This window comes from Mesorhizobium sp. SARCC-RB16n (assembly GCF_008520305.1).
GTDB lineage: Bacteria > Pseudomonadota > Alphaproteobacteria > Rhizobiales > Rhizobiaceae > Mesorhizobium.
This window is the reverse complement of record NZ_ML703263.1, coordinates 56,246-111,730: the sequence shown is the minus strand read 5'-3', so window position 1 is coordinate 111,730 and position 55,485 is coordinate 56,246. Positions and strand designations below refer to the sequence as shown.

Annotated in this window: 54 protein-coding genes, 1 tRNA gene and 3 pseudogenes; 34 read left to right on the top strand and 24 right to left on the bottom strand. The window is 61.6% G+C overall.

The features are described 5' to 3' along the window. Positions 1–94 precede the first annotated feature (94 nt). Positions 95–436: a DUF2147 domain-containing protein gene (locus C7I87_RS09200; RefSeq protein WP_149903898.1), complete on the bottom strand. Its 342-nt coding sequence runs from the start codon at positions 434–436 to the stop codon at positions 95–97. 439 nt (positions 437–875) lie between these two features. On the opposite strand from C7I87_RS09200, the gene C7I87_RS09195 reads away from it, so the two are divergent. Beyond that, a complete protein-coding gene (locus tag C7I87_RS09195) occupies positions 876–1,142 on the top strand; it encodes an SEL1-like repeat protein (RefSeq protein ID WP_027026420.1) in 267 nt (88 codons plus the stop codon). A gap of 436 nt (positions 1,143–1,578) precedes the next feature. Beyond that, positions 1,579–2,700, top strand: a complete 1,122-nt coding sequence (locus C7I87_RS09190) for a branched-chain amino acid ABC transporter substrate-binding protein (protein ID WP_149903897.1) — start codon at positions 1,579–1,581, stop codon at positions 2,698–2,700. Between the two features lie 76 nt (positions 2,701–2,776). Here C7I87_RS09190 and C7I87_RS09185 read toward each other — a convergent pair whose 3' ends face one another. The 10 genes and pseudogenes from C7I87_RS09185 to C7I87_RS09140 all read right to left on the bottom strand — a co-directional run bounded on the left by C7I87_RS09185 (position 2,777) and on the right by C7I87_RS09140 (position 11,817). Continuing rightward, positions 2,777–4,762 carry an acetyl/propionyl/methylcrotonyl-CoA carboxylase subunit alpha gene (locus C7I87_RS09185; protein WP_149903896.1) on the bottom strand — a complete coding sequence of 662 codons (1,986 nt, stop codon included), beginning with the start codon at positions 4,760–4,762 and terminating at the stop codon, positions 2,777–2,779. Between the two features lie 49 nt (positions 4,763–4,811). Further along, the gene (locus C7I87_RS09180) at positions 4,812–5,156 is read right to left on the bottom strand and encodes a hypothetical protein (RefSeq protein WP_188393785.1); all 345 of its coding nucleotides are present in this window, start codon (positions 5,154–5,156) and stop codon (positions 4,812–4,814) included. A gap of 69 nt (positions 5,157–5,225) precedes the next feature. Next, positions 5,226–5,603, bottom strand: coding sequence for a hypothetical protein (locus tag C7I87_RS09175; protein WP_149903895.1), 378 nt, complete (start codon positions 5,601–5,603; stop codon positions 5,226–5,228). A gap of 39 nt (positions 5,604–5,642) precedes the next feature. Then, entirely contained in the window at positions 5,643–5,960 is a 318-nt protein-coding gene (locus tag C7I87_RS09170; protein ID WP_246696235.1) for a hypothetical protein, read from the bottom strand. Positions 5,961–6,134: 174 nt separating this feature from the next. Continuing rightward, positions 6,135–6,664, bottom strand: a pseudogene (locus C7I87_RS09165) (O-acetyl-ADP-ribose deacetylase). Between the two features lie 2 nt (positions 6,665–6,666). Beyond that, positions 6,667–8,274, bottom strand: coding sequence for a carboxyl transferase domain-containing protein (locus C7I87_RS09160; RefSeq protein WP_149903893.1), 1,608 nt, complete (start codon positions 8,272–8,274; stop codon positions 6,667–6,669). Between the two features lies 1 nt (position 8,275). Then, a complete protein-coding gene (locus C7I87_RS09155) occupies positions 8,276–9,439 on the bottom strand; it encodes an isovaleryl-CoA dehydrogenase (RefSeq protein ID WP_149903892.1) in 1,164 nt (387 codons plus the stop codon). Next, complete coding sequence (locus C7I87_RS09150) at positions 9,408–10,058, bottom strand: TetR/AcrR family transcriptional regulator (RefSeq protein ID WP_149903891.1); 651 nt, start codon at positions 10,056–10,058, stop codon at positions 9,408–9,410. The genes C7I87_RS09155 and C7I87_RS09150 overlap by 32 nt, the downstream gene beginning before the upstream one ends. A 64-nt stretch (positions 10,059–10,122) precedes the next feature. Next, positions 10,123–10,407, bottom strand: coding sequence for an acylphosphatase (locus C7I87_RS09145; protein ID WP_149903890.1), 285 nt, complete (start codon positions 10,405–10,407; stop codon positions 10,123–10,125). A 297-nt stretch (positions 10,408–10,704) separates the two neighbouring features. Next, entirely contained in the window at positions 10,705–11,817 is a 1,113-nt protein-coding gene (locus C7I87_RS09140; RefSeq protein ID WP_149903889.1) for a pyridoxal phosphate-dependent aminotransferase, read from the bottom strand. Positions 11,818–11,946: 129 nt separating this feature from the next. Here C7I87_RS09140 and C7I87_RS09135 point away from each other — a divergent pair, with 129 nt between their 5' ends. Then, positions 11,947–13,629: a tetratricopeptide repeat-containing sulfotransferase family protein gene (locus tag C7I87_RS09135; RefSeq protein WP_149903888.1), complete on the top strand. Its 1,683-nt coding sequence runs from the start codon at positions 11,947–11,949 to the stop codon at positions 13,627–13,629. A 525-nt stretch (positions 13,630–14,154) separates the two neighbouring features. Here the strand turns inward: C7I87_RS09135 and C7I87_RS09130 are convergent. After that, on the bottom strand, positions 14,155–15,372 hold the full coding sequence (locus C7I87_RS09130; RefSeq protein ID WP_149903887.1) for a porin: 1,218 nt from the start codon (positions 15,370–15,372) through the stop codon (positions 14,155–14,157). Positions 15,373–15,823: 451 nt separating this feature from the next. On the opposite strand from C7I87_RS09130, the gene C7I87_RS09125 reads away from it, so the two are divergent. From C7I87_RS09125 to C7I87_RS09110, 4 genes are all read left to right on the top strand, one after another. After that, positions 15,824–15,914: transfer RNA gene (locus C7I87_RS09125), tRNA-Ser, on the top strand. 137 nt (positions 15,915–16,051) lie between these two features. Beyond that, positions 16,052–17,155, top strand: coding sequence for a porin (locus C7I87_RS09120; protein ID WP_149903886.1), 1,104 nt, complete (start codon positions 16,052–16,054; stop codon positions 17,153–17,155). A 241-nt stretch (positions 17,156–17,396) separates the two neighbouring features. Then, positions 17,397–18,464, top strand: coding sequence for a tyrosine-type recombinase/integrase (locus C7I87_RS09115; protein WP_246696234.1), 1,068 nt, complete (start codon positions 17,397–17,399; stop codon positions 18,462–18,464). Between the two features lie 89 nt (positions 18,465–18,553). Next, positions 18,554–18,919 (top strand): phospholipid-binding protein, encoded by a 366-nt coding sequence (locus C7I87_RS09110; RefSeq protein ID WP_149903885.1) that lies wholly within the window; start codon positions 18,554–18,556, stop codon positions 18,917–18,919. Positions 18,920–18,977: 58 nt separating this feature from the next. Here C7I87_RS09110 and C7I87_RS09105 read toward each other — a convergent pair whose 3' ends face one another. Together C7I87_RS09105 and C7I87_RS09100 are read right to left on the bottom strand one after the other, a co-directional pair. Continuing rightward, a complete protein-coding gene (locus tag C7I87_RS09105; RefSeq protein ID WP_149903884.1) occupies positions 18,978–19,868 on the bottom strand; it encodes an alpha/beta fold hydrolase in 891 nt (296 codons plus the stop codon). A 108-nt stretch (positions 19,869–19,976) separates the two neighbouring features. Beyond that, on the bottom strand, positions 19,977–22,007 hold the full coding sequence (locus C7I87_RS09100) for a lytic transglycosylase domain-containing protein (protein ID WP_149903883.1): 2,031 nt from the start codon (positions 22,005–22,007) through the stop codon (positions 19,977–19,979). A gap of 350 nt (positions 22,008–22,357) precedes the next feature. Between C7I87_RS09100 and dapA the strand changes: the two genes are divergently transcribed. The 4 genes and pseudogenes from dapA to C7I87_RS36725 form a co-directional block, all read left to right on the top strand. Next, positions 22,358–23,239 (top strand): 4-hydroxy-tetrahydrodipicolinate synthase, encoded by an 882-nt coding sequence (gene dapA / locus C7I87_RS09095; RefSeq protein ID WP_135919860.1) that lies wholly within the window; start codon positions 22,358–22,360, stop codon positions 23,237–23,239. A gap of 248 nt (positions 23,240–23,487) precedes the next feature. After that, the gene (gene smpB, locus C7I87_RS09090) at positions 23,488–23,967 is read left to right on the top strand and encodes an SsrA-binding protein SmpB (RefSeq protein WP_027144197.1); all 480 of its coding nucleotides are present in this window, start codon (positions 23,488–23,490) and stop codon (positions 23,965–23,967) included. A 75-nt stretch (positions 23,968–24,042) separates the two neighbouring features. Further along, positions 24,043–24,753, top strand: a complete 711-nt coding sequence (locus C7I87_RS09085; RefSeq protein ID WP_149903882.1) for a glycoside hydrolase family 25 protein — start codon at positions 24,043–24,045, stop codon at positions 24,751–24,753. Positions 24,754–24,804: 51 nt separating this feature from the next. Further along, positions 24,805–24,906: pseudogene (locus tag C7I87_RS36725) on the top strand (ArsR family transcriptional regulator); the annotation flags it as partial. Positions 24,907–24,926: 20 nt separating this feature from the next. Here C7I87_RS36725 and C7I87_RS09075 read toward each other — a convergent pair. Both C7I87_RS09075 and C7I87_RS09070 read right to left on the bottom strand, forming a co-directional pair. Beyond that, positions 24,927–25,583, bottom strand: coding sequence for a uracil-DNA glycosylase (locus tag C7I87_RS09075; protein ID WP_149903881.1), 657 nt, complete (start codon positions 25,581–25,583; stop codon positions 24,927–24,929). An 11-nt stretch (positions 25,584–25,594) separates the two neighbouring features. Then, a complete protein-coding gene (locus tag C7I87_RS09070; RefSeq protein WP_027144193.1) occupies positions 25,595–26,176 on the bottom strand; it encodes a LabA-like NYN domain-containing protein in 582 nt (193 codons plus the stop codon). A gap of 284 nt (positions 26,177–26,460) precedes the next feature. Here C7I87_RS09070 and rpoZ point away from each other — a divergent pair, with 284 nt between their 5' ends. From rpoZ to C7I87_RS08975, 19 genes and pseudogenes are all read left to right on the top strand, one after another. After that, on the top strand, positions 26,461–26,862 hold the full coding sequence (rpoZ, locus tag C7I87_RS09065; protein WP_149903880.1) for a DNA-directed RNA polymerase subunit omega: 402 nt from the start codon (positions 26,461–26,463) through the stop codon (positions 26,860–26,862). A gap of 127 nt (positions 26,863–26,989) precedes the next feature. Continuing rightward, a complete protein-coding gene (locus C7I87_RS09060) occupies positions 26,990–29,218 on the top strand; it encodes a RelA/SpoT family protein (RefSeq protein ID WP_149903879.1) in 2,229 nt (742 codons plus the stop codon). A 24-nt stretch (positions 29,219–29,242) separates the two neighbouring features. Beyond that, positions 29,243–29,821, top strand: a complete 579-nt coding sequence (gene pyrE / locus C7I87_RS09055; RefSeq protein WP_149903878.1) for an orotate phosphoribosyltransferase — start codon at positions 29,243–29,245, stop codon at positions 29,819–29,821. Between the two features lie 10 nt (positions 29,822–29,831). Continuing rightward, positions 29,832–30,212 carry a VOC family protein gene (locus C7I87_RS09050; protein ID WP_246696233.1) on the top strand — a complete coding sequence of 127 codons (381 nt, stop codon included), beginning with the start codon at positions 29,832–29,834 and terminating at the stop codon, positions 30,210–30,212. A 264-nt stretch (positions 30,213–30,476) separates the two neighbouring features. Then, the gene (locus tag C7I87_RS09045; protein WP_149903876.1) at positions 30,477–31,076 is read left to right on the top strand and encodes a DUF2062 domain-containing protein; all 600 of its coding nucleotides are present in this window, start codon (positions 30,477–30,479) and stop codon (positions 31,074–31,076) included. Further along, positions 31,073–31,486, top strand: coding sequence for a holo-ACP synthase (gene acpS, locus C7I87_RS09040; protein WP_149903875.1), 414 nt, complete (start codon positions 31,073–31,075; stop codon positions 31,484–31,486). The genes C7I87_RS09045 and acpS overlap by 4 nt, the downstream gene beginning before the upstream one ends. 78 nt (positions 31,487–31,564) lie before the next feature. Further along, a complete protein-coding gene (lepB, locus tag C7I87_RS09035) occupies positions 31,565–32,314 on the top strand; it encodes a signal peptidase I (protein ID WP_149903874.1) in 750 nt (249 codons plus the stop codon). Positions 32,315–32,318: 4 nt separating this feature from the next. Further along, a complete protein-coding gene (gene rnc, locus C7I87_RS09030; RefSeq protein WP_149903873.1) occupies positions 32,319–33,044 on the top strand; it encodes a ribonuclease III in 726 nt (241 codons plus the stop codon). Continuing rightward, complete coding sequence (gene era / locus C7I87_RS09025; protein WP_149903872.1) at positions 33,041–33,961, top strand: GTPase Era; 921 nt, start codon at positions 33,041–33,043, stop codon at positions 33,959–33,961. Before rnc ends, era begins: the two co-directional genes overlap by 4 nt. Positions 33,962–33,967: 6 nt before the next feature. Next, positions 33,968–34,117: pseudogene (locus tag C7I87_RS35910) on the top strand (aminoglycoside phosphotransferase); the annotation flags it as partial. Positions 34,118–34,795: 678 nt separating this feature from the next. Further along, positions 34,796–35,959 carry a porin gene (locus tag C7I87_RS09015; protein ID WP_149903871.1) on the top strand — a complete coding sequence of 388 codons (1,164 nt, stop codon included), beginning with the start codon at positions 34,796–34,798 and terminating at the stop codon, positions 35,957–35,959. A 135-nt stretch (positions 35,960–36,094) separates the two neighbouring features. After that, positions 36,095–36,856: a DNA repair protein RecO gene (recO, locus tag C7I87_RS09010; RefSeq protein ID WP_149903870.1), complete on the top strand. Its 762-nt coding sequence runs from the start codon at positions 36,095–36,097 to the stop codon at positions 36,854–36,856. Further along, positions 36,853–37,371 (top strand): PaaI family thioesterase, encoded by a 519-nt coding sequence (locus C7I87_RS09005; protein ID WP_149903869.1) that lies wholly within the window; start codon positions 36,853–36,855, stop codon positions 37,369–37,371. Before recO ends, C7I87_RS09005 begins: the two co-directional genes overlap by 4 nt. Before the next feature lie 82 nt (positions 37,372–37,453). Beyond that, positions 37,454–40,198, top strand: a complete 2,745-nt coding sequence (locus C7I87_RS09000) for a DUF2339 domain-containing protein (protein WP_149903868.1) — start codon at positions 37,454–37,456, stop codon at positions 40,196–40,198. 172 nt (positions 40,199–40,370) lie between these two features. After that, positions 40,371–40,889 carry an RNA polymerase sigma factor gene (locus C7I87_RS08995; RefSeq protein ID WP_149903867.1) on the top strand — a complete coding sequence of 173 codons (519 nt, stop codon included), beginning with the start codon at positions 40,371–40,373 and terminating at the stop codon, positions 40,887–40,889. Then, on the top strand, positions 40,886–41,677 hold the full coding sequence (locus C7I87_RS08990) for an anti-sigma factor family protein (protein ID WP_149903866.1): 792 nt from the start codon (positions 40,886–40,888) through the stop codon (positions 41,675–41,677). Before C7I87_RS08995 ends, C7I87_RS08990 begins: the two co-directional genes overlap by 4 nt. Before the next feature lie 207 nt (positions 41,678–41,884). After that, on the top strand, positions 41,885–42,982 hold the full coding sequence (locus C7I87_RS08985; RefSeq protein WP_149904195.1) for a peptidase C39 family protein: 1,098 nt from the start codon (positions 41,885–41,887) through the stop codon (positions 42,980–42,982). After that, on the top strand, positions 42,982–44,445 hold the full coding sequence (locus C7I87_RS08980) for a RimK family protein (RefSeq protein WP_149903865.1): 1,464 nt from the start codon (positions 42,982–42,984) through the stop codon (positions 44,443–44,445). Before C7I87_RS08985 ends, C7I87_RS08980 begins: the two co-directional genes overlap by 1 nt. 16 nt (positions 44,446–44,461) lie before the next feature. Beyond that, positions 44,462–44,734: a DUF3303 domain-containing protein gene (locus tag C7I87_RS08975; protein ID WP_149903864.1), complete on the top strand. Its 273-nt coding sequence runs from the start codon at positions 44,462–44,464 to the stop codon at positions 44,732–44,734. Positions 44,735–44,750: 16 nt separating this feature from the next. Here the strand turns inward: C7I87_RS08975 and C7I87_RS08970 are convergent, their stop codons facing one another. Further along, entirely contained in the window at positions 44,751–45,668 is a 918-nt protein-coding gene (locus C7I87_RS08970) for a LysR substrate-binding domain-containing protein (protein WP_149903863.1), read from the bottom strand. 111 nt (positions 45,669–45,779) lie between these two features. Here C7I87_RS08970 and C7I87_RS08965 point away from each other — a divergent pair, with 111 nt between their 5' ends. Beyond that, positions 45,780–46,670, top strand: coding sequence for a fatty acid desaturase family protein (locus C7I87_RS08965; protein WP_149903862.1), 891 nt, complete (start codon positions 45,780–45,782; stop codon positions 46,668–46,670). Positions 46,671–46,686: 16 nt separating this feature from the next. Here the strand turns inward: C7I87_RS08965 and C7I87_RS08960 are convergent, their stop codons facing one another. The 3 genes from C7I87_RS08960 to C7I87_RS08950 form a co-directional block, all read right to left on the bottom strand. Then, positions 46,687–48,828: a putative bifunctional diguanylate cyclase/phosphodiesterase gene (locus C7I87_RS08960; RefSeq protein WP_149903861.1), complete on the bottom strand. Its 2,142-nt coding sequence runs from the start codon at positions 48,826–48,828 to the stop codon at positions 46,687–46,689. A 65-nt stretch (positions 48,829–48,893) separates the two neighbouring features. Then, positions 48,894–49,529 carry an HD domain-containing protein gene (locus tag C7I87_RS08955; protein WP_149903860.1) on the bottom strand — a complete coding sequence of 212 codons (636 nt, stop codon included), beginning with the start codon at positions 49,527–49,529 and terminating at the stop codon, positions 48,894–48,896. After that, positions 49,529–50,389: a CAF17-like 4Fe-4S cluster assembly/insertion protein YgfZ gene (locus C7I87_RS08950; protein ID WP_149903859.1), complete on the bottom strand. Its 861-nt coding sequence runs from the start codon at positions 50,387–50,389 to the stop codon at positions 49,529–49,531. The genes C7I87_RS08955 and C7I87_RS08950 overlap by 1 nt, the downstream gene beginning before the upstream one ends. A gap of 81 nt (positions 50,390–50,470) precedes the next feature. Between C7I87_RS08950 and C7I87_RS08945 the strand changes: the two genes are divergently transcribed. From C7I87_RS08945 to C7I87_RS08935, 3 genes are all read left to right on the top strand, one after another. Beyond that, on the top strand, positions 50,471–51,796 hold the full coding sequence (locus C7I87_RS08945; protein WP_149903858.1) for a dihydroorotase: 1,326 nt from the start codon (positions 50,471–50,473) through the stop codon (positions 51,794–51,796). Between the two features lie 63 nt (positions 51,797–51,859). After that, positions 51,860–52,087: a hypothetical protein gene (locus tag C7I87_RS08940; protein ID WP_149903857.1), complete on the top strand. Its 228-nt coding sequence runs from the start codon at positions 51,860–51,862 to the stop codon at positions 52,085–52,087. Positions 52,088–52,157: 70 nt separating this feature from the next. After that, entirely contained in the window at positions 52,158–52,895 is a 738-nt protein-coding gene (locus C7I87_RS08935; protein WP_149903856.1) for a nucleotidyl transferase AbiEii/AbiGii toxin family protein, read from the top strand. Positions 52,896–52,946: 51 nt separating this feature from the next. Here the strand turns inward: C7I87_RS08935 and C7I87_RS08930 are convergent, their stop codons facing one another. From C7I87_RS08930 to C7I87_RS08915, 4 genes are all read right to left on the bottom strand, one after another. Then, a complete protein-coding gene (locus C7I87_RS08930) occupies positions 52,947–53,735 on the bottom strand; it encodes a hypothetical protein (protein ID WP_188393784.1) in 789 nt (262 codons plus the stop codon). Positions 53,736–53,805: 70 nt separating this feature from the next. After that, complete coding sequence (locus C7I87_RS08925) at positions 53,806–54,063, bottom strand: hypothetical protein (RefSeq protein WP_015318556.1); 258 nt, start codon at positions 54,061–54,063, stop codon at positions 53,806–53,808. Positions 54,064–54,415: 352 nt separating this feature from the next. Beyond that, a complete protein-coding gene (locus tag C7I87_RS08920; RefSeq protein ID WP_149903855.1) occupies positions 54,416–54,793 on the bottom strand; it encodes a TIGR02301 family protein in 378 nt (125 codons plus the stop codon). 157 nt (positions 54,794–54,950) lie between these two features. Further along, positions 54,951–55,373 carry an NUDIX hydrolase gene (locus C7I87_RS08915; protein WP_149903854.1) on the bottom strand — a complete coding sequence of 141 codons (423 nt, stop codon included), beginning with the start codon at positions 55,371–55,373 and terminating at the stop codon, positions 54,951–54,953. Positions 55,374–55,485: the final 112 nt, after the last annotated feature.

Sequence of the window (55,485 nt, the reverse complement as noted above, 5' to 3'; positions counted from 1 at the left end):
ACCCGAATGCCAATCGAGCGCTATTGTCAGCGCGTCGATAGAACGAGAACGGGGCCTGCCAGGCCCCGTCGTGAGATCACAAGGAAATGGTCGATCAGAGCTTGTGCCAGGTCTGGCTCTTGCAGATCAGTCCGCCGAGCACGCAACCGCTCATCTTGAGCGAGGTGCCCGACAATGTCGCCTTGCCGGAATAGGTCTTGTCATTTGCCGGATCGGTGATGTTGCCGGCATATTTGTTGTCGCCGGCCGCCTTGAGCGAGCCGATGGTCTTGCCGGCATATTTACCTGACTTGAGCGTAATGGAGAACGAGCTGCTGCCTGAAATGGCCGCGGTGTCACCTGCCTGCGTTTTCCAGTTGCCCTCGATCGGATCGGCACACGCCGCGCCGCCCAGGATCAATGTGGCCGCCAGGGCCAGGCTCACTTTTCGAAACATGTCTTCCTCCCTTTTGGATAGCCGGCCGGATGCTCCGCCTCGCCGGTCTGCCGCTTACGCAAACGTAAGCTAATCCAGCTTCCGTCAAAACAAAAGCGGTGCCGCAGCGGAAGACTTTGGCATTTTGAAAGTGCCTGAATTCGCCTTGTCGGCGCGGAAATGAAAAACGACGGGCGTGTCGTGTTTGTTCCCGTGGTTAGCGGAGTGTTGATTGCGGCCTCGAAAATTTTCGTCAAATTTGGCGAAAACCAGCCGAATTGCTGGCTTCGTATCCTTAACGAATTTTCGCGTTTACCTCTTGTTTTAGCTTTGTTTTCCTCAAATTAAGCACGCCATTTAACGACGGATTCAAGCCTGCGCGGCATTCTCGAAAGCATCGAAAGAGCGGCCCGGACAAGACAAACGGAGGCAGCTCTCGGGAGCCAGACAGGGGACTAAAATGGCACGTTTTGAAATGCTTGAAGCAGGCTTCGGCGCCATGGGGGCAACTGCCCAGGCCGACATTCTTTTCGAACTGGGCATGATGTATGCGACCGGCCGCGATTGCGAGACCGACGTCGTTGCCGCCCACAAATGGTTCAACATCGCCGCCATCAAGGGCTCGGCCCGCGCCGCGGAGCTGCGCTCGGAACTGTCGGCGGCCATGTCGAAGATCGAGATCGCCAAGGCGCTGCGCGAAGCCCGCGAATGGATGACCATGCACTGAGTTCCGCCAGACGGGGACGCTCTGGCCAAGACCGCTAAAAGACGGTCGGGCCAACAGGGATAAGGCTGCGCAGACAGCCAGGCCACAGGCCATCGACAAAAAGAATGCGGCAGGCCGACAGGTCCAAGCCGCGCGACGGACCATGATCCCGAAAAGTGGAATCGGGGCTTCGGCAAGATCATGACCAACAGGAAGACAGGGAAGGTGGGCTGGGTTCACAGCGCGGGGGCGCCGGGGAAACAGCCTCACGGGCAAAAAAAAGCCACGACCAGCCGGAACAAGGCTGGCGTGGCTTTTTTGCGTGGATGAAGCCACGTAGGCCCAATCGAGCGACGCCAATGCGCCTAGACACGTCCGATGAAGGATGAAATTGTCCCGCCTCTCTGGAAGAAGCGCGGCCGGGGCGGCCGCGCGTGAGTGGAGGAGTTCTATTGTCATGAAAAAAATGAGTATTTTGAGCGCGGCCTTTTTCGGCCTGATGTTGAGCGCGCCGGTCGCATTCGCCGACGACATCACCGTCTCGGTGGTCGGCCCGATGACCGGACAGCTCGCCACCATCGGCGATCAGTTCAAGCAGGGCGCAAAGGCCGCGGCCGATGCCATCAACGCCGCGGGCGGTGTCAACGGCTCGATGATCAAGCTCGACATCGAAGACGACCAGTGCGACCCCAAGCAGGCCGTGTCGGTCGCCAACCGCATCGTCGCCAACGGCGTCAAGTTCATCGACGGCCATGCCTGCTCGGGTTCGAGCATCCCGGCCTCCGCGGTCTACGCCGAAGCCGGTGCGCTGATGATGAGCCCGGCATCCTCGAACCCGGTGCTGACCGATGCTGCCGCCAAGGCCGGCTGGTCGACGATCATGCGCCTCTACACGCGTGACGACGCACAGGGCGCCTTTATCGGCCCGTGGATCGCCAAGAAGTATGCCGGCAAGAAAGTCGTCATCCTGCACGACAAGAGCGCCTATGGTCAGGGCGTGGCGGACGCCGTCAGGGCAACCATGAATGCTGGCGGCCTCAAGGAAGTCTACTATGACGCCATCAACCCCGGCGAGAAGGACTATTCGGCGCTTGTCACCAAGCTGAAGGACCTCAAGGCCGATGTCGTCTATTTCGGCGGTTATCACCCTGAGGCCGGCCTGATCCTGCGCCAGTCGGCGGAGCAGAACCTGAAGTTCCAGCTGATCATGCCGGACTCGATCGCCTCGCCGGAATTCTGGCAGGTTGCCGGCCCGGCCGGCGAGGGCACCATGTTCGTGTTCCCGTCGGATCCGCAGGCAAAGCCGGAAGCCAAGGCGGCCGTCGAGAAGATCAAGGCCGGCGGCTTCGTGCCGGAAGGCTTCACACTGTTCTCCTACGCCGTGGTTCAGGCTTTCGCCGAAGGCATCAAGCGTGCCGGCAGCGACGATCCGGCCAAGGTTGCCGAAGCGCTGAAGAACGGCACGCCGATCAGCACCGTCGTCGGCGACGTCACCTTCGACGAAAAGGGCGACCTCAAGAACGCCAGCTACGACATCAACCAGTGGCACGACGGCAAGTACGCGCCGATCGCGCAGTAATCGCTCTGACACTCAGGTGAGGAAATGGCCGGGTTCGTCCCGGCCATTTCTGTTTGCGGTCTGCAGTGCGCTCCGGCTATCGGCTGGTGGCTGCGGTCGATGCGTTCTGGTCCTCGACGAACCGCACCAGCACCGTCCCGTCAGTGACCTGTGACCCTTCCCCGGCGATCTCGGCGATCACCCCGTCATGCGGGGCGGCGATGGTGTGCTCCATCTTCATCGCTTCGAGGATCAGCAGAATTTGCCCTTTGATCACAGCGTCGCCTTTCGCCACGCGCACAAGCTTGACGAGACCCGGCATCGGCGCGCGCAGGCTGCCGGAGGCTGCAGCTGCTTCGTCGCTCCTCGCCAGGGGATCCGGCACGGTGAAAGTATAGCCGACAGCGCCTTCGAACACCGTGATGTGGCCAGGCCAGCGGGCGAGGCGGGGGACGGCGCGGAGGTCATGCGAATTGGTGCTGTCATAAGGCGCATCGAGCGCCACCTGAAAGCGTCCGTCCGGCCGCATTGAAACCTTTGCCTGAATTGCCTCGTCGCCGAACTTCAGCCGCATGCGCCGCGCCACGCCGTGGAAATGCGCATAGCCGGCAAGCGACGACCAAGGGTCGTCCGACGACGGCAATGCTCCGGCACCCGAGGCCGCAAGTGCGGCAGCCGAGATGATTTCGCCGGTCGGCGGCGCGACCGCCGTCAGCGCTTCCTGGTGTCTGCCGATCAAGCCGGTATCGACGTCGCCAGCTGCAAAATCCGGATCGGCGGCAAGAGCGGCAAGAAAAGCGGTGTTGACGGTGGAGCCGGCAATCTCCGTTTGCGCGAGCGCTGTGCGGAGCGCTTCCAGCGCCGCCAGCCTGTCTCCGGCATGGACGACCAGCTTCGCGATCATGGGGTCGTAATAGGGCGAAATGGCATCGCCGGCCCGCACACCGGTCTCAATGCGCATCGCGGCGCCTTCAGGGGCAACGTCCGGAAATTTCAGGTGGTGCAGCGTGCCCGTCGCCGGCAGAAACCCCTTGGCCGCGTCCTCGGCATAGATGCGCGCTTCGAAAGCATGGCCGGAAAGCGCGATCTCGCTTTGTGTCTTCGGCAGTTTTTCGCCGCTGGCGACCCGTAACTGCCACTCGACGAGATCGGTGCCGGTGACCATCTCGGTGACCGGATGCTCGACTTGCAGGCGGGTATTCATTTCCATGAACCAGAAGCGGTCGGCCTTGAGGCCTTGCGAGGCGTCGACGATGAACTCGATGGTGCCGGCGCCGGAATAGTTGATTGCCTTGGCGGCCTTCACCGCCGCCTCCGTCATTGCCTTGCGCAAACCCGGCGTCATGCCGGGGGCGGGGGCTTCCTCGATCACTTTCTGGTGGCGGCGTTGCGCCGAGCAGTCGCGTTCGTAGAGATGCACCGCGTTGCCGAAATTGTCGCCGAACACCTGCACCTCGATATGCCGTGGCTTGTCGACATATTTCTCGACCAGCACGCGGTCGTCGCCGAAAGCGGCCTTGGCCTCGCGCCTGGCGCTGGACAGCGCCTCGGAAAAATCATCGGGATGCTCGACGCGGCGCATCCCCTTGCCGCCGCCGCCTGCACGCGCCTTGATCAGCACGGGATAGCCGATCTCGCGGGCTTTTGACGCCAGCAGCACGATTTCCTGCGCCTCGCCATGGTAACCCGGAACGACCGGAACGCCGGCTTTTTCCATCAGCCGCTTGGCGGCGTCCTTCAGCCCCATGGCGCGGATCGAGGCCGCCGACGGGCCGATGAAAATGAGGCCCGCCGCCACTACCTGGTCGACGAAATCGGGGTTTTCCGACAGGAATCCGTAACCGGGATGAATAGCTTGCGCACCGGTCGCAAGGGCCGCGGCAACAATCCTGTCACCGCGCAGATAACTCTCGGCGACGGGTGAGGGACCGATATGGACCGCCTCGTCGGCCATCTCGACATGCAGGGATCTCGCGTCGGCATCCGAATAGACGGCGACGGTGTGCACACCAAGCTTGCGGGCGGTGCGGGTGACGCGGCAAGCGATCTCGCCCCGATTGGCGATCAGGATTTTCGTGAACATGGAGCCTCCCGGATTTGCGTCGGGCGGCGCCATTCCGGCAGACGCCTGCTTATTTGGACGCGGCGATCTCGCAGGCGCCGCCGTTTGTCACTTTGTAGTGAGCGCGCGTGGCCAGGCAGGATTTCATGGCCAGTTCCTCCGCCATCTTTTGCGACGGCGCGTTCAGCCGCGCGCCGCAGAGGATGTAGAGAGAAACCACCCTGGAGTACGGCGTGGTGGCATAGGCGGAATGGCCAGTGGCCGCGACATAGGCCTTGTAGGCCTTGGTGCACGGCGACTTCGGATCGCCATTCAAATAGGGCGGGAAACGCTTGTCTCCCTCGCTTCCCGCCAGCGATCCGGCCACGCCGAAACCGGACGAAGTGATCATTAACAACCCGGCCAGTATCGCCATGGCTGCCCGCCCGGAATTCGTGGATCTCATGTTGCTCGCCCCCCTCGGAAAAAAATCTCGTCTGGTTGTCTACTTCGATGACGAGATCGCGCAGCCGCCGCTCGCGGTCTTGAGCTTCCACCGTGTCAAGCCGGCCTGGCAGTTGCGCAGCGCCATTTCTTCCGCGGCCTTCTGGGACGGCGCGTTGAGCTTCGTCCCGCAGATGATGTAGAGGTCGACAACGCGTGAATAAAAGGTCGTGGCGTAGGCCGAATGACCGCTCGCCGCGACATAGGCTTTGTACGCCACGTTGCATTCGCTCTTCGGATCCGAGCCCATGGTCGGTGGAAAATGCACGTCTCCCTTGCTTCCCGCCAGTGATCCCGCCGTCGCGGTGCCGACTGTCGTTACGACAAGCAGGCCGGTCAGCATCGATGCGGCTGCCCGTTTGATGATCATGGATTTCATTCTGCTCCCCCCCGGAAAAAAGTGTTTGCGGCCGATGGCCTATTTTGACGCGGCGAGGCCGCAGGCACCGGCTGTGGAAACCTTCCATTGTTTGCGGGCCGCCTGGCAGGACTGCATTGCCTTGGACTCGGCCGCCTGTTGTGACGGCGCGTTGAGAGAGATACCGCAGATCGTGAATTCGGTCGCCCAGTTGAATGGCGTCATTGCATAGGCGGAATGGCCCCGTGCCGCGACGTATTCGCGGTAATGCTTGCCGCAGCCGCCGGTGGAACCTGGTGCCAAATAGACCGGGAAACGAATGTGGCCTTTGCTGCCTGCAAGCGATTCGGCCATGCTCATGCCGGTCGACGAAAGCATTAGTAATCCCGCAAGTATCGACGCAGCCGACTTGCGACAATGTTTCGGAACCATTTTCACCCCACGCCATTTGCCCAACCCGGTGTGAGCAATAGCGAATATTCGGTGCCGCCGCCAGTTCGCCGGTGGAAATTTTCATTTGGCTATGATGATGAATCGATTGGTCCATGCAGTTCAGCTTTCCCCCAGAGCAGCAATGGCTCTTCGGTATAGTTCTGAAGTCGGGTCATCGAAGCAGCAGAAAGTAACGGTTTCCGGCGATGTGTTCCGTGCGAGGAAGCTGTCGACCGTGCGGACCGCGATCGCAGTCGCTTCGGCCTTTGGATACCGGTAGACACTAGTCGAGATTGCTGGAAAGGCATTGTCCGGCAGTCATTGGCAAAAGCGATTTCGAGCGAGCGCCGGTAGCAGGAGGCGAGCAGTTCTGCCTCACCCTTGCCGCCGCCCTGCCAAACCGGCCCGACCGTATGGATGATATGGCGGGCCGGCAGCCGATAACCCTTGGTCAGCTTTGCATCGCCGGTCTTGCAGCCATTGAGCATGCGACATTCGAATTCGAACTCCGGCCCAGCGGCGCGGTGAATGGCTCCGTCGACCCCGCCGCCACCGAGCAGCGAGGAGTTGGCGGCGTTGACGATGGCATCGACCGCCAACTTGGTGATGTCGCCGGTGTGAACGCTGATCCGGTCGCCTGTGGCGCGCATCATCACATCCTGAACACACCGAAGCGTGTCTCCTCGATCTCGGCGTTGAGCGCGGCCGACAGGCTGAGCGCCAGCACCTCGCGTGTCTTGGCCGGGTCGATGATGCCGTCATCCCAGAGCCTTGCCGAGGAATAGAGCGGATGGCCTTCATGCTCGTATTTCATCAGGATCGGCTTCTTGAATTTCGCCTCCTCCTCGGCGCTCCATTCCCCGCCCTTGCGTTCGATGCCTTCGCGTTTGACCATGGCAAGTACGGTTGCCGCCTGCTCGCCGCCCATCACCGAGATGCGGGCGTTCGGCCACATCCACAGGAAGCGGGGTGAGTAGGCGCGGCCGCACATGCCGTAGTTTCCGGCGCCGAACGAACCGCCGATGATCACGGTCACTTTCGGCACCCTGGCGGTGGCCACCGCCATCACCAGCTTGGCGCCATCCTTGGCGATGCCGCCGGCCTCGTATTTCCTGCCGACCATGAATCCGGTGATGTTCTGCAGGAAAATCAGCGGGATCTTGCGCTGACAGCACAATTCGATGAAGTGCGCGCCCTTCAACGCGCTCTCGGAAAACAGCACGCCATTGTTGGCGATGATGCCTACCGGCATGCCGTGGAGATGGGCGAAGCCGGTGATCAGCGTGGTGCCGTAGTTCTGCTTGAACTCATCGAATTCGGAGCCGTCGACAACGCGCGCGATCACTTCGCGCACGTCATAGGGCTGGCGCAGATCGGTCGGCACGATGCCGTAAAGCTCATCCGCCGGATGAAGAGGCGGAATCGCTTTTTGTAAGCTCAGGCTTACAGCCTTGTTCCGATTCAGGTTCTTGACGATGCGCCGGCAAATGGCGAGCGCGTGCTCGTCGTCCAGCGCATAGTGATCGGCGACACCGGAAAGCCTGGTGTGTACATCCGCGCCGCCCAACTCCTCGGCGCTGACGTCTTCGCCGGTGGCCGCCTTCACCAGCGGCGGTCCGCCGAGGAAGATGGTCGCCTGGTTGCGCACCATGATCGTCTCGTCCGACATCGCCGGCACATAGGCGCCGCCAGCGGTGCAGGAACCCATGACGCAGGCGATCTGGGGAATGCCGGCAGCCGACATGTTGGCCTGGTTGTAGAAGATGCGGCCGAAATGCTCGCGGTCGGGAAAGACCTCGTCCTGGTTGGGCAGATTGGCGCCGCCGCTGTCGACCAGATAGACGCAAGGCAGGTTGTTCTGCAGCGCGATCTCCTGCGCACGCAGATGCTTTTTCACCGTCAGCGGATAATAGGTGCCGCCCTTCACCGTGGCGTCGTTGACGACGACCATCACTTCGGTGCCCTCGACGCGGCCGATGCCGGCGATCAGGCCGGCCGACGAAATCTCCTCGCCATACATGGACCACGCCGCGAACTGGCCGATCTCGAGGAAGGGCGAGCCGGTGTCCAGCAATTGCGCCAGGCGTTCGCGCGGCAGCAGCTTGCCACGACCGACATGGCGTTCGCGTGCCTCGTCCGAGCCGCCGCGCTCGACGGCCGCGGCCTTCTCGGCGATGTCGGCAACCAGAGCCCGCATACGTTCGGCATTGGCGCGGAAGGTTTCGGAGGAGGGCGAAATCTGGGTTTGCAGAGTAGCCATGCTACACCCCCTCCGCCATGATTTCGCGGCCGATCAGCCAGCGGCGTATTTCGCTGGTGCCTGCGCCGATCTCGTAGAGCTTGGCGTCACGCAAAAGCCGGCCGGTCGGGTAGTCATTGATATAGCCGTTGCCGCCAAGCAACTGGATGGCGTCGAGCGCCATCTGTGTCGCTTTCTCGGCGGCAAACAGCACGCAGCCCGCGGCATCCTTGCGGGTGGTCTGGCCGCGGTCGCAGGCGGCGGCGACGGCATAGACATAGGCGCGCGCGGCGTTCATCGCCGTATACATGTCGGCAAGCTTGCCTTGCACCAGCTGGAATTCCCCGATCGGCTGGCCGAACTGCTTGCGCTCGTGAACATAGGGGATCGCCACGTCGAGGCAGGCCGCCATCAGGCCGATCGGGCCGCCGGCAAGCACGGTGCGCTCATAGTCGAGGCCAGACATCAGCACCTCGACGCCACATCCTTCCTCGTGCAGGACATTGTCGAAGGGCACCTCGACATTCTCAAACACGAGTTCTCCGGTATTGGATCCCCGCATGCCGAGCTTGTCGAGTTTCTGCGCCACGGAAAATCCGGCAAAAGCCTTCTCGACGATGAAGGCGGTGATGCCGCGCGATTGCCGTTCCGGATCGGTCTTGGCATAGACGACCAGCGTTTCGGCGTTCGGCCCGTTGGTGATCCACATCTTGGTGCCGTTGAGCACATAGCGGTCGTTGCGCTTTTCGGCGCGCAGCTTGAGCGACACCACGTCGGAGCCGGCGCCGGGCTCCGACATGGCGAGCGCGCCGACGTGCTCGCCCGAACACAGCGGCGGCAGGTATTTTTCCTTCTGCGCCGGCGTCGCCCACCGGTTGATCTGGTTGACGCAGAGATTGGAGTGGGCGCCATAGGAGAGGCCGACGGAAGCCGAGGCCCGCGAGATTTCCTCGACGGCGATCACGTGGGCGAGATAGCCCATGCCGCTGCCGCCGAAATCGGGATCGGCGGTGATGCCGAGCAGGCCGAGCGCGCCGAGCTCGCGCCACAGATGCGCCGGGAATTCGTTCTCCCGGTCGATGTCGGCGGCGATCGGCGCGATCCTGTCCTGCGCGAAGCGCCGGACCAGGTCGCGCAGCGCCTCGATATCCTCGTCATGCCCGAAGCTGAGCGTGTTCGTGTACATGCCGTTCCTCCCCGGTACCAATGCCGATGTTCGCGCCGACCAGGCGCATTGTCATCGAAAGGTATGTCTGCGTGACCTCGGCGATCGACAATCGCTCGCCCGGCCGGAACCAGACGATGACGCCGGTCATCATCTGGATCAGCGCCATGGCCGTCAGGCCTGTGTCCTCGATGCTGAAAATACCCGCCTCGGCGCCATCGCGCAGGATGGAACGCAGTTCCTTTTCGTAAGCCGTGCGCATGCGCAGGATCTCTGTCAGCTTGTCGGGCGACAGGCTGCGCAATTCCATGTTCGACACATGCGTGGCATGGCGGCGCTCGATGTGAAAGGCGATGTGATTGCGCACATAGGCGGCAAGCTGCCGCGCCGGATCCGCGCCGGCTGGCCTGGAGTGCTCCCAGGCCTCGCGAAGGCCCCGCATGTGGTCGCGCATCAGCGTGAACAGCAGATCTTCCTTGGTCGGGAAATAGCGATAGAGCGCGGCTGCCTGCACGCCGACCTCGGCGGCCAACTGGCGCATCGACATCGCTTCATAGCCGTAACGTGCCATCAGGTCGACCGCGGCTTTGCGTGCTGCCGCTTCGGTTCGCTCGCCGTCTGATCCTGTGGTTCGTGCCATCACCGCCTCGTCGATGACAGATAATAAAACGAACGTTCAATTAATTCAAGCGTGGAAAACCCGCCTATGCGATAATCCTGAAATCTCCAGGCGTGGTCCAGGTCTCCAGCTCTTCCAAATCGATCCGCGAAACAGCCGCACCCGGCGGGCCCTGCCGAAGCCGTTCGATCATGGCCGCAACAGCCGCGTCGGCGCCGGTAAGCCATGCCGTAACCGAGCCATCTGTTTCGTTGCGCACCCAGCCCAGCAGCCCGAACCTTGTCGCTTCGCCTCGCGCCCAGATCCTGTAGCTGACACCTTGGACCTTTCCGTATATGCGCGCCTGCACTGCCCTTTTCCGGTCGTTCATGGCTCGCTCCTTTGCATAGAGTCTGGCGCAGCGCCGAACGAAGGCAACTGGCTTGAGGTGCTATCCAGTCCGAAAAGCTTGGGATTCCTGCGGAGATGGATGATTTCATCCAATGTCGAACCGGCTGCCCATGCGGTCGCGAGGGCTTGCAAATTTCTCCGCACGCCGCCGCGGATCGCATCTCGCCCGCCTGACCGCGGGACTGAATGACAGGGAAGCCGCGGAATTGTCGGATGTGCCGACGCGCGCCAGGCATCTGCTCGGCGCCGCGAGGGCTCCCGAGCGCCGCGAACTGCCCTAGTTTCCGCGCGCCGCTGCCAAGGCGCCAGGCAATTCCTCGGCGAAGATATCCAGTTCGTGGTCGAGGCCGACACTGACGCGGACGCAGCGGTCGAGCCCTGGCGCCATCGGCTTGCGGATGAAGACGTCGCGCGACAACAGCCCCTGCAGCACTTTCAGAGCGAAAGCACCGTCACGGCCGCAGTCGATGGTGACGAAATTGGTCGCCGAGGCGAGCGGCTTCAACCCGTTCTGTTCGGCGATATCGGCGATGCGCCGGCGCCCGGCGGCCACCCGGGTTACAACCGTCTCGAGATAGGCCTGGTCGGCGAGCGCCTCGACGCCGGCGATCTGCGCCATGCGGCTGACGCCGTAGTGGTTGCGGATTTTCTCGAAGTCGCTGATCACTTGCGTCTCGGCCAACGCATAGCCGCACCGTATGCCAGCAAGACCGTAGGCCTTCGAAAAGGTTCGCATGCGGATGACGTTTGGCCGCGAGACATCGATCGGCGGCAGGGCCGATGCCGGTCCCAACTCGCCATAGGCTTCATCGAGCACCAGCATGGTGGTTTCCGGCAAGGCTTGCGTGAAGCGGATGACGTCGTCGGCTTCCCACCAACTGCCCATCGGATTGTCCGGGTTGGACAGGTAGACCAGCGGCGCCTTCTCCCTGATGACCGCCGCGAGCAGACCGTCCAGGCTTTCCCTGTCGTTCTCGTAAGGGACGGTCACCAGTCGGCCGCCGACGCCGGCAATGTGGAAGTTGAAGGTCGGATAGGCGCCGAGCGAGGTGACCACCGCATCGCCAGGCGCCACATACATGCGCGCCACCAGGCTGAGCAGACCGTCTATGCCTTCGCCGACAACGACGTTCTCGACCGCCACATTGTGATGCGCGGCCGCCGCGACCTTCAGATCGTAATTGTCCGGATCACAATACATCCACTGATCGCGCGCGACGCTCTCCATGCGGGCAATGACGCGCGGCGAGGGGCCGAAACTACTCTCATTGGCGCCGATGCGGGCACGGAAAGCGCGCCCGCGCTCGCGCTCCTGCGCTTCGGGGCCGACAAACGGCACGGTCGACGGAAGCGCGGCGATGAGCGGCGAGAGGGCAGGGCGCTGACGCATGTTGGTGCTCGCTTGGAACGGGGCCTTCTTGCTAGCGCGAGCGAAGGATGGCTGCAAGCTTGACTGAGAGCCGCGGCTGCGCATCGAGCTTGCACTGGATTCCGTCGGTGCTTTTTGCTAGCAAACGCCATGAACAATCGTCTGCCGCCCGCCTGGGCAAAGCACCTCAAGTCTGGTCCCGCGCCGAAGCCGCGCTTGCCTCAAGCAAATCCGACACTGGCAAAACCACTCGTGCGCGCCGCCAATGACGCGCGCGCGCGGGCTGATGACCAATTGCTGATGCAGGCGTATGAACATCAACAGGCCAAGCGGCTGGCCGAAGCTCAGGACTTATGCGTCGATGTGCTGTCGCGCACGCCTAATCATCCGCTGGCGCTCTACATCATGGGCACCGTTTATCTGGGCTACGACGACGAAGCGGCTTTGCGCTATTTCGGACGTGCGATCGCTGAGGAGCCTAGAAATCCCTACTACCATCTTAGCCTCGGCGAGGCCTACGGGAAGCTGAGTGAATTCTCAGCTGCGATAAAGCACATCAAATATGCCCTGGAAGTGCAGCCTGATCTCGTGGAAGCCCTTTGCGCCTTGGGGCGCGTATACACCCAGTACGACAAACCCGACCTGGCCGTGCCGCTTTATGAGAAGGCGCTGAAGATTAACCGTGATCACCCCAAGGCGCGGGTCGGGATGGCGGCTGCGCTCACTGGTCTTGGGCGCATGGACGAGGCCGGCGTCTTTCTTAAGGAGGCGATCGATCGCCGCGTCGACGTTGGGGTGGCGTACTACGATCTTGTGCAGACCCGAAAATTCATCGAGGAGCCGGCCGAACTCCAGCCGATCCTGCGCGAGTTGGAAAGTCCGGGACTTAAGCCGGAGACGAAAGCGAGTCTCAACTACGCCGCCGGTAAGGTGGAAAACGACCTCAAGCGATATGCGGAAGCCTTCGACCATTTCAAGAAGGCGAAGCAGGCCGAAGGCTATAGATTCGACATAGACCAGTACCGCCGCTTCATCGACGCGTCGATCAAGACCTTCACGGCGGACTTCTTCGCGGAAAGATCCGGCTACGGCAATCCTTCGGAAGCCCCTGTGTTCGTGGTCGGGATGCCGCGTTCCGGCACCACGCTTACCGAACAGATATGCGCCAGTCATCCGGAGGTCCATGGCGCGGGAGAGCTCAGCAAACTGAGGCGAGTAGCGAACGCGATCGGTCTGCAATTCTCGGCTTCCGATTTGAAAAAGCCGGCCATGACGGTCACTGAAGGCTTGTCCAGGACGTTGGCCGAGGAGCACCTATCTTATTTGAGGGAGCGCGCTCCAACCGCACAGCGCATCGTGGACAAGATGCCGCACAATTTCGAACTGATCGGCCTCCTCACCCTCCTTTTTCCCAATGCGCGCATCATTCATTGCCGTCGCGATGCCATCGACAATTGTGTTTCATGTTTTGTCCTGCCCTTCAACTCGGCGCACAGCTACAATACAGACCTGCGGGCACTTGGTCTCTACTATCGAGAATATGACCGCCTGATGCGTCACTGGGACGAGCTTTTCCCTGGTCGCATTTTTGAAAATCGCTACGAGACGCTTGTGGACGACCAGGAGGGGCAGTCGCGCCGGCTTATAGAATATCTCGGTCTGCCTTGGGATGACGCATGCCTTCGCTTTTTCGATAGGGAAGGGGCGGTCACCACACCCAGCCGCTGGCAGGTCCGTCAGCCGATCTACAAATCTTCCGTGAAGCGCTGGAAGAATTTCGAAGGCGAGATCGCCCCGCTGATCGAAGCCTTGGGTGACCTTGCCGATACCTGATCTTCCGGTAAAGCCGCTGTAAGGGCGTGGCGGCGCGCCGGGAGGCAACGCGTTGAAAGCGCGTCGGTGGTTCTGTTCTCCGTGAACCGGTTTGAATGCCGCCATCATATGAAGCCGGTTCGGCAAACAGTTATCAGCCGCGCCTGACCTAATGCATGTCGCCCGGAAGTATCCTCGGTTCCGGGACAACGACATGCATAAAATCAGAAGCTTACAGCAGGTCGGGCGAATCCTATTCGCCGCGACATGCTGTAGACTGGTACCCATTTTCGAAAAAGATCGCGCTCAAGCCGAGCGCCGCAGTTGGCGTGCGTCCGCATGTGCGCGGTGCTGTGCGGTAAGTCTGCGCTTCCCGAGGGTTCCGGCCGGAACTGCTTCAAGACAATCAGATAGGATCGCCAAGCGGTTGCGGAAAGGCGATAAGTCGCAACGTCGCGGCGGCAAGCTCGCGCAAGATTTGCGTGTACAAAATGAAAAACCCGGCGGTTGCCCGCCGGGTTTCCCTGTCCCAGAAATATCCGGTTCTTAGAAGCTGCGCTGGAAGCGGAGCATGCCGCCGACGGCGTTCTTCTTGTCACCACCGGTCCAAAGGTAGTTCTGGCGGTCCGGGTTCGCATCGCCGAATTTGCCCGCATGCGAGTAGTCGACTTCTGCGGTGATCGTCATGCCCGGAACGACGTCATAGGCGACGTTCGCGGCAACGCCGACATTCTTCCACTGATCTGCGGAAGCCTGGAGGTTGAACGAGGTCTTCTCGTTGAACTTGTAGGTGCCGCCGCCCCACACCGCCCAGCTGCCGCCCCACGGCTTGTAGAAGCCACGACCGCCTGCATAGCTGACATAGCTCACATCCTCAAGGTGGCTCTTGGTGCCCCAGCCGCCCATGATGAACAGCGACAATGCACTGGAGACGTTCACATCCAAGCGGACCTTGCCGGAAACTTCCTGATAGTTGCTGTCGTAAGCAACGACGCCGGTGATGGCGCCCCAGCCTTGCGTCCACTTCAAGCCGCCGACGACGTGCGGAACGTAGGAGTCGATGGTACCAGCGCCGTAATAAGAGCCATTGTTGGTGACGGGGTTAAAGTGGCTGCCATCCTTGACGGTGCTGCCGCCCGAGCCTTCTTCGAGCGAGACGACCGCCGAGAAGCCGTTGCCGGCATCGAAGTAGTACTGGACGACGTTGGTGTCGAAGCCGCCATAGGGAACCAGCGTATCCTGGATGACGTTGCCGGCGTAGCCGATGAACGTATCAAAGGCCGATTCGTCCTTACCGACGCGCAGCCCACCGAGTTGGATCCAGGCGAAGTTCAACGAGATGCCGCTGTTGCCAGCTGCGTTGACGTAAGGTGCAGTGTCGGCGTTGTGATTTGCGAAATTGATGCGGGTCTCGGTGTAGGTCTTCAACGTGCCGAGTTCGGTTTCCTGCCCGGTCCAGGTCTTCAGCGCGAAGCGGGCATGCTTGTAATATGTGCCCTGGTCCTTGCCGTCCTTGACGTCGCCGGCGCGGGCGCCGTCGAACGAGCCGACGTCACCGACGCCGATGTCGTAACGAACGTAGCCGCCGATGCGCAGGCAGGTTTCGGTGCCGGGGATGTAGAAGTAGCCAGCGCCGTAGACGTCGCAGATCTTGACGTATTCAGCGGGTTCCGGCTCGGCGACGACGACGGCGTCGGCGGCGCGCGCACCGGAAACTGCGATCAGGGCCGCAGCGGAGCCGAGAAGAAGGCTCTTGATGTTCATTTTCTGACCTCCAGTCAAAAGTTAAAAAACGGGTCTGGGTATTCTTTGCTGAAGGACAGCGTTCCCTGCCCCATCCCCACTACCGAAAAAGATGCGCACCGCGCCGCTCCTTCGAATTCGACATTACCCATGAGCCGGCGGCGTTCAACAACGATCGTACCGGCGAAAGGGCTGTTCGGCTGCTATCCCCCAGCGTTGTTGCACAAATGACACGATTTGGCCTCACTCAGAAAGCTCTCGTTAACCATTAGGCCCGCCGCAACCGCTTGTTTCCCGCCGAATCCGGCAATCGGCCGACGGAATCATGGCGAGGCCACGAGTCATCAGCCAGGGAATTGCCTGAGAAACGCCGCATCGCGCAAATCCGCGGTCCGGTACGCTCTTATTTTTCCATATTAATGACGCGGGCTTGTTGATTGTGCCGCCGCTTTTCTTTATCCAGCGGCGCAACGGAGAGGTGGCCGAGTGGTCGAAGGCGCTCCCCTGCTAAGGGAGTAGAGGTCAAAAGCTTCTCGTGGGTTCGAATCCCATCCTCTCCGCCATCCTGCTTCGCGCTGCTGTGCCGGCTCACGATTTCCTAGCAATAACAAATCGATAACTTGACATCGCCTGATCCTGGCGGCGACGGCGATCTCTTAACGGGCTGCCATTTCGTTCGATTCTGACTGGAGGTCAGAAAATGAACATCAAGAGCCTTCTTCTCGGCTCCGCTGCGGCCCTGATCGCAGTTTCCGGTGCGCGCGCCGCCGACGCCGTCGTCGTCGCCGAGCCGGAACCCGCTGAATACGTCAAGATCTGTGACGTCTACGGCGCTGGCTATTTCTACATCCCCGGCACCGAAACCTGCCTGCGCATCGGCGGCTATGTCCGTTACGACATTGGCGTGGGCGACATCAACGGCGCGACGAATGTCCGTGATCGGCTGGACAATCTGAACGGTACCTTCGACGTCAACGACACCTATGCTAAGCACGCCCGCTTCGCTCTGAAGACCTGGACTGGCCAGGAAACCGAGCTCGGCACCTTGAAGACCTATACCGAGACCCGTTTCGACTGGCTCGCTAAAGCTCAAGATTACAATGGCGGCTTCGTCAGTGCTGGTAACACTGGCGTCACGCTGAACTTCGCCTGGATCCAGCTCGGCGGTTTCCGTGTCGGTAAGGACGAGTCGGCCTGGGTGACGTTCAGCGGCTACGCCGGCAACGTCATCGACGATTCGATCGTCGGTTACGGCGGCGACTTCGATACCGGCGTGGTCCAGTATTATTTCGATGCCGGCAACGGCTTCTCGGCTGTGATCTCGCTCGAAGACGGCCAAGGCTCCAACACGGTCGACAGCTATGTTCCGCATATCGTCGGTGGCGTGAAGTACACGCAGGGCTGGGGTGCGATCAGCGCGACCGGTGTCTACGACAGCGTGTGGGAAGAATACGGCGCCAAGGTTCGCTTGGACGTGAACGCCACCAACGAACTGTCGCTGTGGGTAATGGCCAACTACGGCTCGGAGCGCAACGTCATCCACAACTCCTTTAAGAACTGGGACGGCAACTGGGCCATCTTCGGTGGCGGCACTTACAAGTTCAACGAGAAAACCTCGTTCAACGCGCAGGTCTCCTATGATGAAGGCAAGAGCCTGGGCGTGGCGGCGAACATCGCTTACGACATCGTGCCCGGCTTCACGATCATCGGCGAAGTTGATTACTTCAACACGGCCACCAGCGACTACCACGCTGTCAGCAGCGACGGGTTCGGCGCGGTCCTCCGCTTCCAGCGCTCGTTCTAAGGGCTGGTTCTCTACAGGTGAAATCCAGCCCGGGCACTTCAACGCCCGGGCTGTTTTTGTTTCGTGACTGGGCTTGGGCAAACAGAAGGAAGTGGGGGAATCGATAGCTGAATCGAATCCGCGGCAAGGTTTCGTGGGATCCGCTGTTCGCGGATGAAATCACAACCGCGTGATCAAAACTCTTGAAAGGACACTTCCAAGCAGATAGGTCTGGCCTATCCACTCGGGGGTGTGGCCAATAATGACAAACGAAGCGATTCAAGAGGGAATTATTCCCGATCATTTTGCTGTATTTTCTTCTCAGAATTCGAAATTCAAATATACCTATAACAAGATAAGAGAAGTAAAGTCGTATAAGGTCGGAGAGCTTTTTTCAGTTTATCGAAACATATTGTGGGATGATGGACGGCATAAATACAATGTCAGCTCCTTCATCGGCGAGATAGACGAGATTCTCCTCGGAGAACGTTTCAGCGCCTTCGACCAGAGTACCCTGGACAACCTTATCGGCACCTTGCGCCAGCGCGGCAACAGCAACGCAACCATCAATCGAAAGATGGCTGCCCTCAGCAAACTGCTGCGCAAGGCTTACAAGATGGGAGATATCCACAGCCTGCCCGAGTTTCGCCGCCAGAAGGAGCGGGCGGGACGGATTCGTTTCCTCGAGAGGGACGAAGAGGCCAGGCTGTTTGCTGCCATCAAGAGCCGCAGCGAGGACGCCTATCGGCTTTCCGTCTTCCTGGTCGACACCGGATGCCGCCTCGGCGAAGCGCTGGGGTTGATCTGGAACGACATCCAGGAACATCGTGTCTCCTTCTGGATCACGAAATCCGGCCGCAGCCGTACCATTCCGATGACAGAGCGGGTAAAGGAGGTCATCAAATTGCCTCCGGCCGAAGGGCGCTGGCCGAAGGGTCCATTCACCAAGCTAAGCCAGGCACAGTTCCGTGCCATCTGGAACGATGCCAAGGCGGAAGTCGGCCTCGGCGCCGATGATCAGGTCGTGCCCCACATCCTGCGCCACACCTGCGCCTCACGTCTTGTCCAGGGCGGCATCGACATCAGGCGCGTGCAGATGTGGCTCGGCCATCAGACCCTGTCGATGACCATGCGCTACGCGCATCTGGCCACCAATGATCTCGATGGCTGCGTCGTCGTGTTGGAGAAACCGCGCGGCGGTGAGGGTTCTCGCATGGCGGAGAATTCGGTCTTCGCGTCCCCGTTGACCGCGCCGTCATCCGCCAAGCCTGCGGGCAAGGCCAAGTCGGAAGCGGCGAAGGCGCCGCGCAAGCGGTCCAACAACAAATAGGCAGACCGGATTGCTGTTCGAATCGGTAAATTCTACTTCTCGGGTAGTCTAATGCATGTCGCACTGATCGCGGAGGGTTGGGAGATTCCATGAAGGTATTGCTTTCCGCCGCTTTGTTGTTCTGTTCCGTCGCGGCAGCCCACGCTGAAATGTCGGTTTCGGTGGAGTGGGGGCCAACCAAGAAGTGCTTCGACAGTAACTCACCGCCGATGAAATTTGCTGGAGTCCCAGCCGGGACGGTAAAACTTGACATTCGCATGTCTGATCTGGACGCGCCGGATTTCGCGCACGGCGGCGGTAGAGTGGCGTATTCCGGAGATTCCCTGCCTTACGGCGCGTTTTCATACCGAGGACCCTGTCCCCCGTCGCCGCATACCTACCAATTCACCGTCAAGGCACTCGACGCCAATGGTAAAACTGTCGGGACAGCGAAGGCAAGAAAGCGCTTTCCGTAGTTGTGATCGCAAATCCGTAGGACACTTTCGAGGAACCTGCTTAGGCTTGATTAGCTGATCAACGGCCGTGCTCAGCCCGATCGAGGAAGGAAGCAATCTCTTCCGGCAAATTGCCGGTTTCCAGGAAGGGCGCGTGTCCCTGATCGGGAACGGTGATTGTCCTGATGCCGAGATGACGCTTTCCCATCTCCTCCAGCGTTTCAGGCGACAATAGCCTCGAATTGGCGCCGCGTATGACGAGCAGTGGAATGGCCGCCAACGCATCGAACTGCTGCCAGAGAGACGGCAACGGCTGTGACAGGTCGAGGTTGGCAATGGTGTCGACCAGCTTCGAATCGAAATCGGGCAGCAGCCCTTGATTCGTCTCGCGATAGACCGCGCGCACCATTCGCCCCCAGTCGCCCTGAGTGAGCGCTGGAAAATCCTGGCTATGAACATTGCGCTGGGCATCCACCGCCTCGGCGAGGGTTTTCGGCTTCGGCGCGCGTTCGAGATAGGACTGGATGTGGGCGAGGCCGGCGGGTTCGATCACTGGCCCGATGTCGTTGAGCACGATGGCTTTCAGCGCCGCCGGCTGCATCGCGCCAAGCACATGGATGATCAGCCCGCCGCGCGAGGTGCCGATGAAGGCCGCCTGTTCGATACCGAGTGCCGCCAGCCCGGTGAGGACGTCGCCGGCTTCGATGCCGACATTATAGTGGCTGACATCGGGATCGTAGACCGATTGCCCGCGTCCCCGATAGTCGAAAGCGATAACCTTGCGCGCGAGGTCGGATCGCGTTGAGAGATAGAGCGCAAGCTCGTGAAAATCCCGCGCGTTGCGCGTCAAGCCAGGCAGACAGACGACCGGCCAATGTGCGGAATTCCCCTGGCCATAGACGCGCGCATGAAGTCTCAGCCCATCCGGCGCGGCATAGAAGAAGTCTGAGAATTCTGGATTGCTCGACATGGGACGGGCTCCTTAGCCGAAGGATCGTCCACGACTGCTATAGACGGAGCGCCGGAGGGTCAAACGGGAAAGGCTCCTCCTTCTCCTCACAAGGGGAGAGCATGAGCTTCAGCCGCGTCCGTTCACGAGATCGCCGACGATGTCATACTTGCCGGAAATACGCATCTTGTAGACCTCGTAATTCTCCATCACGCGCTGGACGTAACTTCTTGTTTCCGTGTAGGGAATCCGCTCAACCCAGTCCACCACCGCATCGATGTCCTTGCCACGCGGGTCGCCGTATTTCGCCACCCACTGGCTGGCGCGGGTCGGGCCGGCATTGTAGCCCGCGAAGGTCAATACGTAGGAGCCGTCGAAGCGATCGAGCTGTTCGCCGAGGAATGCCGAACCAAGCGTCGCATTGTAGCCGGCGTCGGTTGTCAGCCTGGTCTGCGAAAACTGCAATCCGGCCTTCTCCGCCAATTGCTTGGCGGTTCCCGGCATCAGCTGCAGCAGCCCGCGCGCGCCGGCACTGGATATGGCGCCGATGTTGAATTCGCTTTCCTGGCGGGCGATGGCATAGGCCAGCGCCTTGCCAGAACCGGAAATATTGGCCGAATCGGGGATGACGCCGAGCGGATGTGACAGCGCGCCGACATCGATACCGCGCGCCCCGGCGATCTTGCCGACTTTCAGCGCCATGAAATGGTTGTCCTGCTTTTCCGCAAGGACAGCGAGCAGCGCCAGTTCACCCGGGCTGGTCAACTGCCCGGCAAGGTCGCGATAGAGCGTTTCGGCATAACGGTCGTAGCCTGCCTCCTGCAGGCGCTTGATGGCGGAGACGGCCTCGCGACCGGCAAAGTTCTGCCGGTCGGCTGCACTTGGCTGGGGATAGACGATGTTGAGCGCCTGCCGGCCGACGCGTTCGGCGGCCAGCTGGCCGTAAAACGTCGTGCCGTAGGTCGCCGCACGTCCAAAATAATCCTTGGCATTGCCGGGGCCGCCGACTTCCGCCGCGCGGCCGAGCCAGTAATAGGCGCGCGACAGGGTCATCGGCCCCTGGGCAAGGTTGGCGATGCGCGCAAAATGCGTCGCCGCGAGCTTGGGATCGTTCAGGCCGCGCAGCGCATACCAGCCGGCATGGAATTCGGCTTCCGCCGCATTGGCCGCGCTTTCGGCGGCATGCGTGGCGACTATCTTGTATGCGGCCTTCATGTCGCCCTGGTCGACCAGTTCGCGCGACAGCACCCGGCGTTCGACCCACCAGGCATCCGGATCGACCAGGGATTCCCGGTCTGCCGGCGCTTTCATGACAATTGCCGCCGCGCCCGCAAAATCCTTCTGCTTGCGCAGATATTCGGCCTGCGCGAAGAAATAACCGGCCGAGCGTTGCGCGAGCGGCACAGCCTTCAACAGTTTGGCAGCATTCTTGTCGCCCTTGTCGGCTGCCACCCAGGCATCGGCAAGCTGCTGGGCGCCGGCGAGGCCGGAGACACGCAAGGCGGAATTCACCCGGTCGGCATAGAACATGCGCTCCATGCGAAAACGGTGGTCGGCAGCAGGAACAAGGCTGCCGAATTCCTTGATCAGAGCCGTCTCGTCCTTGGCCTCCAGGATCGCGGTACGCCAGAACGGCGACAGCACCGATCGCGCCGCCTTGGCGTTGCCGGACGACACATAGGCGCGCGCGAGAACCATCACGCCTTCGAATGTCTGCGGCTGGCTGCCGTCGAACGCCTTGACGACGACGTCCGCCGCCGGGTTCTCGCGATAGAGCGCGCGCTCGCTATTCCTGCGCAACGCAACGGTGGCCGGCCAGTTGGGCAGCATCTTCGCGGCTGCTGCGATGTCGCCGCTCGGAACCTTGTCGCCCCCGTAGAGCGCGATCGCCCAAGCCAATATGTGCTGGTCGAGCGATTGTGCGGGCAGTGCATCACGCACACCGCGCGCGCCGGGAATATCGCCAGCCGCCAGCGCATCCAGTCCGCTTTTCAAGAGCGTGACGCTGGGTGAGGAGGTCGGTTCCGCCTTGTCCTGTACATCAGGAATCGGGATGGCAGAGGTGACCCGCACATCGACGCTGCCGCTGATCGCCACGCCGGGCATCAGCGCCGCGATTGCGCCAAGAAGCGCGAACAAATGGGGCCGACCCCTCGGCATGATCTCGTGTCTTTCCTTAATCCAGCATTTTACCAGCAGGCGAAGAAGCCTGGAAGCCTAAACTTAGGTCGTGAAGGGCTCGTAAACAAAGGGTTATCGAGGCCGTTCGAATTGCGTTTGCTGGCACCATGGCAATGCTTGCCGCGCAACAATGTCGAGACTATGGTGCGCGGCTTCGCTTTCGGTTAGAAGGCGCGCACGACAAAACACCAATGCATGTCGCCCAAAAGTGAATACCGGTTTTGGGGCAACGACATGCATGAACCAAGAAGTGCATGTCGCCCAAAAGTGAATACCGGTTTTGGGGCGCCGACATGCACAAACCGAGAAGTCCCAAGGAGTTGGACGACATGCTGAGAGGCTCGCTTACTGCGCTCGTGACACCGTTCGAAAAGAGCGGGCGTTTCGACGAGAAAGCCTTTCGCGCGTTCGTCGAATGGCAGCTTGGCGAAGGCACCACGGGCCTCGTCCCGGTTGGCACCACCGGCGAGTCGCCGACGCTGTCGCATGACGAGCACCGCCATGTCGTCAAGGTCTGCATCGAGGTGGCCAAGGGGCGCGCCCCGGTCGTCGCTGGCGCGGGTTCCAACAATACCGAGGAAGCTGTTGGGCTTGTGCAGTATGCGGAAAAGGCCGGTGCCGATGCGGCCTTGGTCGTTACGCCCTACTACAACAAGCCGACGCAGCGCGGCCTCTACGAGCATTTCGCCGCCGTCGCCAGGGCGACCAAGCTGCCGATCATCATCTACAACATCCCGCCGCGCTCGGTGATCGACATGACGCCGGAAACGATGGGCCGCCTGGTGCACGACTTCAAGAACATCGTCGGCGTCAAGGACGCGACAGGCAAGGTCGAGCGGGTGTCGGAGCAGCGCATGACCTGCGGCAAGGATTTCATCCAGCTTTCCGGCGAGGATGCCTCGGCGCTCGGCTTCAACGCGCATGGCGGCGTCGGCTGCATTTCGGTGACCTCGAACGTCGCGCCGCGGCTGTGCGCCGAATTCCAGGAGGCAACGTTGTCCGGCGACAGCGCCAAGGCGCTGGAGTTGCAGGACCGCTTGCTGCCGCTGCACAAGGCAATCTTCATCGAGCCCGGCGTATCCGGCGCCAAATACGCGCTCTCCAAGCTCGGCAAGGTCGAGAACGTCCTGCGTTCGCCGCTGGTCACCATCGAGCAGTCGACGGCCGAAAAGATCGATGCGGCCATGAAGCACGCCGGCTTGATTAATTAACGAGCCCGTTTGGAAACTCTACTCCTGCGGCCATCTGAAGGCGCCACCTGCGCTTCCGGTGCTTACGTACTATATGTACGCTCCGCTCCGGTTCCGCGCATGGCCCCGAGAGCACTTTGCTTTCGGAAAGGACCATGCGCAAAGTCGGATTTCTAGAGCGTCCTTTGCGCGTTAAAAAACGCGCGGCGCTCTAAGTGTCACCATCATCTGACTCGCAGGAGCGAGTTTCGAAACGGACTCTAGACGTTATGAACCAAGTCAGAAAAGCCGATCCCAACAACAAGACCGTTGCGGAAAACCGCAAGGCGCGGTTTTCCTATGAGGTGCTCGACACGATCGAGACCGGCCTGGTGCTGACAGGCACCGAGGTGAAATCGCTGCGCCAGGGCCAGGCCAATATCCAGGACAGCTATGCCTCAGTCGAAGGCGGCGAGATCTGGCTGATCAATTCCTATCTGCCGGAATATCTGCAGGCCAACCGTTTCAACCACGAGCCCCGCCGCCGCCGCAAGCTGCTGCTCAATAAGCGCGAGATGGCAAAACTGTCGCAGAGCGTCGACCGCGAAGGCATGACGCTGGTGCCGCTGAAGATCTACTTCAACGATCAGGGCCGCGCCAAGCTGTTGCTTGCCGTTGGCCGCGGCAAGAAACTGCACGACAAGCGCGAGACCGAGAAGCAACGCGACTGGTCGCGCGAAAAGGGCCGGCTGCTCAAGGAGCGTGGGTGATCAGGTGGCAGCCTGAAAAAAGCCAACAGTCGGGTTTCAAGGTCGAACAATCGGCAAGTCCAACAGGGGATGGTCTTGAAGAAGCGGATTGTTCTCTGGGGCCTGGCCAGTCTTGCCTTTGCATGTGTCGTCGCGGCGGGGGCCGTGGTCTATTTCCACACCTACTCTCCCGACCGCGGCAGATATCCGGTCAGGGGCATCGACGTCTCCCATCATCAGGGCCAGATCGACTGGCGGCGTGTAGCCGCCGATGATGTGGCTTTCGCCATCATCAAGGCGACCGAAGGCGGCGATCATGTCGACGATGCTTTCGCCGGCAATCTGCGCGAGGCCCGCGCCGCCGGGCTCGCCGTCGGAGCCTATCATTTCTTCACCTTCTGCCGGCCGGGCGCCGACCAGGCCAGGAATTTTATCTCGGCGGTGCCGCACGACCAGCCCTTGCTGCCGCCGGTTGTCGACATCGAGTTCGGCGGCAATTGTCCGCAGCGCCCGTCACCCGAGCAACTGAACGCCGAACTCGAGGCTTTCCTTGGACCTGTCGAGGCTGCGTTCGGCAAGCCGGCGATCGTCTATCTGACGGATGAAGCCGAGGCTGCCTATGCCGGGCAAATCGCCGCTCGCTCACTCTGGCTACGCTCGCTGCTCATGGAGCCGGACCGCCGTGACTGGATCTACTGGCAGTACCACAATCGTGGGCGCGTGGACGGCATCGAGGGGGACGTCGACCTGAACGTTTTGCAGGGCGGGCCGGAAAAGCTGGCGGCGCTGCTTGCCTCCACACCTTGATGAACAGATCCGATCTGACATCGGTCCGGTTCTTCAAATGCCTTTGCCATGGACTTTCTCGAACGCGTCATCCTGCCGCTGCCGGGAGTGAAGGAAACCCATACCTTTGCGTCTATCGGCGACGTGAAACAGGATGCTTTGTTACCAGTGTGAGCCGTACGGTGTCCGATCGCTCAATTCTCCAGGAATGCTGCGATCTCGCCGAACACCCTGACGAACATGTCTTCGGTCAACACACCGGTATTGGTGTTGTAGCGCGAGCAATGATAGCTCGAAAACAGCGTAATGCCGCCGGCCGGCAATTGCCCGCCATGTTTGAACGGATAGGCGGCGACGCGCTCGCCTAGTGCGCGCACGGTCGACTGGTGCGCGATCGATCCCAGCGCCAGCACGGCGCGCAGGTTGGGAAAGCGAGCGATCGTCGGCACCAGGAATGTCCGGCAGGTGGTGATCTCGGCACCCACCGGCTTGTTCCCCGGCGGCACGCAGCGCACCGCGTTGGTGATCGCCGTGCCGACGAGCTCCAGCCCGTCATCGGGCCGCGCCTTGAACTCGCCGCGTGCAAAACCGCGGGCAATCAGTGTCGAATAGAGCAGGTCGCCGGCATAGTCGCCGGTGAAGGGGCGCCCGGTGCGGTTGGCGCCGCGCAGGCCAGGCGCCAGACCGACGATCAGAAGCCGGACGGAATCTTCTCCGCCCAGTGGCAGGAAGGTCGGCACGGGCGCGTTGAACCAGGACGGCTCGCGCTGCCGCCATTCGGCGATGAAGTCGTGCAACCGCGGGCAGAGTGGGCAATCGCGGCTGGGTTCGGAAGGTGAGAGGGCGGCCAAATCGACCGGCCTCAATAGTCGTCCTCGTCGACTTCGGCCGGTTCGGGCCGCCTTACGGGCCGCTCGGAGGGATCGCGACCGACTTCGTTCTTCAGCGTCGCCAGGTCGATGAAATGGTCGGCCTGACGGCGCAGGTCATCCGAGATCATCGGCGGCTGCGAGGCCATGGTCGAAACGATCGACACCTTGCGGCCACGCCGTTGCAGCGCCTCGACCAGTGTGCGGAAGTCGCCGTCTCCGGAGAATATGACATAGTGGTCGACGACGTCGGCGAGTTCCAGCGCATCGACGGTGAGCTCGATGTCCATATTGCCCTTGATCTTGCGGCGGCCGGTCGAGTCGGTGAATTCCTTGGCCGGCTTGGTCACCACCTTGAAGCCGTTATAGTCGAGCCAGTCGATCAGCGGCCGGATCGAGGAGTATTCCTGGTCCTCGACCAGCGCGGTGTAATAATAGGCGCGCAACAGGTAACCACGCTTGTGGAAGCTCGCCAAAAGCTTGCGATAGTCGATGTCGAACCCGAGCGCGCGCGAGGTGGCGTAGAGATTGGCGCCGTCGATGAACAGGGCGATTTTCTCACGAGGGTCGAACATGGGAAAAATTCCTTTTCGAAATAAGCGGCCGTCTAAACGAAATGCGGTAGTGACTATCGGTCAGGCTCATAATAAACCGGCCGACCTTGGACCAACCGAGATAACGCCAGTTTGGTGGCAATCCAAGGGTATGTGGCGCACTGCAAGCAATTGTGATCGTGGCGCCGAACCTTGGACGCGCGCTGTCCTGCGGCGCGCATTGCCATGATGCTTGTATTTTGGCGCCGTTCGGGTTATGGACCGCGCCTGTTTTCCATTAAATCCAGGCATGAAAGGGGCAATCCATGGCCCGCGTAACCGTTGAAGATTGCATCGACAAGGTCGACAACCGCTTCGAGCTGGTGCTTCTGGCCGGCCACCGCGCCCGTCAGATCAGCCAGGGCGCGCAGATCACCGTCCCGCGCGACAACGACAAGAACCCGGTCATTGCGCTACGCGAGATTGCCGACGAGACGCTGTCGCCCGACGACCTCAAGGAAGATCTGATCCATTCGCTGCAGAAGCATGTCGAGGTCGACGAGCCCGAAGCCGACGGCGAAGTGATCGCCGACCAGACTGGCGGTGCCGTTGCCGCCGCCGACGCCGATGACACCGAGGACAACATCACCTTCGATCGCATGACCGAGGAAGACCTGCTGGCCGGCATCGAAGGTCTGGTGCCGCCGGAAAAGAGCGACGACTACTAAGAGAGCTCTTCGGAAGCGCCTGGAACAATCTCCGGCACTTCCGTCCCGGCAGTTTCGTGGCTATCTATGGCATGCGCCGCACAGCAGTGCGGCGCATGATTCATTTTATTGCCGAGAGATTTAGCCCATGATGCGTCAGTATGAGCTTGTCGAGCGCGTTCAGCGCTACAAGCCTGACGTCAACGAGGCATTGCTCAACAAGGCCTATGTCTACGCCATGCAGAAGCACGGCCACCAGAAGCGCGCTTCCGGCGATCCCTATTTCTCGCATCCGCTCGAAGTCGCCGCCATCCTCACTGAAATGCATATGGATGAGGCCACGATCGCCGTCGCCCTGCTGCATGACACCATCGAGGACACCACGGCGACCAGGGCCGAGATCGATGAGTTGTTCGGTCCCGAAATGGGCAAGCTGGTCGAAGGGCTGACCAAGCTGAAGAAGCTCGACCTCGTGTCGAAGAAGGCCGAACAGGCGGAAAACCTGCGCAAGCTTCTGCTGGCGATCTCGGAAGATGTCCGCGTGCTCCTGGTCAAGCTCGCCGACCGCCTGCACAACATGCGCACCCTCGACCATATGCCGGAGGCTAAGCGCCTGCGCATCGCCGAGGAGACGATGGACATCTACGCGCCTTTGGCTGGGCGCATGGGCATGCAGGGCATGCGCGAGGAACTGGAGGAGATCGCCTTCCGCTTCATCAATCCCGAAGCCTATCGCGCCGTCACCGCCCGGCTCGCCGAAATCTTCGAGCGCAACAAGGATGTGTTGTCCGAGATCGAGAAGGCTCTTTCGGGCCTGTTCGAGAAACACGCCATCAAGGCCGGCGTGAAGAGCCGCCAGAAGAAGCCGTGGTCGGTGTTCCGCAAGATGGAGGCCAAGGCGCTGTCCTTCGAGCAATTGTCCGACATCTTCGGCTTCCGCGTCGTCGTCGACAGCGTCGAGGACTGCTATCGCGCGCTCGGCGCCATCCACACCACATGGTCGATGGTGCCTGGCCGCTTCAAGGACTACATCTCGACGCCGAAACAGAACGACTACCGTTCGATCCACACGACCATCGTCGGCCCCTCGCGCCAGCGCGTCGAGTTGCAGATCCGCACCCGCGAGATGAACAAGATTGCCGAATATGGCGTCGCCGCCCATTCGATCTACAAGGACACCGGCGGCAAGACGAACGGCGCCGCGCACGCGATCTCGAAGGAGACCAATGCCTATGCCTGGCTGCGGCGTACCATCGAACAGTTGGCCGAAGGCGACAATCCCGAGGATTTTCTCGAGAACACCAAGCTGGAGCTGTTCCAGGACCAGGTGTTCTGCTTCACGCCGAAGGGCATGCTGATTGCCTTGCCGCGCGGCGCCACGCCGATCGATTTCGCCTATGCCGTCCACACCGATGTCGGCGACACCTGCGTCGGCGCCAAGGTCAATGGCCGCATCATGCCGCTGATGACGGAACTGAAGAATGGCGACGAGGTCGAGATCATCCGCTCCAAGGCGCAGGTGCCGCCAGCCGCGTGGGAATCGGTCGTCGTCACCGGCAAGGCGCGCGCCGCCATCCGCCGCGCCACCAAGAATGCGATCCGCAAGCAGTATTCCGGCCTTGGCGCGCGTATTCTGGAGCGTGCCTTCGAACGAGCCGGCAAGACCTTCACCAAGGAAAGCCTGAAGCCCGTCCTGCACCGGTTGGCGCGCAAGGACATCGAGGATGTGCTGGCGTCCGTCGGTCGCGGAGAACTGGCTTCCACCGATGTCATGAAGGCGGTCTTCCCTGACTACAAGGACGAGCGCGTCACCCCCGCGGCTCCCAAGCAGCGCGAGGAGGGCTGGTCGAAGATCCGCAACGCCGCCGGCATGCTGTTCCAGATACCGGGCCGGGCCGCGCGCAAGGACAAGGACCAGCCAGGCACCGGCGCTGTGCCGATCCGCGGCGTACGCGGCGATCTGCCGGTGCGCTTCGCGCCGGAAGGCGCGGTCCCTGGCGACCGTATCGTCGGCATCGTCCAGCCGGGCACCGGCATCACCATATACCCGATCCAGTCGCCGGCGCTGCAAGCTTTCGACGACCAGCCGGAGCGCTGGATCGACGTGCGCTGGGACATCGACGAACGCACCAAGGAGCGGTTTCCCGCGCGGGTCTCGGTCACCGCCATCAACGCGCCGGGCTCGCTTGCCGACATCGCCCAGGTCGTTGCCTCCAACGACGCCAACATCCATACGCTTTCGATGGTGCGCACCGCGCCCGATTTCACCGAAATGCTGATCGATCTCGAAGTCTGGGACCTGAAGCATCTCAACCGGCTGCTGTCGCAGCTCAAGGACAATTCGAGCGTCAGCGATGCGCGGCGCGTCAATGGCTAGCGATAGCCGATCATGGGGGACGAGATGAATACCGACGAAGTGCTGGGTATATTCCGTGAGGCTGGCGCTGTTCTGGAGGGTCATTTCATCCTGACGTCGGGCCTGCGCAGCCCAGTCTTCCTGCAGAAGGCACGGGTGTTCATGCATGCCGACAAGACCGAGCGGCTGTGCAAGGCGCTGGCCGAGAAGATCCGCGCCGCGGTTCCGGGCAAGATCGATTATGTCGTTGGGCCGGCGATCGGCGGGCTGATCCCGGCTTACGAAACCTCGCGCCACCTTGGCGTACCGGCGATCTGGGTGGAGCGGGAAGGGGGCGAGTTCCGCCTGCGGCGCTTCGAGATCGACCGAGGCGCCCGCGTCGTCATCGTCGAGGACATCGTCACCACCGGATTGTCTATCCGCGAAACCATAGATTGCTTGCGTGAACTTGGCGCAGAAGTGGTCGCGGCCACCTGCATCATCGACCGCTCGGCCGGCAAGACCCATGTCGGCGTGCCGCTGATCGCGCTTGCCGAATATGAGGTTCCAGCCTATCCGCCTGACAGGTTGCCGCCGGAGCTTGCCGCCATCCCGGCGATCAAGCCCGGCAGCCGCAACATCTGAGGAGGTCGCATTGATCGTCGGCATCGATCATTTCGTGCTGACGGTGGCGTCGCTCGAGGCGACCTGCGCTTTTTATCAACGCGTGCTTGGCTTTGAACGCGTCGACACGCCGGGCCGGCCGACGGCACTTGTCTTCGGCAATCAGAAGATCAATGTCCATGAGATCAGCCGCACCTTCGAGCCGAAGGCGAAGTCGCCGACGCCCGGATCCGGCGACTTCTGCCTGATCAGCGATCGGCCGCTCGGCGAATTCCTTGCCGATCTCGAGGCCAATGATGTGGTGGTGGAGCTCGGGCCGGTCGAACGCATTGGCGCGCAAGGGCCGATGATCTCGGTTTATTTCCGAGACCCGGATGACAACCTTGTCGAGGTCAGCCACTACCCGCGATAGTGCTTCAAGCATTTGGTTGCGACAATATGTCGAGGCTACTTCTCAAATTCGCCGCGATTGTCCGGTGTGGAGAAACGAACCTTACCAAAAATTATTGGCGGTACGGCCGCTGCGCAGGTGGACCTCGGTTGTTGTGGAGGTTGCGGATGGCTATATCAAAGTCGCGATTGCCTTCTGGCGACCGTAAAGCGCAAGATGTGATCGTCGAAGCCCGGCTGGAAACAGCGGGCGTGTAAGCTGTGAGTTGTCGGGAATAGGAAGAGAGTGCTTTTTCGTCGCCGCAAACCTGATGGCCTTTTCGAACGGGTGCGCACCTATCTGTGGCCGCGCCGTTCGTTTTCGCGCTCGCTTCAATATTTCTCCAAGCGCATTCTGCGGCTGAAGGCCACCCCGCATGCGGTGGCGGCGGGCGTCGCCGCAGGTGTCTTTGCGTCGTTCTTCCCCGTCGGTTTCCACTTCATCATTGCCGCCGTTCTGTGTTGGGTGATCGCCGGCAATCTGGTGGCAGCGGCTCTCGGTGCGGTGTTTTTCGGCAATCCGCTTACCTTTCCGCTCTTGTGGGGCGCATCCTGGGAAACCGGCAAGCTCATCCTGCACGATCGCCTTCCGGCGCACGGTCCGCCGGCGCATCTGGGCGAGATGATGCACACGCTTTCCTTCGCCAAACTGTGGCATCCTGTCCTGGAGCCGATGTTGATCGGGGCGGTGCCGCTCGGGCTGGTGTTCGGCCTGGTGTTCTACGGCATCACGCGCTGGGGCATGAATGTCTTCCGCGAACAGAGGCGCAAGCGGCTGGCCGAGCGCGCGAGTCGCCGTGAGCATTCGCCTCATTCCGGCGGAAGCGTCGGTTCCGCCGCCCAATGATCATCGGCATTGGCAGCGACCTGATCGACATCAGACGCATCGAGAAATCGCTTGAGCGTCACGGCCAACGCTTCATCCAGAGAATCTACACCGAGGTGGAACAGGCGCGTTCGGAGAACCGACGCGCCCGCGCGGCTTCCTACGCCAAGCGATTTGCCGCAAAGGAGGCGTGCGCCAAGGCACTGGGCACCGGTCTGGCACAGGGGGTCTTCTGGCGTGACATGGGTGTCGTCAACCTGCCCAGCGGGGCGCCGACGATGGCGCTGACCGGCGGGGCGCTGGCGCGGCTGGAAAAGATCCTGCCTCAAGATTATCGGGCAGTGATCCACCTCACGATCACGGATGATTTTCCGCTCGCTCAAGCCTTTGTGATCATAGAGGGGTTACCGGTCGAAGAAGCGCCACATTGATTGCATCTGACGACCGGCATTGACGTTGCCCAGCGCGCGCCGAGACTCTATACCATCCAACGCACAATCGAGGACGACATGAGCGTGGCTGAAAAATCCCAGAAGAAATCCGGCGGACTTGGCGAAACCGTCAGCGTCATCGTCCAGGCGCTTTTGCTCGCCCTGGTCATTCGCACGCTGCTGTTCCAGCCCTTCTCGATCCCGTCGGGCTCGATGCGGCCGACGCTTCTGGAAGGCGACTACCTGTTCGTCACCAAATGGTCCTACGGCTACTCGCGCTATTCGCTGCCTTTTGGACCGGACATTTTCTCGGGCCGCATCTGGGGCTCCGAGCCCAAGCGTGGCGACGTGGTGGTGTTCAAGTTCCCGCCGGATCCGTCCATCGACTACATCAAGCGCGTCATTGGCCTGCCCGGCGACAAGATCCAGATGAAGAATGGCCAAGTCTTCATCAACGGCGTCGGCGTGCCGCGCGTCAAGACCGGCCAGATCGACAATCCCGACATCACGGAAAAGGATTATCCGATCGATGTTTATCGCGAGACGCTGCCCGATGGCGTCAGCTACGACACGCTCGACCTGTCGCCGAACTCGATCGGCGACAACACCCGCGAATTCGACGTGCCCCCCGGCCACTATTTCATGATGGGCGACAACAGGGACAATTCCGCCGACAGCCGCTTCACCGTCGGCTATGTTCCGGCCGAGAACCTTGTCGGCCGCGCCAACCTTGTCTTCTTCTCTATCGCCGGCAAGGCAAGCCCGCTCGAAATCTGGAAATGGCCGTCGCTGATGCGCGTTTCGCGCCTGTTCCATTTCGTCAACTAGGGTCATGGCGGCACCAAAACGGTTGACCGCCGATGCGCTCGCGGAAGCGCTGGCGGAACGCACGGGCCATGCCTTTGCCGACCGCCATCGCCTGCAGCGTGCGCTTACCCATGCCAGTGCGCGCGGCGCCAATGCGGGCGCCGATTATGAGCGGTTCGAATTTCTCGGCGACCGGGTTCTTGGCCTTGTTGTCGCCGACATGCTGCTGGCAGCGTTTCCGGATGCGACGGAAGGGGAGTTGTCGCTGCGGCTCAATGCGCTCGTTAACGCCGAAGCACTTTCTGAGATCGCCGAGCATATCGGGCTGCCGGACCTGATCCGTGCAGGATCGGACGTGCGCGGGCTTGAGGGACGCAAGCGCGTCAACCTGCGCGCCGACGCATTGGAATCCTTGATCGCCGTGCTTTATCTCGACGGCGGCCTGGAAGCAGCCCGCGCCTTCATTCACAAATACTGGCAGCCGCGCTCGCAGGCCTCGGGTGCGGCACGCCGCGACGCCAAGACCGAATTGCAGGAATGGGCGCATCAGGCGGCGAGTGCTGTTCCCGCCTATCAGATCGACGGCCGGGAAGGCCCCGATCACGATCCGCTGTTTACCGTCAGCGTCAAGGTCGGTGCGTTTCAGCCGGCAACCGGCAGCGGCCGCTCCAAGCGCGAGGCCGAACAGGCCGCCGCCGCTGCCCTTCTGGTTCGCGAGGGCGTCTGGGTTCATGAAGGGAGTGCGGCATGACCGCCGAAGACACTGCAGCCGCTCCCGTCACGCATTCCGGCTTCGTCGCGCTGATCGGCGCGCCCAATGCCGGCAAGTCGACGCTGGTCAACCAACTGGTCGGTGCCAAGGTCTCGATCGTCACCCACAAGGTGCAGACGACACGCGCCATCGTGCGCGGCATCGCCACGCACGATAACGCGCAGATCGTCTTTGTCGACACACCGGGCATCTTCAAGCCCAAGCGGCGGCTGGACACGGCAATGGTGACCACCGCCTGGGGCGGCGCCAAGGACGCCGATATCGTGCTGCTGCTGATCGACGCCGAACGCGGCATCAGGGGCGACGCCGATGCCATCCTCGAACGGCTGAAGGATGTGCGCCAGCCGATGGCGCTGATCCTCAACAAGGTCGACCGCGTCAGGCCGGAAGCGTTGCTGGCCCTCTCCGCGGCGGCGAATGAGAAAGTGCCGTTCCAGCGCACTTTCATGGTCTCGGCGTTGACCGGCTCCGGCTGCAAGGACCTGCTCGACTATCTGGCCCAGGCGCTGCCGACCGGCCCATGGTACTATCCGGAAGACCAGATTTCCGACCTGCCGATGCGCCAGCTCGCGGCCGAGATCACCCGCGAAAAACTCTATCTCAGGCTGCATCAAGAGCTACCCTATTCCTCGCACATCGAGACCGAGAAATGGGAAGAGAAGAAGGACGGCTCGGTGCGCATCGACCAGACCATCTATGTCGAGCGCGACAGCCAGAAGAAGATCGTGCTCGGCCACAAGGGCGAGACCATCCGCGCCATCGGGCAGGCCGCGCGAATGGAAATAGCAGGTATATTGGAGCAGAAGGTGCATCTGTTCCTGTTCGTGAAAGTGCGCGAGAACTGGGGCGACGACCCCGAGCGCTACCGCGAGATGGGGCTGGAGTTTCCGCATTAGGTAGCGATCGATGCCGCCCTTGTGCGCCGGCTGATTGCCGCGCGGTTTCAACGTTGGCGGCATCTTCCTGTCAGGCCGGTCGCATTTGGCGGCTGGGACAACAGGACCATTCATCTCGGCGACGAGATGACTATGCGGTTGCCGAGTGCCGTCGCGAAGGCGAAAGCCGGGACACGTTTCGCGCTTGCCTCGGGACAGGTGAGGCGACTTGGGTGCGCGGACATGGCTGGGGGGGCACTCATCACCGCTGCCAGCCATACAGACGTCACCCCGACCGAGATCAACAATCGCTGATCGATCGCGAGCGCCAGGCGTGAGGCGAAACGCCTGTCTGCCCGGAATTAGGCGCGTTGAGTTTCGAAGGAATCAGAAAGACGCTGCCGCGGCAACCCTTTACGTGGCCCTCTGTCGCCCGCTGAATGTCTGAGAGATGGACCAGGTTGACTAAAGAATCTGGCGTATAAAAAACACCTTGTTCGAAATAAGTTAGACGGCATACGCAACTGTTTTGAAATTAAAGGAATAAACTGAAGAAGTAGAACTTAAAGCAGTGTATATTTTTGATTATTACACAAAAATGACGATGTGCCATTTGTGCCAGTTTGAAAATTGGCCTGGCCTGGTTAGTGTTATTTGTGCAACACAGATTTAATCTGTGGAACGAATCCGGCATATTTGCGGAATTGTCATTGAAGGCGGAAGTTTGGTGGGTATGTTCGCCGCGAAAAGGGGACGCGGTGCGGGCCTTTTTCGTTGTGGGGGTGAGGCGGGAAAACATATCCGCCAACCACAATTCAGAAGCCATTTTTTTAACTTGACTGGAGAGGTCAGAAAATGAACATCAAGAGCCTCCTTCTCGGCTCAGCCGCGGCACTGATCGCGGTGTCCGGCGCACGCGCCGCGGACGCGGTTGTCGTCGCCGAACCGGAACCGGCCGAATACGTCAAGATCTGCGACGTCTACGGCGCCGGCTACTTCTATATCCCGGGTACCGAAACCTGCCTGCGCATCGGTGGCTATGTCCGTTACGACATCGGCGTCGGCGATGCCGGCTCGTTCGATGGTGTCAACCACGTTCCGGATCGCCAGGACGGCAGCCCGCATTCGACCTACTACAAGAACACCCGCTTCACGCTGAAGACCTGGACCGGTCAGGAGACCGAACTCGGTACATTGAAGACCTACACCGAGACCCGCTTCAACTACGGCAACAGCAGCGGCGACTACCTTAATCAGGGCGCCTCCAATGCGGACGACTGGCAGGGCCGTAACAAGTCTCTCTCGCTGCGTTTCGCCTGGATTCAGCTCGGCGGCCTTCGCGTCGGCAAGGACGATACGGCTTTCGATACGTTCGTCGGCTATGCCGGCAACGTCATTCAGGATACGATCGTGCCCTATGGCGGGCAGGAGAGCAACGTCGTTCAATATTACTTTGACGCAGGCAGCGGCTTCTCGGGAATGGTCTCGCTCGAAGAAGGCGCTGGCAAAACCGGCACCATCGACAGCTATGTCCCCCATGTCGTCGGCGGCTTGAAGTACAAGGCCGACTGGGGCGCGGTCACCGGCGTCGTTGCTTATGACAGCAACTATGAAGAAGTCGCCGGCAAGGTTCGCCTGGACGTCAACGTCACCAAGGAACTGTCGCTGTTCGTCATGGGCGGTTATGGTTCGGACAACAACCTCACCGATCCGACCAACTTCGTCAATGCCAAAGGTCGCGGCTTCTACAAGCAGTGGGGCGGCAACTGGGCAGTCTGGGGCGGCGGCACCTACAAGTTCAACGCCAAGACTTCGTTCAACGCCCAGGTCTCCTACGACGATTGGAAGAACCTCGGCATCGCCGCTAACATCGCCTATACCGTTGTGCCCGGTTTTACGGTTACAGCTGAAGTCGATTACCAGAATGTCGGCAATGACACCCCGGCCAACTCCATTTGGGCTGGTGCGACCAAGAAGAGCAACGTCGGCGGCATCCTCCGCTTCCAGCGCTCCTTCTAAGGCATAGACTGACCTTACCAGGCCGCCCGCAGCGTATCGCTGCGGGCGGTTTTTTGTTTGCCGGTAAGGCGCTGTTTTGCCAGTCACCTGGGCCTCATCTTGATTTCGCCACCCGATCGGTGAAAAGCTCCTGATATGGAATGGCGCGACGAGGGAATCATTCTCGGCACCCGCAAGCATGGCGAAACCAGCGCCATTCTCGAGGTGATGACACGTGCCCATGGCCGGCATCTTGGCCTCGTGCGCGGCGGCCGCTCCCGCAAGCAGCAGCCCGTTCTCCAGCCCGGCAATCGCGTCGATCTCTTGTGGCGTGCGCGCCTCGACGAGCATCTGGGTACCTTCCAGGCCGAAGCGATCGAAATGAATGCCGCCCGGCTGATGGACAGTGCCATCGCCGTCTACGGTCTTCAGACGATGGCGGCGCATCTGCGCCTGCTGCCCGAGCGTGACGCCCATGGCGGCCTCTACGAGGCGCTTTCGGTGATGATCGTCCACCTGGACGATGCCGATGCCGCCGGCGAACTGATCGCACGTTTCGAACTTCTGATTCTTGATGAACTCGGCTTTGGCCTCGATCTCAGCCAATGCGCCGCCACCGGCACCAAACAGGATCTTGCCTATGTCTCGCCGAAGTCGGGCCGCGCGGTATCGCGCGACGCCGGCGCGCCATGGCGCGACAAGATGCTGGTGCTGCCTGCGTTTCTGCAGCGCGGTTCCGGCCTGCGCGCGAATCAGGCCGCGATCGCGGACGCCTTCCGCTTGACCGGTTTCTTCTTCAGCCGCCATGTCTACGAGCCGCGCGGCATCGATCAGCCCGACGCCCGCGCCGGCTTCCTTGCCGTCCTGCGCAAGCACCAGGAGCGCGGCAAGACCATTCCCGGAGACAATGCCGCATGAGCGAAGTCGAACTCTATCCGGGCCAGGTCTCGCCGCTCGGCCTTGGCACCATTCCGCACGCCGACATCCTGAAATACACCGGGCTTGAACTGCTGCAGCGCATTCTCGACGGCAAATATCCGGCGCCGCCGATTTCTTTTCAGTTGAATTTCACCCTTACCGAAGTGTCCGAGGGGCGCGCGGTCTTTCGCGGCATGCCGAGCGAGCGCCACCTCAACCCGCTGGGCAGCGTGCATGGCGGGTGGGCGGCGACGCTGCTCGATTCGGCACTTGGCTGCGCCGTGCAGACGCTGCTCGAAAAGGGCGAGGCCTATACGACGGCGGAGTTCAAGGTGAACCTGACGCGGCCGATCACGCCCAGGACCGGCGAGGTGGTCTGCGAAGGCAAGGTGATCCACAAGGGCCGCACGCTTGCCGTTTCGGAAGCGACGCTGAAGGATGCCGGAGGCAAGCTGCTGGCTTTCGGTACCGAGACATGTTCGATATTTCCGGCCGCCAATCTGGCGGCGCGTTGAGTTTTCAGCCGCTTGACCGCCGCATTTGAATGTCAGTGAGGCGAAATGTCAGTGAAAACTGGCCTGGTTTGGGGGAACCGCCATGTTTGAAAGCCTGATCGACCTTGTTGCCATCATCGCCTTGTTCGTCATCATTTCGCGTCAGCAGAGTCGCATCGGTCTGATCGAGCGCGAACTTGGCGCGCTGCGCAGTCTCGTGCTTTCGGGCGCCGTGCCGCCCGCGGTCAGGCCGTCGCAACAGGAAGCGGACGCGGGCAAGGCCGACACGGCACCGGTGGCCGGGCCTGAGGCCGATATCGTCTCGGCGACAATCACCGAGCAGGCACCCGCGCTGGTACAGGCCACGGAGGCGGAAATCCCGGCCGCGGAGAGCGTGCCCGGTCCTTGGAGCGCACCCGAGGCGCCACCGAAAACGCCGGACGTCGCGCCGGCCACAGCCGCCAAAGCCGCTCGCCAGACCGACGTCGAAACCGCGCTCGGTACGCGCTGGGCGGTCTGGGTCGGCGGCATTGCGCTGGCTCTGGGCGGCTTGTTCCTGATCCGCTACACCATCGAGGCCGGCATTTTCGGGCCCGGCGTACGGCTCACCATGGCGGCGGTGCTCGGGTTGGTGCTGGTCGCCGGCGGCGAGTTCATTCGCCGCACCGGCTTCAAGGTGCCGGTGCAAGGTGTTGCCGGCGCCTATATTCCGGCGATCCTGACTGCGGCCGGTGCCTTCATCCTGTTCGGCACCGTCTATGCCGCCCACGGCATTTACGGCTTCATTGGCCCGGCGCTTGCCTTCATGCTGCTCGGTGCCATCGGCATTGCGACCATTGCCGCCGCTCTCGTCCATGGCCAGGCACTGGCCGGTATCGGCCTCGTCGGCGCCATGGTGACGCCGGCGCTGATCGCTTCGCAGGCGCCCAATCCCTGGGCGTTGTTCGGCTACCTCGCCGTCGTGCTCGCCGCCACCGGCGTCATCGCCCGCATGCGCGACTGGAAAGCACTGATGGCGGCCGGCTTTTTCGGCAGCGGCATCTGGACCATCCTCTACATGACCGACGCACCGGGCGCGAGCCTCTCCGCGATCCTGTTCATCGACACTGTGACGCTGGCTGTGCTTGCCCTTGTCTGGCTTAGCAGTCGCGGCGACGAGACCGGATCAGCCAGAACCTTTGACTGGCCGTCGATCGTGCCTGGACTGTTCGTCGCCCTCTCGGCGCTGGGGCTCTCGGTTGCGCCGGTCTTCGCCGCTGCCGGTGATGCCTTGCCGGGCGCGGTGCTGCTTGTCGTGATGGTAGCGGTCGCGCTCTACCGCCCACTGGCACTGCCACTCCTTTATTCCGCCGGACTGGCGACGGTGCTGATCTATCTCGGCATCATCCCGCCCACCTCCATCGCTTCCGATTTTTCGAGCGGCGCTTTGGGTATTGATGGGGTGCCTTTGGTCACCGCTAACGCGCTGAGCTTGCGACTTGGCATCGGACTTGGCGTGGTGTTCATCGCCGCCGGTCTCTGGGCCGCGCGAAGGTTAGCCGCCACGACACAGATCCGAGCAGCCTCGTGGGCTGCATGGGGCGTCATCGCGCCTCTGGTCATCGTGCTGGCGCTCTGGTTCACCTTCGGCAATCTCGACCGTGACTTTGCCTACGCCGCCGTCGCGGCCCTGCTGGTCGCGGTCTTCGCCGCTGGCGGCGAGTGGATCGCGGGGGCTGAGGAACCGCCGCTCAAGGGCGGTGCCGCAGTGTCGTTTGCCCTGGTTGGCGCTGCAGTCGCCGGCCTCCTGATGCTGCACATGGCTTTTGATTCCGGCTGGACCACCATCCTGCTCGGTGCCGCGGCAATCGTGCCGGCGTTCGCCACGCGCTGGCGCTCTTATCCCGTGCTCGGCTGGATTTCAGTCGCCGCTGTCATCGCGGTGCTTGGCCGCGTTGCGTTCGACCCGACGATCGTCGGCGCCGAATTCCTGTCGACGACACCGGTCTTCAACTGGCTGCTGCCGGGCTACGGCATACCGGCGCTCGCCTTCGGTTTCGCCGCCTGGCAGCTCGCCCGCACTACCGATGGCCGCCCGCGCCTGGCCATGGAGGCGGCGGCGGCACTGTTTGCGCTGCTCACGCTGGCCATGCTGGTACGCCACGCCATGCATGGTGGTGTCATCAACAGCGATGCGCCGACGCTCGCCGAACAAGCGATCTACACGCTGATCGCCATCGGCGCCGGCGCCATCCTGATCGCCATCGACAGGCGCTCGCCAAGCTCGGTGCTGCGCTATGGTTCGATGGCGATGGGCGTGGTCTCAGTCGCCTTCGTCGTCACCCAGCATTTCCTGGTGCTCAATCCGTTGTTCACGGACGAATCGACCGGCCGGATTCCGGTCTTCAACCTTTTGTTCCTGGCCTATCTCCTGCCGGCCATCGCCGCCGGTGGTCTGGCGCTCTATAGCAGGGGCAAGCGGCCGAAATGGTATTCGGCCATGCTGGCGCTGGTGGCTGCGCTGCTTGCCTTCGCCTATGCCACGCTCTCGGTGAGGCGCCTGTTCAAGGGCGAGTTCATCGGCTTGTGGAGCGGCTTTGGCCAGTTGGAGACCTATACCTATTCGGCACTCTGGCTGGTGATCGGCGTGGCGCTGCTCACGGCCGGCGTCCGGCTGAAATCGCAGGTGCTGCGCATTGCTTCGGCCGGGCTGATCGCGGTTGCAGTGCTGAAAGTTTTCCTCTTCGACATGTCGGAACTGGAGGGTGTGCTCAGGGCGCTGTCCTTCATCGGTCTGGGTGCGGTGCTGATCGGCATTGGCCTGTTCTACCAGCGGCTTTTGACGCGGGCGGCGAAGGAAAAAGGATAATCGCCTGCGAATCATTGGTTTTCTTGCCGGTCGGGAATAAACCGGCACCCGCCGGCGTTATCTCATTGCTTGGGTGACCGGAGCGGTGGACCGCTTCGCGCTGGCCGCTTGCGCCGTGCCGGGAAGGCGCGTTCAATCGGGATCAACAAGGGCGACCTCAGAACCAGCGGTCATGGACGAAAAGAAGGCAGCAATCCTTGGCGAAATACCGCGCCTGCGCCGCTACGCACGCTCGCTTTTGCGCGACCGCGATGCTGCGGACGACCTCGTTCAGGACTGCCTCGAGCGCGCATTGCTGCGGCTCGACAACTGGCAGACAGGAGAAAGCCCCAGGAGGTGGTTGTTTACGATCATGCATCATTTGTTCATCGACCAGATGCGCAAGGTGAACCGCCGCGGCGAAGCGGCAATGCTGCCGCTGGAGGCGGGCGAGGCGGTTGCCCAACCGGCCGAACAGTTGGAGGGCATTGCTTCGCGCGAGATCATCGACGCATTGCAGGCGATCAGCCCCGATCGCCGCGCGGCGCTGGTCATGGTCGCCATCGAGGGCTTTTCCTACGCCGAAGCCGCCAACATTCTGGGTGTGCCCGCGGGCACGCTGATGTCGCGCATCGCGCGCGGGCGTGAGGAACTGCGCGGGTTGCTGGACGACACGGCGCGGCGCCGCACCATAAGGATCGTCGAGAAATGATCCGCCGCGATTTTTCCGAACGTGACATCCATATGGCGCTCGACGGCGAACTACCGACCGATGAGCGTGCAGCTTACGATTCCTGGCTCGACGCCAATCCCGAGATGAAGGCCAGGAGCGCCCGCTTCACCGCCGACCGTAAGGCATTGCGCTCAGCCTTTGCCGGCGTGCTGGATGAGCCTGTTCCCCCGCGCTTGCGCAAGGTGGTGCTCGGCGAAGCGCCTGTTAGGGCAGCATTGCCACGCTCACGCTGGTGGCTTGCCGCCGCCGCGGCCGTGCTTCTGGCCACGGGCGGATTTGGCGGCTACTTCGCCGGCATCGGCGGCCTCGGGCAGGAGGATCCCGCGGAGGATCAGCTCGCCGAACAGGCGATCGCCGCCCATGTCATCTATGCCGCCGAGAAGCGCCATGCAGTGGAAGTGCCGGCCAGCGACAAGGATCATTTGCAAACCTGGCTGTCCAACCGGGTCGGCCTGAAGCTGGTGGTGCCGGACCTGAGCGCAAACGGCTTCCAACTGGTTGGCGGCCGGTTGCTGCCGGCCGGCGAAAGCAAGGCCGCAATGCTGCTCTACGAGGACGACCAGGGCGAGCGCATATCCCTCTTCGTGACGGCGGAATCGACCGAGAGTGCCAAGGGCACCTATGCTTCGGCGCAGGACGGTCCGCAGGCCGTCTACTGGCTGGACAAGGGCTATGGCTGTGCCGTCGTCGGTTCGCTGCCGCGCGAGCGATTGGCGGTTGTGGCGAAGAGTGCGTATGGCCAGCTTCTGGCCGGTCTTGCCAGCTGAACTGGCTCCAATCTTGCACGGCCGATTGGCTTGAAAACAGCTATCCCGTTCAAAGCTTGCCGGCTTCCCTGCCGCCGCGGAAACTGTCACAATTCGGCCCTAATCAAGGAGCGATAGCGCTTGATGAATACCGGCGCTTCGGCCGGTGTTCGCGACGCTTTTGACCGGGGCCGTTTTCGCAACGCAATCGAGGTTTTCTCAAGCCGCATGCCTGCCGAGATCCGCACGGCCCGCGCGTCCGACGTCGATGATCTCGCCGCCATCGAGAAAGCTGTGTTCTCGAGCGACCGCATTTCCCGCCGCTCCTTCCGACAGTTCATCGAACGGGAGACCGCCGAGACGCTGGTCGCCGAAATCGATGGCCGCGTCGGCGGCTATGCGATCGTGCTGTTTCGCAAGGGCAGTGGGGTCGCACGGCTCTATTCCATAGCCGTCGGACCGTTTTTCGGCGGGCTCGGCATGGGCCGTCAGCTGCTGTCCGCGGCCGAAGAGGCAGCCTTCGAACACGACCGCATGATGCTGCGTCTCGAAGTGCGCGAGGACAATGGCCGTGCCATCCGTATCTATGAGCAGGCAGGCTACCGCAAGATTGGCCGCGAGCCGGAGTACTACGAGGATGGCGCGACGGCGCTGCGCTACGAAAAAACCCTGCGCGGCGACCTACCGGTCGCCACCAGGGTGCCATTCTACCAGCAGACCTGTGAGTTCACCTGCGGTCCATGCTGCCTGATGATGGCCATGGCCAATTTCGATCGTGGTTTCGTACCCGACCCGGTGATGGAAATCCGACTCTGGCGCGAGGCGACGACCGTCTTCATGATGTCTGGGCCGGGTGGCTGCGAACCATTTGGTCTGGCCGTTTCGGGCTACGAAAGCGGGCTCGCGGCGGAAATCTTTGTCTCCTTCTACGGCGCGCTGTTCCTGCAATCGGTGCGTAGCGAGGACAAGCGCCGGATCATGGAATTGGCGCAGGTCGACTTTCGCCGCCGCGCGGAACTTTACGGCATCCCGGTGAATTACCGTCCGTTCACCATCGACGACATCAGGGCGGCTCTCGCCGCGGGCAAACTGGTGCTGGTGCTGATCAGCGGCTTTCTGATGTTTGGCAAGAAGGTGCCGCATTGGGTGCTGGCCATCGGCGATGATGGCGACCATATTCTGATCCATGATCCGTGGGTCGAGGATGAAAGGCAGGAAACCATCCTTGATGCCGCCAACATTCCCGTGCCTTACGGCATCTTCATGAACATGGCGCAGTTCGGCCGCGACGGACTGCGTGCCGCCATCACTTTGGGAAAGAGATAATGACCTGGGTCATTCTTACCGGCAGGCAGAGCGATCTCGACCAGGTGGCGACACCGCACAAGATCATCACCAATCGCGACTATCTCGCGCACCCCTCGCTGTTCCGCGGCCAACGGCCGAAAGTCATCAACCTGTCGAACAATTACGGCTACCAGAGCCGCGGCTATTATGCGTCGCTGCTGGCGAGTTCGCGCGGCCATAAGGTCATCCCGACCGTCGAGACGATGATAGACCTGTCGGAGCGCAAGCTCTACGAGCACGCCTTGCCGGAACTGGAACTGGCGCTCAACAAATGCCGCAAGGACCTCGGCGGCGTATTCCCGGTGAAGGTCTCCATCTTCTTCGGCATCGGGCCATCCAAGGTCTGGGACCGTTTCGCCAAGCTGTTGTTCGACTGGTTCCGCGCGCCGGCGCTCGAGGTCCACATCAAGGACAGCGCCGAATGGGCTTCGATCCGCAAGATCGGCTTCCATCCGCTGGCGCGCATGACCGAGGACGAGGAAAAGGACTTCATCCAGTGCCTGGAGACCTACACCAACCGTGAGTGGCGCGACACCAAAGGCCGCACCCCGGCGCGCTACACCTTCGCCACGCTGGTCGATCCGCATGAGGAATTGCCGCCGTCGGAAATCTCGTCGCTGCGCTACTGGGCCAAGATCGCCGAGAAGATGGGCGTCGAAATCGAGCCCATCACCAGGAAAGATCTCGCCAAGCTCGCGAATTACGATGCGCTGTTCATCCGCGAGACCACCTCGATCTCCAATCACACCTACCGTTTCGCCCGCCGTGCCCAGCAGGAAGGCATGCCTGTCATCGACGACCCGCTGTCGATGATCCGCTGTACCAACAAGGTCTATCTCAACGAACTGATGGCCTACAACAAGGTGCCGGTGCCGCCGACGGTGATGATCGCCGGCGCCTCTGATCTCGAACTCGCGGCGCAGACGCTGGGTTTTCCCCTGGTGTTGAAGATCCCGGATTCGTCGTTCTCGCGCGGTGTCAAAAAATGCGCCAATTTCGAGGAGCTGAAGACGCTTGCCACCGAATGGCTCGAGGATTCCGATCTTCTGATCGCCCAGAAATTCATCCCGACCGAATATGACTGGCGTGTCGGCGTGCTCGGTGGCCAGCCGCTGTTTGCCGTGCACTATCTGATGGCCAAGAAGCACTGGCAGATCGTCAACCACAAGGCCAATGGCAAGCCCGACCAGGGTGGCATCAAGACTTTCACGCTGAAGGAGACGCCGCCTCATGTCGTCGAGACGGCAGTGAAGGCGGCGCGCTGTATCGGCGACGGCCTCTATGGCGTCGACCTCAAGGAGACCAAGGACGGCGTCTTCGTCATCGAGGTCAACGACAACCCCAACCTCGACCATGGTTGGGAGGATTCCGGGGAGAAGGACGAGGTCTGGGTCCGGCTGACGCAGTGGTTCCTGGAGCGGCTCGACCGGCCGGGGCGATAATCCACTGAGGGGAAACATGCAGTTCATCGTCATCGAGGATTTCACCGGCTGCGACCGCAAGGAAATCTATCGCCGGTTCCGCGACCGTGGCCGCCTGAAGCCGGAGGAGCTCGTCGTGCATCATAGCTGGATCGCGGCCGATATGAGCCGCTGCTTCCTGCTGGTGGAGACCGACGATGTGACGCTGCTGCAGCGATGGGTTATCGAATGGGCTGATCTGGTCGAGTTCGAGATCGTGCCCGTCGCGGCCAACAAGGACATGGTGGCGGCCCTGAGCGGGCACCTCTGATCATCGCCCCTCCCGGTCAGCGCAGAGCCGACGAGCCCACTGCGCGCCGGCATTCGGCGATAAGCCAATCGCGAAATGCGGTCACGACATCGCGCCTGGCGCTGCGCTCGGGAATGGTCAGGCAATAGGGCTGGCGGAGCGCGATCGCCCCAGCGGCGGGACGGACCAGCCGGCCGTCCTCCACCGCCTCGGCACAGTAAATCCCTTGCGCCAGTGCCACGCCCAACCCCGAAATGGCGAGGTCGAGGGCCGCGCGCGACGAATTGGCCGACAGGCCGCGCCGTACCGCCCGGCCAGGTTGGGCACCCGCCGCCTCGAACCAGTTGCGCCAGGATGGAAACGATGCGCCGGTCGGTCCCCAATCTGTGTGAATGAGCGGCAGCCCGGCGAGCGGCTCGCCGCCCGCCTTGATCATGCCGGCAAGCTCAGGCGCGCAGACGGGGTAGACCGCATCCCTGACAATGTCCTCGGTCGGATGTTCGCGATAATGCGGGCCGTAGGAGAGCCTGATATCGATCAGTTCACGGTCGAACGGCACCGGGTCGTCATCGCCCCGGAGCGATATGTCTGCGGCGCCATGGCTTGCAACGAAGCCGGCCAGACGCTGCGAAAGCCAGCCCATGGCCATGGATGGCGGCACCGACACCACCAGGCGCGGGCGGAATGCATCGCCGCTCAGCTCGCGCGAGACGCTGCCGATCTCTTGGAAGGCCACGGTCAGCCGCGGCAGCATTTCCACGCCGGCCTCGGTGAGGACAACGCGCCGATTGACCCGCTGAAACAGCTTGCGGCCCACCTGCTCCTCCAAGGTGCGGATAAGCTGGCTGACGGCGGCGGCCGAGACCGAAAGCTCTTCCGCCGCTGCGGCAAAGCTGCCCGTACGTGCGGCGGCTTCGAAAGCCTGAAGCCCTTTCAGGGATGGGGATGTGACCATGGTCGCCAGATAGATAAGCTTAGCTTATCCAAATCGCAGGAATCGTCGTTTTTGGAAAGCTTTTTCGCGGACTAGAGTGGTCTTCGTCATCTCCAGGCTGGATCGAAGCTGATGGATCATCGCGACATCATCGCGTCACTGACGCCGGAAGAGCGTAATCGCCTGACGGCCAAATCCGATGTCGCGGGCCTGCTCCAACTCGGCGCTCACTTGGGTGCGATCGTCATCATTGGATCGCTGATCGCGGTCAAGGTACCGTTCTGGCCATTGCTGATGCTGCCGCAAGGCATCCTGATCGTGTTCCTGTTCACGCTGCTGCACGAGACGGTTCACCGCACGGCTTTCGAAACACAGTGGTTGAACGACGGCGTGGCACGGCTGTGCAGCCTGGCGATCGCGCTGCCGGCGGATTGGTTCCGCTACTTCCATTTCGCTCACCACCGATACACGCAGGATCCGGAAAACGATCCCGAGCTCGCCTCCCCGAAACCCGAGACCTTGCGGCAATACATTGTCCACGTCTCGGGCCTGCCGGTGTGGTGGGGGCATTTCAAGACACTGTACACCAATGCAGTTGGGGGTAGTCAGGAGAGCTATGTGCCGCCGAAAGGCCGACCCAAGGTGCGGGCCGAGGCGCGCGCCATGATTGCTTTCTACGTTGTGGTCATTCTGCTCGCCGTCTATTTCCGGCTCACCGTGCTGCTCTATGTCTGGATCATTCCCGCACTGCTCGGGCAGCCGTTCCTTCGCCTCTATCTGCTGGCCGAGCACGGCCGCTGTCCGTTCGTCGCCAACATGCTGGAAAACACCAGGACGACGTTGACCAACTGGGCGGTACGCAAGCTGGCCTGGAACATGCCGTTCCATGCCGAGCATCATGCCTATCCCGGCGTACCGTTTCATCAACTGCCGCGGTTTCACGCGCTGATCGAACAGCATCTGAAGGTGGTCGAGCCCGGCTATGTCAGCTTCCACGAGAAATACCTGGAAACATTGAGCTGAGCTTGCCCCGATGCCGTCAGCCGGATTGGCTGTGCAGCGCACGTGATTTCAACAGACGCTGGATGTCAGCTGCCTTCGATGGCACGCCGATCAGATAGCCTTGGGCCTCGACGCAGCCATTGTCGCGCAGCATGTCGAGTTGCCTTTCGGTTTCGACGCCCTCGGCGGTGACGACGATGCCAAGCTCGGTGCCGAGACCGATGATGGAGCGAACGATCGCCGCCGTGTCGCGGTTGCCCATGTCACGAATGAATGACCGGTCGATCTTGATCTTGTCGACCGGAAAACGCCTGAGGTAGCCGAGCGAGGAATAGCCGGTGCCGAAATCGTCCAGCGCGATGCGGATACCGAGCTCACGCAACTGGCGCAGCGTCTTCAGCACGGCTTTGCTCTCATCCATCAGCACGGTTTCGGTGATTTCCAGTTCCAGCTGTCCGGCCGGCACGCCGGAAAAAGCCAGCGCCGAGATCACGCCGCGGGCAAACCCGCTGCTTTTGAGCTGCACCACCGAGACATTGACCGCAATGCGTAAACCCGCCGGCCAGCTTGCCGCCGTCGCGCAGGCTTTCCTCAGCGCCCACTCGCCGAGCGGCACGATCAGTCCTGTCTCTTCGGCGACCGGAATGAAGTCGTCCGGCACCACCTTGCCGCGCGCTGGTGAATGCCAGCGCATCAAGGCCTCCGCGCCGATGATCTCGCCCGAGGCGATGTTCATGATGGGCTGGAAATCGAGATCGAACTCCTGGCGCGGCAGCGCCGCCTCCAGGTCGACTTCAAGCGCCCGGCGGGCCTGCACGACGGCGTCCATTCCAGGTTCGAAGAAGCGATAGAGGTTTCGCCCTTCGCTCTTCGCCCGGTAGAGGGCGGTATCGGCGTTCTTCAGCAGCGTGTCGGCGTCACGGCCATCGGCGGGGAAAACGGCGATGCCCAGGCTGATGCCGACATGCATGTCTCGACTCTTGTCGCGAAATGGTTTTGCGATTGCCTCGACGATGCGCTTTGCCAGTTTCTCAGCATCGGCAATGCCCACGGAGTTGGATTGGATGACGACGAACTCATCGCCGCCGAAACGGGCAATCATGTCTGCGTCATGGCGCAGGCAACGCTGCAGTCTTTCGGCCACGCTCTTCAACAGCCAGTCGCCGGCGGGGTGCCCCCAAGTGTCGTTGACAGCCTTGAAACGGTCGAGGTCGAGCGAGAAGATCGCGAGCGGCGTAGCGGCCACATCCTCCAGCGCAAGGTCGAGCCGCTCGCGAAACATCGATCGGTTGGGCAATCCGGTCAACGTGTCGTGATGCGCAAGATGGGTCATGCGCTCTTCGGCCAGACGGCGCTCCGTGACATCGTCGAACGTCGCCACCCACCCGCCGCCACTCATCGGCTGGCGCACGACCAGAATCGTCCTGCCGTCGGCAAGATGGCGATACGTCGAGTGCATTTTTCCCGCCCGCCGGCAGGCTTCGGTCTTGGCGACTTCACTGTCGACGTCGATCTTCGTGTAGATGCCGAGTTCCAGCAGCCGCTCGAGCGCGTCGCGATGCGTCGTTCCAAGCGGGAAGTCGGCCGCCGTGACGTTGTACAATTCCAGAAAGCGCCCGTTGCGCACGATCATCTTGCCGTCGGCGTCGTACATCAGCAGGCCTTGCGACATGTTGGCGAGCGCTGCGTCGAAGCGGCGATGCTGCTCCTTGAGATCCTGCTCGGCGCGCCGCTGTTCAGTGATGTCCTCGTAGATCGAGACCCAGCCGCCCGAAGCCAGCGGCCGGTGCGAGATAAGGATGATACGGCCGTCCGACAGGATTTCTTCGTAAGTCGAAGGTTTCGCCTGGTCGATATAGGGCTTGCGGATGGCGTAGAGCTCGTCGGCGCTTTGCGAGGCGACGCCGAGGTCGACGCTATGCCGCAGAATGTCGATGAAGCGGATGCCTGGCCGCATCACCTTAGCGTCGAGGTGGAAGATGTCGATGTAGTTGCGGTTGCAGATGATCATGCGTTCATCGGCGTCGAACATGCACAGGCCATGCGACATGTTTTCGACAGCGGCTGAAAAGCGTTCGTTCTGCTCGCGCAGCTCATCTTGCATGCGGCGCGAGCGCGCCACGCCTCCGGCCACCCGCTCCGGGACGACCGAACCATCCTTGACATCCACGACGGGCATGAGGCGCCCCTGCGGTGCTAAATCGAACACCACACTGTTGACGCATCCGGTTAATTTAGCGTTTTCTACCCTAGCGCGGATGTCGCAACGTGGTGTCTTGACGTCTCGATTGCCGAAAACCGCTTCAGGAAGGCATTCTGTGCCCAGGTCACCGAGCATGGCGTGAAGTCGAAACGCTCGGCGGAAAAACCGCGCGGGCGGCCGAAGAACTCGGTCGCCTCGGCGGTCGAAAATCCGGCGAGCAGCGTTGCCTCGAAATAGGCGGCGATCTGGTCGGCGCGTTTGATCTCCTTGCGCAGTACGGGACCCGGCTCGGGAGGCAGCGAGAAACGCAGATGGATGGCGCGTTGCAGGCGCAATTCGCAATCCTTGTAGCTGCCGCCCATCACCGACTTGAATGGCGAGATCATGTCGCCGATGACATATTCGGGCGCATCATGCAGCAGTGCCGCCAACTGGTCGTCGGCCGAAGCCTGCGGCACCAGCTCGTTGAACAGCGCCTCGACCAGCAGTGAATGCTGGGCGACCGAAAAGGCGTGCTCGCCGCTGGTCTGGCCGTTCCAGCGGGCGACGCGGGCGAGCCCATGGGCGATGTCCGAAATCTCGATGTCGAGTGGCGAGGGGTCGAGCAGGTCGAGCCGGCGGCCGGACAGCATGCGCTGCCAGGCTCGTGGTGGCGCACCGGCGCGGTCCGCCGCCATCAGGCCTCCTCCGCGCTGACGGCTGCCTGCGGGAAACGGAATTTGGCCCAGGCGGGGATGGTGAGCGTCACTGGCGCATCGGCCGCCAGGATCGGTTGGCCGATGTCCAACGCCGCCTTGACCCTGTCGATGCGGGCAATGGCGAGCCCTGATGTGCCGGCACTTGAGCCGAGCGTGCCGACCGACCGCCCCTCGACAGTCAATTCGGTGCCGACGGGGGGTAGGGGAAGCCCGGCCTCGACAATCATTACGCGCCGCCGGGCCGTGCCCCGATGCTGCATGCGCGAGACCACTTCCTGGCCGACATAGCAGCCCTTCTTGAAGCCGACACCGCCCATCTCGTCGAGCAGCACGTCATGCGGGAACGCATCACCGAGTGCATAGTCGGTACCGCTCTCGGCAATGCCATGGGCGATGCGGAAGGCCTGCCACACAGCAATGTCGCCGGCGTCCGCGGTGCCGGCATAGAAGCGCGTGACGCTTTCGTCGCCAAAGCGCCTGTCGGCAACCGCGCTTGAATCACTTTCTGAGGCGATTGACTCTTTTCCCCACGCGACAGTGACAAGCGTTTGTTCCGACTTGGCAATCTCGACCTTGGCGCGAAGCTTGTAGAGCAGCAGCCGGCGAATGAAATCGTCTGAAGCGTCGGCACGGCATTCGATCCGGAAGGCATTTTCACCCGCCCGCGAGATCAGGAAGTCGAAAAGGATCTTGCCTTGCGGCGTCAACAGCGCGCCCGGCTTTGCCTCACCATCGCCAAGCGCATCGAGATCGGTGGTCAGGATGTTTTGCAGAAAGTGTTCGGCATCCGGGCCGGAGACGGAGATAAGCGCGCGGTCTTTCAACTGGGCAAAGGGCATGGGGCGGATAAAAGCCTGATCTTGCAAAACGGTTGGCCATTACGTAAGCCGCTGACACTCCCCCCGCAAGAGAGCATCACCATGACCTACGACCTCATCCTGACAGGCGGCACAGTGGTCAATCATGACGGCGAGGGGCTGCGCGACGTCGGCGTGAAGGGCGGGCGCATCGCCGCGATCGGCGATCTGCGCCAGGTCTCGGCTGGCGAGACGATCGACTGCCGGGGCCTGCATATCCTGCCGGGCGTCGTCGACAGCCAGGTGCATTTCCGCGAGCCGGGACTGGAGCACAAGGAAGACCTGGAGACGGGTTCGCGGGCTGCTGTGCTCGGCGGTGTCACCGCCGTCTTCGAGATGCCCAACACCAACCCGCTGACCACCAGCGAGGCAACGCTTGCCGACAAGGTCCGGCGCGGCAGCGGTCGCATGCATTGCGATTTTGCTTTCTGGGTTGGCGGCACCCGCGACAATGCCGGGGATGTCGGGGACCTCGAACGTCTGCCGGGGGCAGCGGGAATAAAGGTCTTCATGGGATCGTCCACCGGTGACCTGCTGGTCGAGGACGATGAAAGCGTCGCCTCTATCCTGCGAAACACGCGCCGCCGCGCCGCTTTTCATTCGGAGGACGAGTTCCGTCTGCGCGAGCGCCTGGGCGAGCGCATCGAGGGCGATCCCTCATCGCATTCCGTCTGGCGTGACGAGATCGCCGCCTTGCGCTGTACCGAACGACTGGTCCGCATCGCGCGCGACGTTCGCGCTCGCATCCACGTCCTGCACATCTCGACCGCCGAGGAAATCCTGTTCCTCGAACAGCACAAGGATGTCGCGACCTGTGAGGCCACGCCGCACCATCTGACGCTGAGCGCCGACGACTATGCGCGGCTTGGAACGCTGATCCAGATGAACCCGCCGGTGCGGGACAAGCGCCATCGCGACGGCGTCTGGCACGGCATTGCGCAGGGCATTGTCGACGTGCTCGGCTCCGACCACGCGCCGCACACCTTGGCCGAGAAAGCAAAGTTCTATCCGGCTTCGCCCTCGGGCATGACCGGCGTGCAGACGCTGGTGCCGATCATGCTCGACCATGTCAACGCCGGCCGGCTGACCCTGCAGCGCTTCGTTGATCTCTCCAGCCATGGCCCGCAGCGCATCTTCGGCATGGCCAGAAAAGGCCGCATCGCCGCCGGCTACGATGCCGACTTCACCATTGTCGACATGAAGCGGCGTGAGACCATTACCAACGCGCAGGCCGGCTCAAAAGCCGGCTGGACACCTTATGACGGCAAGCAGGTGACAGGGTGGCCGATCGGCACCGTCCTTCGCGGCACGCGCATCATGTGGGAAGGCGAAATCGCCGCGCCCGGCCAGGGCAGGGCGGTGGAGTTCTCCGAGGCATTGCCTAGTTAGGCAACCAGTGGCTGTGCGTCACGTCTTTGATTTTTAAGCGTTCCGCACTATGTTCAAGGCACTATGCAAGCACATATCGCGCCTATGATTGACCCCACCGAGTTTCCAGAGCTGCAAGCGCTCTTGTGGAATCGCGATGTCGTGCGACTGATCCCGGCCAGCGAAGCATTTGCGTTGTACGAGCGCAATTGGCGCTTTGTCGATCAGACACGGCTTACGACGCGCGAGAAATTGCTTATCCAGAATCTCGCCAGCGAATTCGGTCACGGTATCCTTCTGACTTCCGGCTGAATTGTCCTCCTGTGCCGGTTTTCGCCTCGCATTTGCAACCTTAAAACCGGACATTTCGCGAGCGGAAGCCATGAAGGAATTCAGAAAGCCGGAACACAGGATTCTCGCTGAAGCCCTCGCGCTTATGGACCGTGATTTCCTGACCGCAGCCCAATGCTGGTTCGGTGGTGGGACGGCGATTGTGTTGAAATTGGGCGAGTATAGGCGGTCGCTGGACGTCGATTTTCTGTGCGCGGACGTCGACGGCTATCGCCAATTGCGAATGTCAGCAGTCGAACGCGGGGTAAGGGCATTCTTTCCTGAACCAGTCGAAGCTATACGGGATTTTCGCATCGATCAGTATGGCCTGAGGACCGTGGTAAAGTTGAGGGGGCAATTGATCAAGTTTGAAATCGTTCGTGAAGCCCGCATCCCATTGCAAGGTCGTTTCGACGACGATCTAAATATACCTTCTTTGACCCCCTCGGACATGTTCGCCGAGAAGTTATTAGCGAATGCCGATCGATGCCAAGACCGTGCTGTCGGCTATCGCGATGCTATTGATCTCGGGATGTTGATCAGCGCCTACCGGGAGATCCCGAGCGACGCTGTAGCCAAGGCCCAGGCTGCATATGGACAGGATATCCGGCGCAAGGTTGTCTGGGTGGTTAACAAGCTTCGGGATGCGGAAGAGTTCAATTACGCAGCCGAGATTCTGCAGATGGAGGCTGACGTGGCTTGCGGTGCCATTTCGGCTCTTCGAAATGAGAGCATTCGCATTTGGCCTGATGCTGACATCAGCGAAGAATCTGCCAGCCCGCTCACATAGCAACATCGTCTACGATGCTCGCATCCTGGCGCAACCAGGCAGGCGATGGCTTCAATCTCCGGCGACGAAGAACATCCATTGCCCGGCGGACGTGATGCCGACGCGATAGAAGATGTAGGCGCCGAACTGCTTCATGTCGTCGAAATCGCCGGCGGTGACGATCTTGAACAGCTCGACCCGCTGCTTGGCGTCGAGCTTGTCGAGCGGCAGCGCGAAGAAATACGGCCAGACATAGAGTTCCTGTGGCTTGCCCGCATCGACATGGACGTAGCCGGCGCTAAGCACCTCCTCCAGAATGGCCAGGATCTCCTGGCCGTCAGGGTCGCCGGACAGCCCTTTGAGGAAGGCGATGGCGTCGCCATCGATGTCGGCCAGAGACAGCTGGGTCATGCTGTCGCCCTTGCCGATCAGGGGCCTGAGCTTCTCGATGTCGCCGCTCTTGCAGGCTTCGATGATCAGGTCATGCATGCGCCGCACCGGCTCGGGCAGTTTGCCGAGGTCGTAGACGACTTCCGGCAGGGGCGCCTCGGGATCGACACGCGGTCTGTTGCTGCCGCCATCCGATGGAGTGTCAGGCTCCGCGGCGTCGGGAGCGGCCGGCTGGCTGCTCGAAGGCGGCGTTCCCACCGGATCGGGCATGGGAACTGTGCTTCCGGGCATCGAACCATCGCCATCCGTCGATGGTGTGACTGGCGCGGGGAGCTCTTCGCGTTTGATCTCGCTCAGCGCATAGGCAGGGCTGCTGGCCAGGCACGTCACCAAGGCAATCGCGGCACAGCAAGCAGCGAGGCGGATGCAGAGGACAAGACCCTTCGGCCTGCCTGACATCGGAAAATTCACTGCCCGTATCTCCCTACTTCCGGGCATGAAGCCCGAACGGCATTCAACCGTCAGAGAACCGAACGTCGGTTCAGTGCCGCAGCCGCTCGGGTTCGAAGGCGCCAGCAATCACCTTTTCACGCATACGGTCCAGCAGGGCAAGGGCCGACGTCTCGCCATTGGCGCGCAGCATTTCGCCGAATGCCGTTTCGAGTGCCGCCTCGGCAATGATCTCGGGCTCGATGCCGGCCGAAAGGCCTTCCGCCCAGGCTTCGCTGTGGCTCTCGACCGCCGTCAGGCGCTTCTCTTCCCTGACCAGCGCGTCGATGTCGTTGGCAGCATGTTCCATAAGCGATGTCCACCCTTTCAAGCGGCAACCCATCAGTGTGGATCAGGCTTGATCTGTTCCATTCATAGGCAGCTCCAAGTAAGTATCTGTAAATACGACATTTTCTTGATCGTCTTTTACAGGGGCCAACTGCGTTTGGCGAAGCTGCGTTTCAACCCGGATCAAACTTAGCCGATTAGGCCGGCCTGCGGGGCGAAAACCTTCAGTTTGAGTTAATTCCGCATTCGCGTGGTAACGTTTGATTAACGCTGTTGCAGAAGTGCAACATCAGGATTGCACCAAGATATAGGCAGACACAAGCCGGATATATGGATGATCCCTGGCGACGCGCCCAATATCTGTTGATGGATGCTCAGTTGCCGTAACGCGAGGCGATGTCGCGCGACAGCGTCTCACCTTCCTTCATGTAACGGCTGATGGCTTCAGTGGCCGAAGCGGTGCACTGGGTGTAGGTGCCGCCGAAGGAACGATAGCCGCGGTTGAAGCTGGCAATGAAGCGGGCGCGGCGTTCTGGGTCCGGATTCTCCGAATCGAGCAGCTTTTCCATCTCGCCCCGCCACTGGTCGCCCTTCTCCCCGCACAGATTGCGCAGGAAATGCAGCGACCCCAAAACCTCTGCCAGCCGCATCAGCCCCGGCTCGAACGGCGATTCGGCACTGAACGCAGGCCGTGCCGGTACGGCCGCGCTTACGGCAAGACAAATGGCGAGGAGTATTGACGCACGGTTCATAGGACTTCTCTGCCTAACGGCTTCAGCTGTCATGGTCTACCGAACGGCTTAAGGCGTTGTGGTCTGCCGAACGGCCTGAGATGTCGTGGCTGGCGAGACAACATAAGCCTTGTGGCGAAACAATTTGTCGCCTGCAAGCCGATTTTTCAGGGCCGCGTCAGCGTGTTTGAACGTGACCGAGGAGTTCCTCGGCGACCGCGAACACCGAGCCGATAAGCGGCAACAGGGCCATCTCCTTGAGGGTGTAGAAGGCGGCTGTCTCGGCGTCGTCGCTGGCCATGGCCTCGCCGCCCGCATAGGCGGCACCGAAGACCGTGAGCTGATAATCGACCGGGTGGTTGTCGTCCCTGCCGTCGATGTGGATGTTCCGAAGCGGGCGCAACCCGGTGGCGCGCAAGCCGGTCTCTTCCAGCAGCTCACGCCGTGCCGCTTCCTCCAGCGTCTCGCCGGCTTCGACCTTGCCGCCGGGAAAGGCGTAGAGCCCTTGCGAGGGCGAACGCGCGCGCTTGACCAGGAGCACGGTGTCGCCACGCACGACGGCTACCGAGACCGCCGGAAGTATCTTACGTGCTGTGTTCATCGATCCCTGATCAACTCATTGAGACAGGTCTTTTGTGGGCCGACAGCATGGGCAAGCTTTAGCGGTTGCACAACGCCGGTTCGATCGCCACTTTCAACACCGAACTATTCGA

Coding starts and splice junctions, on each gene's coding strand:
- C7I87_RS09015 (WP_149903871.1), top strand. CDS start 34,796: ATGAACATCAAGAGCCTCCTTCTCGGCTCAGCCGCGGCACTGATCGCG.
- C7I87_RS09070 (WP_027144193.1), bottom strand. CDS start 26,176: ATGTTCGACCCTCGTGAGAAAATCGCCCTGTTCATCGACGGCGCCAAT.
- C7I87_RS09110 (WP_149903885.1), top strand. CDS start 18,554: ATGAAGGTATTGCTTTCCGCCGCTTTGTTGTTCTGTTCCGTCGCGGCA.
- recO (WP_149903870.1), top strand. CDS start 36,095: ATGGAATGGCGCGACGAGGGAATCATTCTCGGCACCCGCAAGCATGGC.
- acpS (WP_149903875.1), top strand. CDS start 31,073: ATGATCATCGGCATTGGCAGCGACCTGATCGACATCAGACGCATCGAG.
- C7I87_RS08995 (WP_149903867.1), top strand. CDS start 40,371: ATGGACGAAAAGAAGGCAGCAATCCTTGGCGAAATACCGCGCCTGCGC.
- C7I87_RS09175 (WP_149903895.1), bottom strand. CDS start 5,603: ATGAAATCCATGATCATCAAACGGGCAGCCGCATCGATGCTGACCGGC.
- C7I87_RS08955 (WP_149903860.1), bottom strand. CDS start 49,529: ATGGCGGCGGACCGCGCCGGTGCGCCACCACGAGCCTGGCAGCGCATG.
- C7I87_RS09130 (WP_149903887.1), bottom strand. CDS start 15,372: ATGAACATCAAGAGCCTTCTTCTCGGCTCCGCTGCGGCCCTGATCGCA.
- C7I87_RS08990 (WP_149903866.1), top strand. CDS start 40,886: ATGATCCGCCGCGATTTTTCCGAACGTGACATCCATATGGCGCTCGAC.
- C7I87_RS09185 (WP_149903896.1), bottom strand. CDS start 4,762: ATGTTCACGAAAATCCTGATCGCCAATCGGGGCGAGATCGCTTGCCGC.
- C7I87_RS08940 (WP_149903857.1), top strand. CDS start 51,860: ATGCAAGCACATATCGCGCCTATGATTGACCCCACCGAGTTTCCAGAG.
- C7I87_RS08985 (WP_149904195.1), top strand. CDS start 41,885: ATGCCTGCCGAGATCCGCACGGCCCGCGCGTCCGACGTCGATGATCTC.
- C7I87_RS09115 (WP_246696234.1), top strand. CDS start 17,397: ATGACAAACGAAGCGATTCAAGAGGGAATTATTCCCGATCATTTTGCT.
- rpoZ (WP_149903880.1), top strand. CDS start 26,461: ATGGCCCGCGTAACCGTTGAAGATTGCATCGACAAGGTCGACAACCGC.
- C7I87_RS09200 (WP_149903898.1), bottom strand. CDS start 436: ATGTTTCGAAAAGTGAGCCTGGCCCTGGCGGCCACATTGATCCTGGGC.
- C7I87_RS08975 (WP_149903864.1), top strand. CDS start 44,462: ATGCAGTTCATCGTCATCGAGGATTTCACCGGCTGCGACCGCAAGGAA.
- C7I87_RS09170 (WP_246696235.1), bottom strand. CDS start 5,960: ATGCTTTCGTCGACCGGCATGAGCATGGCCGAATCGCTTGCAGGCAGC.
- C7I87_RS09060 (WP_149903879.1), top strand. CDS start 26,990: ATGATGCGTCAGTATGAGCTTGTCGAGCGCGTTCAGCGCTACAAGCCT.
- C7I87_RS09135 (WP_149903888.1), top strand. CDS start 11,947: ATGAACAATCGTCTGCCGCCCGCCTGGGCAAAGCACCTCAAGTCTGGT.
- C7I87_RS08925 (WP_015318556.1), bottom strand. CDS start 54,063: ATGGAACATGCTGCCAACGACATCGACGCGCTGGTCAGGGAAGAGAAG.
- lepB (WP_149903874.1), top strand. CDS start 31,565: ATGAGCGTGGCTGAAAAATCCCAGAAGAAATCCGGCGGACTTGGCGAA.
- C7I87_RS09105 (WP_149903884.1), bottom strand. CDS start 19,868: ATGTCGAGCAATCCAGAATTCTCAGACTTCTTCTATGCCGCGCCGGAT.
- C7I87_RS09160 (WP_149903893.1), bottom strand. CDS start 8,274: ATGGCTACTCTGCAAACCCAGATTTCGCCCTCCTCCGAAACCTTCCGC.
- dapA (WP_135919860.1), top strand. CDS start 22,358: ATGCTGAGAGGCTCGCTTACTGCGCTCGTGACACCGTTCGAAAAGAGC.
- C7I87_RS08970 (WP_149903863.1), bottom strand. CDS start 45,668: ATGGTCACATCCCCATCCCTGAAAGGGCTTCAGGCTTTCGAAGCCGCC.
- C7I87_RS09145 (WP_149903890.1), bottom strand. CDS start 10,407: ATGAACGACCGGAAAAGGGCAGTGCAGGCGCGCATATACGGAAAGGTC.
- smpB (WP_027144197.1), top strand. CDS start 23,488: ATGAACCAAGTCAGAAAAGCCGATCCCAACAACAAGACCGTTGCGGAA.
- C7I87_RS08960 (WP_149903861.1), bottom strand. CDS start 48,828: ATGCCCGTCGTGGATGTCAAGGATGGTTCGGTCGTCCCGGAGCGGGTG.
- C7I87_RS09005 (WP_149903869.1), top strand. CDS start 36,853: ATGAGCGAAGTCGAACTCTATCCGGGCCAGGTCTCGCCGCTCGGCCTT.
- C7I87_RS08920 (WP_149903855.1), bottom strand. CDS start 54,793: ATGAACCGTGCGTCAATACTCCTCGCCATTTGTCTTGCCGTAAGCGCG.
- C7I87_RS09155 (WP_149903892.1), bottom strand. CDS start 9,439: ATGTACACGAACACGCTCAGCTTCGGGCATGACGAGGATATCGAGGCG.
- C7I87_RS08935 (WP_149903856.1), top strand. CDS start 52,158: ATGAAGGAATTCAGAAAGCCGGAACACAGGATTCTCGCTGAAGCCCTC.
- C7I87_RS09190 (WP_149903897.1), top strand. CDS start 1,579: ATGAAAAAAATGAGTATTTTGAGCGCGGCCTTTTTCGGCCTGATGTTG.
- C7I87_RS09180 (WP_188393785.1), bottom strand. CDS start 5,156: ATGGCGATACTGGCCGGGTTGTTAATGATCACTTCGTCCGGTTTCGGC.
- C7I87_RS08980 (WP_149903865.1), top strand. CDS start 42,982: ATGACCTGGGTCATTCTTACCGGCAGGCAGAGCGATCTCGACCAGGTG.
- C7I87_RS09195 (WP_027026420.1), top strand. CDS start 876: ATGGCACGTTTTGAAATGCTTGAAGCAGGCTTCGGCGCCATGGGGGCA.
- C7I87_RS08965 (WP_149903862.1), top strand. CDS start 45,780: ATGGATCATCGCGACATCATCGCGTCACTGACGCCGGAAGAGCGTAAT.
- C7I87_RS09140 (WP_149903889.1), bottom strand. CDS start 11,817: ATGCGTCAGCGCCCTGCCCTCTCGCCGCTCATCGCCGCGCTTCCGTCG.
- pyrE (WP_149903878.1), top strand. CDS start 29,243: ATGAATACCGACGAAGTGCTGGGTATATTCCGTGAGGCTGGCGCTGTT.
- era (WP_149903872.1), top strand. CDS start 33,041: ATGACCGCCGAAGACACTGCAGCCGCTCCCGTCACGCATTCCGGCTTC.
- C7I87_RS09000 (WP_149903868.1), top strand. CDS start 37,454: ATGTTTGAAAGCCTGATCGACCTTGTTGCCATCATCGCCTTGTTCGTC.
- C7I87_RS08950 (WP_149903859.1), bottom strand. CDS start 50,389: ATGCCCTTTGCCCAGTTGAAAGACCGCGCGCTTATCTCCGTCTCCGGC.
- C7I87_RS08915 (WP_149903854.1), bottom strand. CDS start 55,373: ATGAACACAGCACGTAAGATACTTCCGGCGGTCTCGGTAGCCGTCGTG.
- C7I87_RS08945 (WP_149903858.1), top strand. CDS start 50,471: ATGACCTACGACCTCATCCTGACAGGCGGCACAGTGGTCAATCATGAC.
- rnc (WP_149903873.1), top strand. CDS start 32,319: ATGGCGGCACCAAAACGGTTGACCGCCGATGCGCTCGCGGAAGCGCTG.
- C7I87_RS09100 (WP_149903883.1), bottom strand. CDS start 22,007: ATGCCGAGGGGTCGGCCCCATTTGTTCGCGCTTCTTGGCGCAATCGCG.
- C7I87_RS09120 (WP_149903886.1), top strand. CDS start 16,052: ATGAACATCAAGAGCCTTCTTCTCGGCTCCGCTGCGGCCCTGATCGCA.
- C7I87_RS09150 (WP_149903891.1), bottom strand. CDS start 10,058: ATGGCACGAACCACAGGATCAGACGGCGAGCGAACCGAAGCGGCAGCA.